The following is a 55847-nucleotide window of genomic DNA, read 5'->3' on the forward strand; positions in this document are numbered from 1 at the left end:
GACAAGTGCGGCCATGGTGGACTCCTTCGCGAACCGTTGCGGGGAGCAGTCCGTCGTGCTCCCGATGCCTTCATCGTCGCGCGGCGACCAGGGGCGGAGCGTCGCTCTACGGGGCCATCCCGACCCTGGAAATCGTCCGGGTCGAACCCTGAGCCGCTTCATGGCCGCCCCGCGCCACCACCCGGGCCCCCTGCCCGCCGCGCCGCCGCAGGCGCGCCCGGCCCGCCGGTACGACCAGGACGTGGGCGAGCGCCACGCCCGCCGTGTTCAGGAACAGCGAGTCGACGTCGACCACCTGGCCCGGCACGCCGGTCTGCCCCAGCTCGATGGCCAGCGAGATCAGCGAACCGGCCGCGACCGTCCGGGCCAGCGACAGCCACGGGGACGCGTACAGCCGGCCGCCGGCCATCGGGAGCAGCACGCCCAGCGGCGCCAGCAGCAGGAGCCCTCCGCCGATCCGGCGGAACGCGGCGGCGGGACCGAGGGACAGATCGGCCTTGATGCCGGCGAACGGGGAGAGGTTGGCGGCATCCATCCACGGCACGTCCAGCGGGCGCAGAGTGAGCCACCCGACGAGCAGCAGATGCGCGAGGAGCAGCCACACCCCGGCCGCGCGGAAGCGGATGACGGCCTGGCCGTCCGTACCTTGACGCACGAAGCCCTAGACGCGGTCGGCGGCAGGATCGGTTCCGCGGGGACCGGGGAGACCTGGCTCACGGCGGCCGGGCCGGTATCCGTTCCCCCGGACGGCCTACGGCACCCCCACCGAACTCGGTACCGCCTTCGGGCTGGCCTTCGTCTCCGCCGTGCAGAGGTAGCCGCGGGCCGGGTAGTCGCCCGGGCCGCCCAGGGGCACCGTCTCGTCCGGGGTCAGCGACTCGCTGTCCGTGAACGTGCAGACGATCTGGGCCAGGGCCTCGGCCGGCAGGTCCTCCGGCTGCTCGCTGAGCCGCAGCGCGTCCTGCGCGTCGTCCGCGCGGGGGCCGGAGACCCGGAGCGACGCGGGGACGTCGGTGGAGAAGCCCGCCTGCCGTTCGTCGGCCGTGGGGCGCCTGCGCAGCTCGTCCAGCAGCTCGGTGGCCACCCGCAGCCGGTCGGTCTTCGCCTCCCGCACCCGCACCGCCCGGTCCACCGTCACCAGCTGCGAGGCGCAGACCAGGTAGACCTGCACGGGGATGCCCCGCCGGGCCTGCGACGCGGAGTCCTCGGCGGGCATCGCGCACGGCACCCGGGAGGGGGCGGCACCGGCGTCCACCGGCACCGAGGTCGTACGGATGCCGCAGCCCGCGGCCAGTACGGCACAGAGTGCGGCACCTGCCAGGGCGGCGGCGGTTCGGTTTCCCCGGCGTTCGCTGCGCCTCACGTCGCGTCGTCCTCCTGGTGGTCCGGTATCGGTGCGTCGTGATCATCGGGGGTGCGGTCCAGCGCCTCGGCGTCGCGGGGCAGGCGCAGGACGAAGACCGCGCCGTCACCGTCCGGCGAGTTCCGGGCGGTGATGTCGCCGTTGTGGATGTGCGCGTTCTCCATGGCGATGGAGAGCCCGAGCCCGCTCCCCTCCGAACGCGGCCTGGAAGCACTGGCCTTGTAGAACCGGTCGAAGACGTGCGGCAGTACGTCCTCGGGGATGCCGGGACCGTGGTCGCGGACCTCGATGACCAGCTCCTCGCCCTCGATGCGCACCGCGACCCGTACCGGCGAACCGCCGTGCTTGAGGGCGTTGCCGATGAGGTTCGCCAGGATCACGTCGAGCCGGCGCGGATCGAGGCGGACCGTCATGCCGCGCTCGGCGTCCAGTTCCACCGCGTCCAGCCACGCCCGGGCGTCGATGCAGGCGGTCACCTGGTCGGCCACGTCCACGTCGTCGAGGACCAGCCGGGCCGTGCCCGCGTCGAAGCGGGTCACCTCCATCAGGTTCTCCACCAGGTCGTTGAGGCGCCGGGTCTCACTGACCACCAGGTTCACGGCGGGCGCGATCATCGGATCGAGGCTGTCGGCCTCGTCCTCCAGCACCTCCGTGACCGCGGTGAGCGCCGTCAGCGGTGTGCGCAGCTCGTGCGACATGTCGGCGACGAAGCGGCGGCTGGCCTCCTCGCGCGCGCTCATGTCCGCGACCTTCTTCTCCAGCGAGCCGGCCGTCCTGTTGAACGTCCTTGAGAGTTCGGCCAGTTCATCGGTGCCGGACACCACCAGCCGGGTGTCGAGCTTGCCCTCGCCGAGCTTGCGGGCGGCGTCCCCGAGCCGCTGCACCGGCCGCAGCACGGTCGTCGCCGCCGCCTGCGCGAGCAGCGCGGAACCGACGAGGGCGAGCGCCGTGGCGATCCCCAGCGACCAGGCGAGCGAGCTGAGGTCCTGGCGCTCCTGGTCGAGCGACTTCAGCATGTAACCGGTCGGCCCGCCGCCGATGATCTTCGTGCCGGCGACCAGGTACGGCGTACCGCGGATCGAGGTGCGCTGCCAGAACAGGTGGTACTCGTACTTGTTGCCCGCCTCGACCGGCTGCTTGCGGTTCACCTGCTCCTGCAGCGACAGCGGCACGTTGCTGCGCGTGAAGGTGTCCAGGTCGGAGTTGCCGACGATGGGCTTGCCGGGGTCGCGCTCGTCGATCAGGAGCACGCTGTAGCCGGGACTGCTGCTCGCCATCTGCACGGCGGCCGTCTGCAGGTCCTCCTTGGTGGGGCGCAGCGGCAGCGACGCCGCCCTGGTCTGCATCTCCTGGCGGAAGTCCCCGAGCGCCGAGTCCTGCGTACGCGTCAGCACGGCCTCGCGGTTGAGCCAGTACGCGATTCCGGAAGCCGACGCGGCGGCGGTCAGCGCGACCAGGGCGAACACGACGACGAGCCGCAGCCGCAGGCTGGTCCAGCGGAGCCCGGCGAGCAGGCCCCGCCGTACAGCCGTGCTCACTGCGGCGAGTCCAGCCGGTATCCCACGCCCCGTACGGTACGGATCAGGGTCGGCGACGACGGTACGTCCTCCACCTTGGCGCGCAGGCGCTGGACACAGGCGTCCACCAGCCGGGAGTCGCCGAGGTAGTCGTGCTCCCAGACCAGGCGCAGCAGTTGCTGCCGGGACAGCGCCTGGCCCGGCCGGCGGCTCAGTTCGAGCAGGAGCCGCAGCTCGGTCGGCGTGAGCTGGAGGTCCTCACCGTTCTTGGTGACGGTCATGGCGGACCGGTCGATCACCACGTTCCCGAACGTCGCGGAGTCGGTCGACTCCCGCTCGCCGCGGCGCAGCACCGCGCGGATACGGGCGTCGAGCACCCGCCCCTGCACGGGCTTGACCACGTAGTCGTCGGCGCCGGACTCAAGACCCACCACGACGTCGATGTCGTCGCTGCGGGCGGTCAGCAGGATGATCGGCAGCTGGTCGGTGCGACGGATGCGCCGGCACACCTCGAAACCGTCGATCCCGGGCAGCATCACATCCAGCACGACCAGGTCGGGGCGCTGCTCGCGCAGCAGGTTGAGGCCGTCCTCTCCCGTCGCCGCAGTGGCCACACGGTGGCCCTGGCGCGACAGCGAGAGTTCGAGGGCCGTGCGGATGGCGTCGTCGTCCTCGATCAGCAACAGGAAAGGCACTGGGTCATTCTGACCCATGGGGCCTCCCAGTTCGACAGTTGGTCCCCTCCGATGCGTGCCCCGTACGTCCCTCATGCATCCGGAAGCACTGATTCGTGCCGTCGCCGGGCCCTGTGACAGGCCTGTGACAGTCGGCGGACAGCGCCATGAAACTGCCCCGGCAAGCTCGTTGACACAAGGAACGGACGGACTCCACCGATGGGGGGCGCGAGATGAACGCAACTCACAGCATCAACGCGAGCGCAGTTGTCACGCGTCTGCACGATGTCGGCCGGAGCACCGAGAAGTCCGGTGCCGCGGTGAACGGACGGGGGTGCGTTCGAGGCACCGGGCGTCAGCACACGTCGTTCATGACGGTGGTTGACGCGGGTAGCGGGGGAAGCGCGTACGGGGAGGGCCCGGGGGAGCGGAAGGCACCGGAGAGGTCCGAGGACGCCGAAGCGGCGTTCACGGCCTATGTCCGGGAGCGCCGCGCCTCCCTGTACGCCACCGCCTACCACCTGACCGGGGACCGGTTCGAGGCGGAGGACCTGCTGCAGAGCGCCCTCTTCTCGACGTACCGGGCCTGGGACCGGATCAGCGACAAGGCCGCCGTCGGCGGTTACCTGCGCCGCACGATGACCAATCTGCACATCAGTGCCTGGCGCAGGCGCAAGCTGAACGAATACCCGACCGAGGAGCTGCCGGAGACGGCGGGCGACACGGACGCGATGCGCGGTACGGAGCTGCGCGCCGTGCTCTGGCAGGCGCTGGCGCGACTGCCCGAGCTGCAGCGCACGATGCTCGTCCTGCGGTACTACGAGGGCCGTACGGACCCGGAGATCGCGTCCATCCTCGACATCAGTGTCGGCACGGTGAAGTCGAGCATCTGGCGGTCGCTCCGCCGGCTGCGCGAGGACGAGGTCCTCAGCTTCGGCCGTGACGAGGAGGAGTCCTTCGGCGAGCTGGTGGCCTGAAGGCTGGGGGGCGGGGGCGCCGCCGCTTCGGGGGAAGCGGTGGTGTCGTTACGGGGGAGGAACGGGGGCCCGGGACACGGGGGTGACGGGCGCCCGGGGGATATGGGGAAGCTGTGGGGTCGGACGGGCCGGGGGGTCTTGTCCGGCCCCGCGGCGCGTTTCGGGGGCTCTGCCCCGGACCCCCGGTCCTCGGCCGCCGGAGGGGCTTGAGGGCAGGGGGCCGGTCGCCTCAGTCGCCGGCAGGGCTTGAATGCGCCGGCGTCCGGCAGCGCCCCGCCGCCGCCGCGGCCAGTCGGCCCAGGGCCTCCGGCTTGTTGCAGGCGTGCGCGCCCAGCGCGACGTGGCGGGCCACGATGCGGCGTTCCGTGCGCATCAGGCGCCAGCCGCGCCGCAGCAGGAACGGGACCGACTTGCGGCCCTCGCGCAGGTCGCGCAGGAGGCGGCGGCGGAAGGTCGTCGAGGGGCGGCCGCGCAGGCAGAGGGCGTCGGCCAGCAGGCCCAGCGACTGGCAGCGGTCGATGATGTCCGCCGCGAAGATGCCCTCGGCCACGAAGAGCGGGGTGCGGCCGATGTGCAGGTGCTCGTGGCCGGTGCGGGAGCTGGTGGCGATGTCGTACACGGGGACGTCGGTGCGGCCGGTGCGGCAGAGCTCCGTGATCGCGGTGACCGCGGCGTCGGTGTCCCAGGAGTCCGGGGAGTCCCAGTCGATGTCCGTACTGCCGGGGACGAGCGGCAGGGTGGGGTCGCCCGCCTCCTTGTAGAAGTCGTCGAGCCGCAGCACCGGGAGGCCGGTGCGGGCGGCGAGGGACGACTTGCCGGAGCCGGAGGGGCCCGTCAGGAGGACGACGCGGGTCGAAAGCGCTTGGGAACTCACAGGACACGAGTGTGAGGCATCGACCCGCACGTGGGATCCCCGGAGGTCCTGTTGGTATCGCGCATCACACCTCAACTACGCTGTGCATTCGGTCGATTACAAGACCGATGGTCCGATCGTCCCGATCAGGTGGGAAATCCATGGCACGTCACGCACTTTCCAAGTCCCGGCACCGCGCCCTGCTGCGCGCAGGCCTGACCGTCACCGCGGTGGGCGCCGCCTTCGGCGCGGGGGGCGCGGCGGCCCAGGCGGCCCCGCTGCCCGTCGTCCAGGAGACCGGCACCGAAACCGTCCTCGGGGAGGCCGCCGGGGCGACCGGCGGCGCGGTCACCGGGGCGCTCGGCCACGCCGTGGAGAACGGCATCGCGCCCGTGACCCATCTGCGGCTCGACCCGCTGGCCGGCACCGGTACGGACCCGCTGGACAACGCGGTGGGCACCCAGGTCGCCGACTTCAAGCCGATCTCCACCGCCCTGGTCACCGACCCGCTGACGAGCGGCGGCGCCATCAAGGACCTGCCCGTCGTGGGCCCGGTCGTGGAGGGGCCGCGCGGCTGACAGCGGGACGGCCCGTCTCCCGGAGGCACCTCCGGGAGACGGGCCGTCGCCGTGTGCGGTCAGTACGAGGAGCCCGACGCGCCCAGCGCGCCCGTCGGGTGCCAGACCGTCTTGGTCTCCAGGAACGCCGTCAGGCGGTGCGTACCCGGGTCGGCGGTCCAGTCCCCGCCGTCCACAGGCTGTGGATGAGCAGCGCCTTGCGCTTCCTTCTCGGGGTGGTGGCGGGAGACGGGTGGGCGGGATACGCGCTTCAGGTTGTCCGCCGCCGCGATCTCCAGCTCCTTCGCCAGAGCCGCGTCCGCGCCCGTGAGGTCGATGCCGTTCACGTCCTGGTGGGCGGCGAGCGGCGCGGCGATCTCCGCGGTCCTCCCCGACAGGATGTTGACCACACCGCCCGGCAGGTCCGAGGTGGCCAGCACCTCACCCAGCGACAGCGCGGGCAGCGGGGACTTCGCGGAGGCCACCACGACCACGGTGTTGCCGGCGGCGATCACCGGGGCCACCACCGAGACCAGGCCCAGGAACGACGACTCCTGCGGAGCGAGGACCGTGACCACCCCGGTCGGCTCGGGCGTCGAGAGGTTGAAGAACGGGCCCGCGACCGGGTTCGCGCCGCCCACGACCTGGGCGATCTTGTCCGTCCAGCCCGCGTACCAGACCCAGCGGTCCACCGCCGCGTCCACGACGGCCGCCGCCTTCGACTTCGACAGCCCCTCGGCCTCCGCGACCTCGCGCACGAACTGCTCGCGGCGGCCCTCCAGCATCTCCGCGACGCGGTAGAGGACCTGCCCCCGGTTGTACGCGGTCGCGCCCGACCAGCCGCCGAACGCCTTGCGGGCGGCCACGACCGCGTCGCGCGCGTCCTTGCGGGAGGACTGGGGCGCGTTCGCCAGCCACTTGCCCTTCGAGTCCGTCACCTCGTACACCCGGCCGCTCTCGGAGCGGGGGAACTTGCCCCCGACGTACAGCTTGTAGGTCTTGAAGACGCTCAGACGGTTATCGGACATCGAGGTACGCCTCCAGGCCGTGACGGCCGCCTTCGCGGCCGAAGCCCGACTCCTTGTAACCGCCGAACGGCGAGGTCGGGTCGAACTTGTTGAACGTGTTGGCCCAGACGACGCCCGCCCGGAGCTTGTTCGCCACCGCGAGGATGCGCGAGCCCTTCTCCGTCCAGATGCCGGCCGACAGGCCGTACTGGCTGTTGTTGGCCTTGGCGACGGCCTCGTCCGGGGTGCGGAACGACAGCACCGAGAGCACCGGGCCGAAGATCTCGTCGCGAGCGATCGTGTGCGCCTGGGTGACGTTCGTGAACAGTGTCGGGGCGAACCAGTATCCCGACGAGGGCAGTTCGCAGGGGGCCGACCACCGGTCCGCGCCCTCCGCCTCGCCGGTCTCCACGAGTGCGGTGATCCGGGCCAGCTGCTCCGCGGAGTTGATCGCCCCGATGTCGGTGTTCTTGTCCAGCGGGTCGCCGAGGCGCAGGGTGGACAGCCGGCGCTTCAGGGCGTCCAGCACCTCGTCCTGGACGGACTCCTGGACCAGGAGGCGGGAGCCCGCGCAGCACACCTGGCCCTGGTTGAAGAAGATGCCGGTGACGATGCCCTCGACGGCCTGGTCGATCGGGGCGTCGTCGAAGACGATGTTGGCGCCCTTGCCGCCCAGTTCGAGCGTGACCTTCTTGTCCGTCCCCGCGACCTGGCGGGCGATGGCCTTGCCGACGGCGGTCGAGCCGGTGAAGGCGACCTTGTCGACGCCGGGGTGCGAGACGAGGGCCTCACCCGCGTCGCCGTACCCCGTCAGGATGTTGACGACACCCTTGGGCAGGCCCGCCCGGCGGCAGATGTCCGCGAAGAACAGCGCGGACAGGGGCGTCGTCTCGGCGGGCTTCAGGACCACCGTGTTGCCCGTGGCGAGCGCCGGGGCGATCTTCCACGCGAGCATCAGGAGCGGGAAGTTCCACGGGATGACCTGGCCGGCCACGCCCAGCGGGCGCGGATTCGGTCCGTAGCCCGCGTGGTCCAGCTTGTCGGCCCAGCCCGCGTAGTAGAAGAAGTGCGCGGCGACCAGCGGGAGGTCCGCGTCGCGGGTCTCCCTGATCGGCTTGCCGTTGTCCAGGGTCTCCAGGACGGCCAGCTCGCGGCTGCGCTCCTGGATGATCCGGGCGATCCGGAACAGGTACTTGGCGCGCTCGGAGCCGGGCAGCGCCGACCACTTCTCGAACGCGCGGCGGGCCGCCTTCACGGCCCGGTCCACGTCGTCGGCACCGGCCCGCGCGACCTCGGACAGCACCTCCTCGCTGCTCGGCGAGACCGTCTTGAAGACCCTGCCGTCGGCCGCGTCGGTGAACTCACCGTCGATGAACAGGCCGTACGAAGGGGCGATGTCGACGACGGAACGGGACTCCGGCGCCGGTGCGTACTCGAATGCGGATGCCATGGGTATCAGTCCACCGTCACGTAATCGGGGCCGGAGTAACGGCCGGTGCTGAGCTTCTGGCGCTGCATCAGCAGGTCGTTCAGCAGGCTGGAGGCACCGAAGCGGAACCAGTGGTTGTCCAGCCAGTCCTCGCCCGCCGTCTCGTTGACCAGGACGAGGAACTTGATCGCGTCCTTGGAGGTGCGGATGCCGCCGGCCGGCTTCACGCCGACCTGGACACCGGTCTGCGCGCGGAAGTCGCGCACCGCCTCCAGCATCAGCAGGGTGTTGGCGGGCGTGGCGTTCACCGCCACCTTGCCGGTCGAGGTCTTGATGAAGTCCGCGCCCGCCAGCATTCCGAGCCAGGAGGCCCGCCGGATGTTGTCGTACGTGGACAGCTCGCCGGTCTCGAAGATCACCTTGAGCCGGGCGGACCCGCACTCCGCCTTCACGGCGAGGATCTCCTCGTACACCTTCAGATACCGGCCGGCCAGGAACGCGCCCCGGTCGATCACCATGTCGATCTCGTCGGCACCGGCCGCCACGGCGTCCCGGACGTCCGCGATCTTCACGTCCAGCGCGGCGCGCCCGGCCGGGAAGGCCGTCGCGACGGAGGCCACCTTCACGCCGGAGCCGGCCAGGGCGGCGGCCGCGGTGGCCGCCATGTCGGGGTAGACGCAGACCGCGGCGGTGCGCGGGGTCGTGCGGTCGGTGGGGTCGGGGTTGACGGCCTTGGCGGCGAGCGCCCGGACCTTGCCGGGGGTGTCCGCGCCTTCCAGCGTCGTCAGGTCGATCATCGAGATCGCGAGGTCGATGGCGTACGCCTTGGCCGTCGTCTTGACCGACCTGGTTCCGAGGGCGGCGGCGCGCGCTTCGAGGCCGACCGCGTCGACGCCGGGCAGCCCGTGCAGGAAGCGGCGCAGCGCACGGTCGGACGCGGTCGCGTCGGCGAATGCGGAGAGGGTGGTGGGCATGGTCACCACATGAGCATATCTACGCGCGTAGCGGCCTGTACAGGGGGTCGGGTCGTCGGGGGACCCTCGGGCCCGCCGCCGCTGCGGGGTCGGCCGCCACCCCGCCCCCCGGGCGCGTCAGGCACAATCGGGCTCATGACGAGCCCCGCGCCTGCCGACGAACCCACCTACGCCGACCGGACCTTCCGGTCGCCCGCCGGGCTGGCCGGGGGTGCCCTGCTGCTCCTGCTCGTCTGCCTGATCGGCGGCGAGGCCCTCGTCCGGGGCGACGGCCGGACCCCGTGGATGGCGCTCGCCGGGCTGCTGACCGTCGTGCCGCTGATCGTCGCCTTCACGCTCCGCCCGGTGGTGGCCGTCAACGACCGGCGCATCCGCATCCGCAACCCGTTCCGCACGATCACGCTGCCGTGGAGCGACGTCGCCGATGTGCGGGCCGGGTATTCGAGCGAGCTGTTCACCCACGACGGCACGAAGTACCAGCTCTGGTCCGTGCCCGTGTCGCTGCGGCAGCGCAAGAAGGCCGCCCGCCAGCAGTCCAGGCAGGCGATGGACGACCCCTACCGCCGTACGTCCACGAGCGCCGACGTACGCGACACCAAGGCCCGCACGGCGGTCGCCGACCAGGCCGTGGCGGACCTGCGCGAGCTGTCCGAGCGCGCGGGCGGGAAGCCCCTGGCCGACGCGCCCGTCGCGTCCGTGCGCTGGGCGTACGAGGTGATCGCGCCGGCCGCCGTGGGTGCCGTGCTGCTCGTGGTGCTGCTCCTCGTCGGCTGACAGCCGCCGCGCGAACCGCTGACGCGTCCCCGGCCGGGTGGAGTTCCGGCCGGGGACGTCCGCGTGTCCGCCGGGGGCCCGGGCGGGTGGCGTGCCGGCCGGGGGCGTCCGCGTGTCCGCCGGGCGGGCGGAGTACTGGCCGGGGGTGTCCGTATGTATGCCGGGCGGCCTACGGGCAACTTCCTTGTGAAAGCCGACCGGTTCGCCTGTTTCCGGGCCCGGCGGCCACCCCCGTCTCCATACATTGCGCCTGCCGCCCCGGCGTCCGACCGGGCGGCGGGGGGTGGGACCGGATGACGGACGACGGGAGAACCGAGGCGATCGGGGCGCGGTGCCGGATCGATGTCGCGGCGGACGGAGGATACGCGTGGCGGATGGTCGCGCAGAACGGCCGCGTCGTCGCCGTGTCCGCCGGCTCGCACGCCGAGTACGGCGCCTGCCTGGCCGACTTCGGTGACATGTGCGCCCGCGCCGGCGAGCTGACGGGCGGGGTGCAGCACACTGCCGGGGGCAACGGCTGGATATGGGTGCTGCGCGACCCCGGCGGGCGGACCGCCGTCGTCTCGGCGCGCGCCTATGAGCGGCACTCGACCTGCCGGGCCGCGTACGACCGATTCCGCGCGCTGCTCGGCGAGTTGGGGGGCGTCACCGGAAGTTGCCCGTAGGGCACGCCTCATTCACATTTCAGTGCGCACATGTCAATGACGCCGGGCGAGCGTCGACCGCGTGACAAGAGATACGAGTGGGACCGAGGCCGAGGTGCCCCGGCGGCTGTACGCGGATCCGGGGCTGCCCGACCGGGTCTTCCGCGGAGTGGCCCGCAGCGGTGGCGGCCTGGTGCTCGCGGTGATGCTGCTGGTCGGCGGGTTCCTGCTGTACCGGGCCTGGCAGGCACTGTCCCGGGCGGGCTGGTCGTTCCTGACGACCGAGACCTGGGAGCCGGACGCCGGCCGCTTCGGGATCGCCGCGGTACTGGTCGGGACGGTACTGATCGCGCTGGTCGCGATCGCCGTCGCCGTACCGCTGGCGGTCGGCGGGGCGCTGTACATCTCCGAGTACGCACCGCCCCGGCTGCGCCGCACGCTGATCAGCGTCGTCGACCTGATGGCCGCCGTGCCGTCCGTTGTCTACGGACTGTGGGGGCTCTTCTTCTTCGAGGGGAAGATCCTGCCCACGGCCCGCTGGATCGCCACCTACCTGGACTGGATCCCGTTCTTCCACGTGAAGGGCGCAGACCCGTCCGACCCGCTCGCGCCGGAGACCGTCTACACCTCGTCGACCTTCGTCGCCGGTGTCGTCGTGGCGCTGATGGTCGCGCCGATCGCCTGCTCGGTCATGCGCGAGGTGTTCTCGCAGGCCCCCGTCGGCGAGCGCGAGGGCGCGTTCGCGCTGGGCGCGACCCGCTGGGGCATGATCCGCAGCGTCGTCCTGCCGTTCGGCAAGGGCGGCATGATCGGCGGCACCATGCTCGGGCTCGGCCGGGCGCTCGGCGAGACGATCGGCGTCTACCTGATCATCTCGCCGGTCTTCGAGATCCAGTGGCACGTGCTGCAGAGCGGGACCAGCTCCGTCGCCGCGCTGATCGCCCTGCGCTACGGCGAGGCCAGCGAGTTCGGCATGTCGGCCCTGATGGCCGCGGGACTCGCGCTCTTCCTGATGACCCTCGTCGTCAACTTCGCCGCGTCGTCGATCGTCGCCCGCAGCCGTTCCGGCGCGGCGAGTGAATAGGGGCTCCGACCACATGACCCTCGCACCCGAGAAGCCCGCCGCGACCGCGGAGCGGCCGAGCCCCGTGGGGGAGCGGCGCCGCTCCCTGCACCTGCTGCGCGCCACCGACGTGTACGCGCTGCTGGGCGCCGCGGCCGCCTCCCTGTCCCTCACGGGCCTGCTCTTCACCCGGCTGCTGCCGTTCAGCGGAACCGTCGGCTTCCTGGTCGTCGCGTACGCCCTGTTCCTCGCCCTGTACGGGTTCCTCGTCTCGTTCGACGAGGACGGTCCCGCCGTGCGCGACCGGCTGGCGGCCGTCGTCGTGCAGAGCCTCGGCCTCGTCATGGTCGTCGCGCTCGGCTTCGTCATCGTGTTCACGCTGTGGGAGGGCCGCAAGGCGCTGCCGCATCTGAACTTCTTCACCGAGGACATGTCGAAGGCCGGCCCGCTCGACCCGCTCTCGGCCGGCGGCATCCTGCACGCCATCCTCGGCACGCTGGAGCAGATCACCATCGCGCTGGCCCTGACCGTGCCGAGCGGCATGGTCTGCGCGGTCTTCCTCAACGAGGTCCCGGGCCGCTTCGCCCGCTTCGTGCGCACGGTCGTCGAGGCGATGACCGCGCTGCCGTCCGTCGTCGCGGGCCTGTTCATCTACGCGACGGTGATCCTCGCGCTCGGCTTCGACCGCTCCGGGCTCGCGGCCGCCCTCGCGCTCGCCGTGATGATGCTGCCGATCATCATCAGGGCCGCGGACGTGGTGATCCGGCTGGTCCCGGGGACCCTGCGGGAGGCCTCGTACGCGCTGGGCACGTCACGCTGGCGCACCGTCTGGCACGTCGTGCTGCCCACCGTCAGGTCCGGGCTGACGACCTCCGTCATCCTCGGCACCGCCCGCGGCGTCGGCGAGACCTCACCCGTGCTGCTCACCGCCGGATTCACCGCGGAGATCAACGGAGACCCGTTCTCCGGGCCGCAGGTCTCCCTGCCGCTCGCCACCTTCGAGTTCGTCAAGTCCCCCGAACCCACGATGATCGCCCGCGGTTTCGGCACGGCGGCCGTCCTGATGGGCCTCGTGCTCGTGCTGTTCGTCATCGCGCGCGTCATCGGCGGCCGCGGGCCCGGACAGCTGACCCGACGCCAGGAGCACCGCCGGGTGCAGGCGTCGCGGCGGGACGCGGAGCGGTTCGCGGCCCGCTCCCCGCAGCCTTCGCCCACGGAAACACCCCTGCATACGAGGAGTGAGTGACCAGTGAGACCGGCAACCGTCTCCCGACTGACCCTGGCGGTGGCGGCACTGGTGTGCGCGCTGCTCGCCCTGCACCCGACGGCCGCACAGGCGGCCACGTACACGAAGATCAGCGGCGCCGGCTCCACCTGGAGCTCCAACGCCCTCGACCAGTGGCGCCGCAACGTGTCCGCCAACAGCGGCATGACCGTCAACTACGCGGCGGTCGGCTCCTCGGTCGGCCGGGAACAGTTCAAGAACGGCACCGCGGACTTCGCCGTCTCCGAGATCCCCTACGGGCTCACCGAGGCCGGCATGCGCGACGCCCCGCCGAAGCGGGGATACGCGTACATGCCGATCGTCGCCGGTGGCACGGCGTTCATGTACAACCTGAAGATCGGTGGCAAGAAGGTCACCAATCTGCGGCTCTCCGGCGAGGTCATCACCAAGATCTTCACCGGGACCCTGACGATGTGGAACGCCCCGGAGATCCGGGCGGACAACCCGGGCCTCACCCTCCCCGCCCGCCGCATCATCCCCGTCGTGCGGTCCGACGGATCCGGCACGACCGCCCAGCTGACCACCTGGCTGGCCAAGGAGCACACCGGCCTGTGGGACGCCTACTGCAAGCGCGCCGGGCGCTCCGTCCCCTGCGGGATGACGTCGTACTACCCGGTCGTGCCCGGTTCCTCGACCATCGCCAAGTCCGGCTCGCTGGGCGTCTCGGGATACACGAAGCAGGGCCACGCCGAGGGGGCCATCACCTACGTCGAGTACTCCTACGCGATCAAGACCGGGTTCCCGGTGGCCAAGATGCTCAACTCCTCGGGCTACTACGTCGAGCCGACCGCCTCCAGCGTCGCCGTGGCGCTGATGAAGGCCCGGATCAACGAGGACAGGAATTCGGACAACTACCTCACCCAGATCCTCGACGGCGTCTACCGGTCCGCCGACCGGCGCACGTACCCGCTGTCCAGCTACAGCTACATGATCGTGCCCACCGAGGCGGAGTCCCCCTTCACCACCGCGAAGGGCAAGACGCTCGGCACGTTCGCCAACTACTTCCTCTGCGAGGGCCAGCAGCAGGCCGAGGAGCTCGGCTACTCGCCGCTGCCCAAGAACCTCGTCCAGGCGGGGTTCAGCCAGGTGCGCCGGATCCCCGGCGCACCCGCGTCGAGCGTCGACATCACCAAGTGCCGCAACCCCACGTTCTCCTCCGACGGCTCCAACACCCTGGCCAAGAACGCCCCCTATCCCCAGGCCTGTGACAAGCGCGGCGCCACGCAGTGCGCCGACGGCACAGCGGGTGCCAAGCAGCAGACGCGGGTCAACTCCGGTGCGAACGGCGGCGCTTCGGGCGGCGGCTCCACCGGCGGCGGCAGCTCCGGCGGCGGCTCCACCGGCGGCGGCTCCGGCGGTGGTACGGGCGGCTCCGCCGCCGGGGGAGCGGCGGGCGGTTCCGCCGCACCCGACGCGGCCGCCGCCTCCGGCGGGGCGGCGGGCGGCTCGGCCGGCGGCGCCGTCGACCCCGACACCGGCGAGGTGATCGGCACCGACGAGACGGGTGACGCCTCCGTCGTCGGCAACCCGCTCACCCTCGCGTCCGACGACTCGCCCGGCCTGCGCGGGGCCCTGATGGCGCTCTCGGCGGTGCTGCTCCTCGGCGTGGTCGTCGGCCCACCGCTCGCCGCACGGGCCCTCTCCGCCCGCAACCGACGCAAGGAAGGCCTCCGATGAACCGCAGACGCGTCACGGCCGGCATCGTCGCCCTGCTCGCCGCCCTGGTGGTGGCGCTCCTTCCGCTGCCCCCTCTCGCCCAGCCCGCGCGTGCCGCGACGGGCTCGGCGGTGACGGTGACCGGCAAGAAGGGCGAGTTCAACGACTTCTCCGGACTGAAAGTGACGGTGGACCAGACGAAGGACCTGCGGGCCCAGGGGGTACGGGTCAGCTGGACCGGAGGGAGGCCGACGCAGACCGGCTTCAGGGGCGACTACCTCCAGCTCATGCAGTGCTGGGGGGACGCGTCGGCCGGCCCCACCCGCGAGCAGTGCCAGTTCGGTGCGGCGCAGAGTCCGAGCGCCTCCTCCGGCTTCACGAACCTGCGCCAACTCTCGGTCGCCGATCCTGCCGAGACGCAGTACGTCGACAACGGCGACTTCGAGTCCTACGTGCCGTTCCGCCCCGCGGACGGCAGCAAGCCGACCACCGGATCGAAGGACTGGACCTACTTCAGCTCCCTGGACACCAACGAGGAGCCGTACGCCGTCACCCACGAGGACGGCACCGGAGAGTTCACCTTCGCGCTCCAGACCCGGCAGGAGGCGTCGCAGCTCGGCTGCGGGGAGCCGGTGACGAAGAACGGCAAGGTCACCGGACGGTCCTGCTGGCTGGTGATCGTGCCGCGCGGCAGCACGGACGTCGACGGCGTGCCCAGTACGACGACGGAGCTGCGGTCCTCCCCGCTGAGCGCCTCCAACTGGGCGACCCGCATGGTGGTCCCGCTGGACTTCCTCCCGGTCGGCAACACCTGCCCGGCCGACAGGGCCGAGCGACGGGTGATCGGATCGGAGCTGATCACCGACGCCATGAGCTCCTGGCAGCCCGTGGTCTGCTCGGCGGCCGGCGGCGCGAAGTTCGCCTTCACCCAGGGCGGTGAGGCCTACGCCCGGGAAACGATCGCCCAGCCGCGCACCGGAGCGCCCGGACTGGCGTTCACCGTCGCACCGGCCGAGAGCGGGGGAACGGCGGGGACTCCCGTGCACGCTCCGCTGGCAGCCGGAGGGCTCACCGTCGGCTTCTTCGTCGAGATGCCGGACAGCGGGCAGCTCGCCACCATGAAACTCACCCCCCGCCTCCTCGCGAAAATGCTCACGTCCTCCTACCAGAAGGATGTGACCCGAGCCCGGAAGACGATTCCCGAACACATAGCGAACAATCCGCTCAGTCTTTTCCACGACCCGGAATTCCAGCAGCTGAACCCCTTGTTCGCGAACTGGAAGGAAACGTCGGCCGCGCCCATGAGCCTCATGGTGCAGCTGGAGAGTTCCGACACCTCCGCAATGGTCTGGGAATGGCTCAGATCGGACAGTGAGGCCAGAGGATTCCTGGCCGGCACTCCCGATCCATGGGGCGCGAAGATCAATCCGTACTTCGGGGAGCTGGGTCTCGCCACGGACAGCACCGTGTCCGACTTCCCCAAGGCGGACCCGACCCGCACGTCACTGACGATCGGGACGGAGGAACTGGAGTACGGGACCACGGAGGTCGCGCCGTACGTCCAGGACATGCACGAGGGCGCCCTGCGCACCCGGCGTGGCAACAACGGGGCCACGACGACCGCCGCCCTGGGCGGCAACGGCACCCCGGCCAAGATCGTGAACACCCCGCCCCTGGCCGGTCAGCGGATGGTCCTCGCGATCGTCGACCTCGCCTCCGCCGCGCGCTACGGACTGCAGACGGCGGCCCTGCGCAACGCCGACGGCCACTTCGTGACGCCCACGACCCCAGCCGTGCTCGCGGGCGTCGCGGCGATGAAGGACTCCGCCGTGCCGGGCGTCCTCGCCCCGGCACCCGGTGCCGCGAAGGGGGCGGCCTACCCGCTCGCCACGGTCGCCTACGCGGCCGCCTACCCGACCCTCCCGGCGGCCGACCGCAAGGACTACGCCGGGCTCATCCGCTACGCGGCCGGCGCCGGCCAGACCCCGGGCCTGTCGCCCGGCCAGCTCCCACCGGGCTACGCCCCGCTGCCCGCCGCCCTCCGCGCCCAGGCACTCGCCGCCGCGGACCGGCTGCAGAACGCGAAGGCCGCGGACGGGGGGCCGGACGCCGGCGGATCGCCGGGGGCCGGAAGCACCGGAAGCACCGGAAGCACCGGAAGCTCCGCGGGTGCCCCGGGCGGCGGATCCGGCGGAACGGGCGGCGGCTCGGGCGGCAGCGGCGGCGCCGGGGGCGCGAGCGGGGGAGAGGCGGGCCCCGGGGCGGCCGACACACCGGTCAAGGCGGCCGGCCCCGGCGACCCCAAGCAGCAGAACGTCGCCCAGTCCGGCGGACTCACCCCCTCCACCGTCCTCGGAATCATCCGCTGGGTCCTGCTCGGCGTGCTGGTCACGGGCGGCGCGGCCGCGCTTTCCGGACCGGTCCTGCTGCGCCTTTCGGTACGGAAATCCGTCCGGGCCGGCTGAGACCGACCGGCAATTGGAGGGCGGCGTCGCGGGGCTGGGCGCGCCCATCTGCGGCGTTGTCGTCAATCACCATGGCTCCGCCATGCCTCAATCCTCCGCCTTGCAGCTGCACGCACCCAGCCCCGCTCCTTCACCCACCCCCCAATTTCCGGTCGGTCCAAGTTCTCCTGGAGTCACCTCGTACAGGAATCCGTAACCTGATCAACCGTCGCCGTTGGTGGCCGCCGATACCCGGATACGGAAAAGTAATCGGTGGCCGGTCGACGGGTCGGCGGCAAAAGGATTCGGAATTCTGCAGACAGTCGAATCCTGCTTGAGCGTCCATTCCTTCCATTCCTCATATCCGTAAGCACGGAGGAGAACAGAAGTGAACGTCAAGTCCCGCGCACGCATCGGTGCCGTTGTCGGCGCCGCAGCCCTCGCCCTCGGCGCCATGGCCGTCCCCGCCTCGGCGGACCCGGCCACCGGTGACTACCGGGTCCTCGCCGGCGTCGGCTCCGACACCACGCAGGACGTCGTGAACGGCCTGGGCACCGCGATCGACAGCGGTGATCTGATCGCCTCGTACAACGTGCTCGGATCGGCGACGATCAAGACCCGCGCCACCGGTTGCGCGATCGCCCGGCCCAACGGCTCCTCGGCCGGCATCAACGCGCTGCGCAACGCCGTCGACAACAACACCGGATGTCTGGACTTCGCCCGCTCCTCGCGCGGCGTCGCGAACACCTCGTCGAACGACCTCACCTGGATCCCGTTCGGCAAGGACGCGGTCACCTTCGCGGTCCGCTCCGACAGCGCCCTGCCCCAGGCGCTCACGACGGCGCAGCTGGTCTCGATCTACACCTGCGACACGACCACCCTCAACGGCGTGGCGCTCACCCCGCTGCTGCCCCAGTCCGGCTCCGGCACCCGGTCCTTCTTCCTGGCCCAGCTCGGCCTCACCGAGGACACGTTCGGCCCGTGTGTCGACGACACCGTCCAGGAGCACAACGGCGAGGCGCTGGACAGTGCCGGTGACATCGCCCCGTACTCCGTGGCGCAGTACATCGCCCAGGGCAACGAGATCGACGGCGTCGTCGACCGTCGCGGCGATGCCGTGCTCGGTTCGGTCAACGGGGTCGCCCCCCAGCTGACCAATGGCACGCTCAACACCGCCTTCCCCTTCAACCGTGACGTCTACAACGTCGTCCCGACCGCCAAGCTCGGCGACGCGACGATCGCCGCCGCGTTCGTCGGCTCCACCTCCAAGGTCTGCGCGCAGACCGCGGTGATCAACACCTACGGCTTCGGCACCCTCACCAACTGCGGCGCCACCAGCCTCAAGGGTGAGAGCTGACCACCACCCCGTAACCGCGCAACGGCCGGGCACCCCACGGGTGCCCGGCCCCGCGGCGTATCCGCCACCACCGCATCCCATGGGGAGGACCGATCACCATGAGGCACCTCGCACCACCGCGAACAGCCGCGGCCCTGCTGCTGTGCTGCTCGCTCCTGCTCGCCGCCGCGGCGGCCGTCCTCGGGCTCGCACCGTCCGCCCACGCCGAGGACTCGCTGGGGAAGCTGACCTTCCCCGTCACTTCCGGTAAGACCGCCGACAATCCCGGCTTCCCCGAGGTGACGACGGACGGCCCCTGCCCGTCCACCAACGCCCAGCAGGTGTCCCTCGTCGTGGCCAATCCCAACGGCGGCACGATCACGCTGGGCAAGACGACGGTCGGCGCACCCTTTGACCAGGGGCCATTCACCGCCGGCATCCTCGCCGGCAAGTCGCTGGAGTCCGTGCTGAGAGGCTGGACGCCGACCGGATCACTGGACGGCACGTACGACATCCGGCTCATGTGCCGCACCGCCGCCAACGTGGGCGGGAAGTACTTCGCCGCGAAGGTCAAGGTCACCGGTGACTCCTGGGCCCTGGAGGCACCCGTCGCCGCCGCGACCACCACCGCCCTCACCGCCGCCCCGGCCACCACCGCGCCCGCCGGCGCCGAGGTCACCCTGACCGCCGCCGTCACGCCCGCCGCCGCGGCCGGCAAGGTCACCTTCCTGGACGGGGCCACCGCGCTCGGCACCGTCGACGCCGCCTCCGGCACCGCCGTGCTCAAGACGACCGCGCTCGCCCAGGGCGCGCACACCCTGACCGCGTCCTTCGCCCCGGCCGACACCGCCGTGTACGCCGCATCGGTCTCCACGGCCGCCGCGTACACCGTCACCGCGCCCGGCTCCTCGCCCTCCCCGGACCCGAGCGACACCGGCAGCCCCACGCCGACCGTGTCCGCCGACCTCGACGCCACCGACGAGGACGGCACCGCCCTGGACGTCAACCCGACGCTCACCGCGGGCCAGAAGGTCCTCCTCACCGCGCGCGGCTACACCAAGGACGCCAAGGTGAAGGTCGCCCTCGCCGACAGCGAGGCCACCTTCCCCGACGCCACCGCCGACGCGCGGGGGACCGTCACCGCGTACGCGTTCACCGTCCCGGCCGACAGCGAGGACGGCTCGTACACGCTCTCCCTCACCGAGGACAAGGCCGATGGCCACAGCGTCGAGTTCCCCTACAGCATCGGGGACGCCCCGGGCCCGGACCCCGACCCGAGCGACTCCGCCACCGCCGACGACGGCGGTACGACGGACGAGGCGGACGGCGGCGACTTTGGTGCGGCCGGCACGGGCGGCGGCGACGGCTCCACGGGCGGCGGCGAGGCCGCCACCGGGCCGCTCGCCTCCACCGGCACCAGCGCCCTCGCGCTCGGCGCCGCCGCCCTCGCGCTCTGCGGGCTCGGTACGGCGTTCGTGATGTACGCCCGCCGCAAGGGCCTGCTCCAGTTCTGAAACCCCGGGGGGAGGGGCACCGCCCCGCCCCCCGAGCCCCGTCCGACCCCGTGCCCGCCCTGCGAGGAGCGCCTTCGCCGTGACCACCGTGCTGACCCCGCCGCCCCCACCGGTGACCCCCGCACCACCCCCGCCGACACCTCCCACGCCGGGACCCGACACCCCGTCCGGCCCCTCCGCGCCACCCGCCCGCCCCGGTCTCGCCCTGACCGGAGCGGTGTTGTGCGTTCTCGCCGCCGTGCTCCTCGGCTTCGCCGCCAACCTCACGGTCGTCGGCCACCTCCAGCACGCCCGTGACCAGCAGACCGGCTACGACGAACTGCGCAGGCAACTCGCCCTCGGCACCGCCCCGGTCGGCCAGCGCACCTTCGACGACAAGCCCCTCGCGATGGGCGCGCCCGTCGCCCTGCTGCGCATCCCCACGCTCGGCCTGCGCGAGGTCGTCGGCGAGGGCACCACCTCCGGTGTCCTGATGTCCGGGCCCGGCCACCGACGCGACACCCCGCTGCCCGGCCAGGCCGGCACCAGCGTCGTCATGGGCCGGCAGTGGGGGTACGGCAGCCCCTTCCACGCCCTCGACAAGCTTCCCGCCGGGGCGAGGATCGAGGTGACGACCGGGCAGGGCAAGGCCGTGTACCGCGTGCTGGGCGTCCGGCGTTCGGGCGACAAGCTCCTCGGGCCCGCCGGGACCGGGGGCCGGCTCACCCTGATGACCGCGTCCGGCAGCCCGTACACCCCGGCCGGCGTGCTGTACGTCGACGCCGAGCTCACCACTCCCGTGCAGCCCAGCCCGCCCCGCCACCTCCGCCTCGGCTGGACCGGGCCCGCCGAGGCGGCCCTCGGCGGCGAGAGCGGCGCCTGGCTCGCGGTCTTCCTCTGGTCGCAGGCGCTCCTGATCGCCGCGTTGCTCGCCGTCTGGCTGCACCGGGTCTGGGGCACCTGGCAGACCTGGATCACCGCAGGCCCCGTACTGGCCGCACTCGGCCTCGCCGTCTCCGGCGCCGCCACCCGCCTCCTTCCCAACCTGCTGTGAAGAAAAAGGAGTTGACGACCGTCATGACCGCCGACACGATCCAGCAGCCCGCAGTGGCCCGTACCGTCACAGCCGCCCCCGCCACGCTCGAAGCCGAGGCCGTCTCCGCCTGGTTCGGTGACCACAAGGTCCTGGACCGGGTCTCGCTCGCCATGCCCGCCCGCGAGGTGACCGCCCTCATCGGCCCGTCCGGCTGCGGCAAGTCGACATTCCTGCGCATCCTCAACCGCATGCACGAACTGATCGGCTCCGCCTCCCTGGCGGGCCGGGTGCTGCTCGACGGCGACGACATCTACGACCGGGGCCGCCGCATCACCCGGGCCCGCCGCGAGATCGGCATGGTCTTCCAGAAGCCCAACCCGTTCCCCGCCATGTCCCTGTACGACAACGTCCTCGCCGGCCTGAAACTCAACGGCATCAAGGCCGCGAAGGGAGGCCGGGACGACCTCGTCGAGGAGTGCCTGACCAAGGCGGGGCTGTGGCGCGAGGTCAAGGACCGGCTCCGCCAGCCCGGCGGCGCGCTCTCCGGTGGCCAGCAGCAACGCCTGTGCATCGCACGGTCGTTGGCGGTACGGCCCCGGGTGCTGCTGATGGACGAACCCTGCTCGGCCCTCGACCCGACGTCCACCCGCCGCATCGAGGAGACCATCGCCGACCTCAAGGAGGAGGTGACCATCGTCATCGTCACGCACAACATGCAGCAGGCGGCCCGCGTCTCCGACCACTGCGCGTTCTTCCTCGCCGCACAGGGCACCCCGGGTGTCATCGTCGAACACGGCCCGACCGACGACATGTTCCACCGCCCGCAGGACGACCGGACCGCCGACTACGTGAACGGCCGCTTCGGATGACCCGACGCGGGCCGGGTGCGCTCGCGCTGCTGTGCACGGCCCTGCTGGCGGGGTGCGGGGCGGGGCCCGCGGTCCGGGAGACGCCGGCGGCCGTACGGGCGCCGGTTCCCGCGCCGCTGTCCCCGGCGCAGGAGGAGTCCGTGTCCGCGAGCCCGTCTACGGCCCCCGTGCCCCGGCCGTCCACGCCCGTTCCCGTACGGGCGACGCCTCCCGCGCCGCCTCGCGCCTCCGCCGTACCGGGCCCCGACCTCTCCCGCCGCACGCCGGCCGCCACTTCGGCCCCGACCCCGTCACGCCCCGCCGCGACCGGCGCCACGCCCGCCCGCGCACCGGGGACCGTGCTGCGGATCGGGGACTGGTCGGTCCGGATCGTGCGCGGCGGCCAGGAGGAGATCGACGCGTGCCGGGAGGCGGTGCAGTGGTCAGGGCCCGACTTCGGCCGCGAGGACGGGTACAGGATGCGGACGGCCGTGGTCGTCGGCCACGACTACTGCGGCTTCAGCCGGTTCGCGACGCTGCCCGTCGGCACCCGGGTCACCGTGGAGACGCCGCGCGAGACCCTGACCTACCGGGTGTACGCCCGCCACCTCACGCCTGGTCGCGGCGCTCCCGCGCACGGGCTGTTCTGGGGCGACCTGACGCTCCAGTCCTGCGTGGGCCCGGACACCGGCTTCACGTACCTGATGCGTACGTAGACGCGTCCTGACGCGAACGCGACGCGTACGCGAGGGGGGGCGTGAGCCGGTGTGCGGGGCACCGGACCGTCAGATCCCGGCAGCGGCTGCCAGGTCCCGCTTGATGCCGGCCAGCAGCTCCGCGCTCGTCGCACGGGCCGCGGGCAGCTCGTCGGCGGAGCCGACCGGGACCACGACCTCCAGGTAGCACTTCAGCTTCGGCTCGGTGCCGCTCGGGCGGACGATCACCCGGGCGCCGTCGAGGTGGTAGCGCAGCCCGTCGGTCGGCGGCAGCCGGTCCGTGCCGCGCGACAGGTCCTCGGCGGTGGCGACGGGCAGCCCCGCGAGGGCCGCCGGCGGCTGTTCGCGCAGGCGGCGCATGGCGTCCGCGATGACGGACAGGTCCTCCACCCGGACCGACAGCTGGTCGGTCGCGTGCAGCCCGTGCTCCAGGGCGAGGTCGTCCAGCAGGTCAAGGAGCGTACGGCCCCGCTCCTTGAGCACGGAGGCGAGCTCGGCGACGAGCAGCGCGGCCGTGATGCCGTCCTTGTCGCGGACGCCCTCCGGGTCGACGCAGTAGCCGAGCGCCTCCTCGTAGCCGTACCGCAGCCCCTCGACCCGGGCGATCCACTTGAAGCCCGTCAGGGTCTCCTCGTACCCCAGGCCCGCCTTCTCGGCGATCCGGCCCAGCAGCGAGGACGAGACGATCGACTCCGCGAACACGCCGGTGGCGCCCCGGCGCACCAGGTGGGCGGCGAGCAGCGCGCCGACCTCGTCGCCCCGCAGCATCCGCCAGCCGCCGTCCGCCGCGGGGTCCGGGACGGCGACGGCACAGCGGTCGGCGTCCGGGTCGTTGGCGATGACGATGTCGGGGTTCGCCCGGCGCGCGGTGGTGAACGCGAGGTCCATCGCACCGGGCTCCTCAGGGTTGGGGAAGGCCACGGTGGGGAACGCGGGGTCCGGCTCGGCCTGCTCCGCGACGAGCACCGGGGCGGGGAAGCCGGCGCGGTCGAAGGCGGCGGTGAGCACGGAGGCGCCGACCCCGTGCATCGCCGTGTAGACGACGCGGGCGGTCCGCGGCGAACCGGCGTCGAGCACGGCGTCGGCACGCGCCAGATAGGCGTCCAGGACCTCGTCGCCCAGGGTCTCCCAGCCGTCGGCGGGGCGGGGCACGGTCGCCAGCGGGCCGACCGCGGCGATGGCGGCGGCGATCTCGCCGTCGGCCGGCGGCACGATCTGCGAGCCGTCGCCGAGGTAGACCTTGTAGCCGTTGTCGCGGGGCGGGTTGTGGCTGGCGGTCACCTCGACGCCGGCGACGGCACCCAGGTGCCTTATGGCGTACGCGAGCACCGGGGTGGGCAGCGGGCGGGGGAGCACCGCCGCCCGCAGCCCGGCGCCGGTCATCACGGCGGCGGTGTCCCGGGCGAAGTCGGCGGACTTGTAGCGGGCGTCGTAGCCGATGACGACGAGACCGCCGGCCTGCCCCTGGTCCTTCAGGTACGCGGCGAGGCCGGCGGCCGCGCGGATGACCACGGCGCGGTTCATGCGCATGGGGCCGGCGCCGAGCTCGCCCCTCAGCCCGGCGGTGCCGAACTGGAGCGTTCCCGCGAAGCGGGCGGTGAGCTCGTCGGTGTCCCCGGCGCCGATGAGCGCGGCGAGCTCGTCGCGGGTGTCGGGGTCGGGGTCCTCGGCGAGCCAGGCGCCGGCGCGGGCGAGGAGGTCCTGGGACGTCGTCACGGTGTCCGCCTTTCGGGGGTGGGTGCCGGGGGCGGGATCAAGCCCCTCCGGCGATCGAGGAGCGGGGGTACGGGGGCGGCGCCCCCGTGGGAACCTCAGATGCGGTCCAGTACCCGCGCCAGCAGGGACCCCATCCGCGCGGCGGAATCGCGGCCCGCCTGCAGGACCTCCTCATGGTTCAGCGGCTCACCGCTCAGACCCGCCGCCAGGTTCGTCACCAGGGAGAGGCCCAGCACCTCCGCCCCCGCCTCGCGGGCCGCGATGGCCTCCAGGACCGTGGACATGCCGACGAGGTCGCCGCCCATCACGCGGACCATGCCGATCTCGGCCGGCGTCTCGTAGTGCGGGCCGGGGAACTGCACGTACACGCCCTCTTCGAGCGTCTCGTCGACCTCCTTGCACAGGGCCCGCAGCCGCGGCGAGTACAGGTCCGTCAGGTCGACGAAGTTCGCGCCGACGATCGGGGACGCCGCCGTGAGGTTGATGTGGTCGCTGATCAGGACCGGCTGGCCGGGGCGCATGCCCTCGCGCAGGCCGCCGCAGCCGTTCGTCAGGACCACGGTCCGGCAGCCCGCGGCCACAGCGGTCCGCACCCCGTGCGCGACGGCGGCGACGCCGCGGCCCTCGTAGAAGTGGGTGCGGCCCAGGAACACCAGGGCCCGCTTGCCGCCGATGAGGTGCGAGCGGACCGTGCCGCCGTGGCCCTCGACGGCGGGCGCCGGGAAGCCGGGCAGGGCGGTCACCGGGAACTCGGCCTCCGGAACGCCGAGCGCGGCCGCGGCGGGCGCCCAGCCGGAGCCCATCACGAGGGCGACGTCGTGGGTCTCGGCACCGGTCAGCTCGCGCAGGCGGGCGGCGGCGTCGGCGGCGGCGGCGTACGGGTCGCCCTGGATGTGGTCCGGAATAACTGATGCGTTCACGCGGATGAGCGTAACCGCTGATTCCCTACGCGCGTAGATGCTCCCGTACAGAGTCTCGCCGCGTCCGTTCGTGTGTTTCCACAGTCGGGCGCCGGAACGCTGCCGGGAGGGCCGTGAAAGGGCAGGCGGGGCGGGGGCGTGGGGCGGCCGCGGCCGTCCGCGCGCTCAGCAGGGGCGCTTGCGGAGTTCCATCGCGTAATCGTGCGGGGCGCCCGCCGACTCCGCCGCGTCCGCGATCTCGCCCAGGTACCGGGCGGACGGCAGCCCGCCCTCGTAACCGTTCAGCACATAGATCCAGGCAGGCTCCTCGCCGTCCAGGGTGTGCACCCGGATGCGCATGCGGCGGTAGATGTCGAGGCCGACGCCCTCCCAGCGGTCCATGGAGTCCTCGTCCATGGGGGCCAGGTCGTACAGGGCCACGAACACCTGCGAGCGGGGCGCCTCCACCACGGTGGCCAGCGCTCCCTCCCAGCCCATCTGCTCCCCGCCGAAGGTCAGCCGCCAGCCGTTCAGCCAGCCGGTGCCGCGCAGCGGTGAGTGCGGGGCGCGGCGCGTCATCAGCCGCGCGTCGAGGTTGCCGGCGTACGCGGCGTAGAGCGACATGTGATCGAGGGTACGGGAGGTGGCGGCGGGAGCGGCGGTTCCTGGACGGAAGGCCACGCGAGAGGGGGAGCCAGGGGTGGGGCCCAGGGGCGGATCCACCGGCCGCATCCGTGCGCCGCGTGCCCCGGCGCACGGATGGAGGGCCCCGGGGAGAAGCACCTTGGCGCGTGCGGGACAATGAAGTACGTACTGCATTCCCCCGGGGCGATCCCCCGGACCCCGGCCGGGACAGCAGACGGCCGTGGGACGAGAAACGCGAGGCGGACTTTTCGTGACCCGGATCGTGATCATCGGCGGCGGACCCGGCGGGTACGAGGCGGCCCTGGTGGGCGCCCAGCTCGGCGCGGAGGTGACCGTCGTCGACTGTGACGGCCTCGGCGGCGCGTCCGTCCTCACCGACTGCGTGCCCTCGAAGACCCTGATCGCGACGGCCGAGGTGATGACCACCTTCGACTCCTCGTACGAGGAGCTGGGCATCATCGTCGCGGACGACACCCCGCACATGGAGCAGGCCGCACGGGTGGTCGGTGTCGATCTGGGGAAGGTCAACCGGCGCGTGAAGCGCCTGGCGCTCGCCCAGTCCCACGACATCACCGCGTCCGTCACCCGCGCCGGCGCCCGCGTGATGCGCGGGCGCGGCCGTCTGGAGGGCCTTCAGGCCGCCGACGGCTCCCGCCAGGTCGTCGTCACGGCGGCCGACGGTACGGAGGAGACGCTCACCGCGGACGCCGTGCTCATCGCGACCGGCGGCCACCCCCGGGAGATCCCCGACGCGCAGCCCGACGGCGAGCGCATCCTGAACTGGACCCAGGTCTACGACCTCGACGAGCTGCCGCAGGAACTCATCGTCGTCGGTTCGGGCGTCACCGGCGCCGAGTTCGCCGGCGCCTACCAGGCCCTCGGCTCGCGCGTCACCCTGGTCTCGTCCCGCGACCGGGTGCTGCCCGGCGAGGACCCCGACGCCGCCGCCGTCCTGGAGGACGTCTTCCGGCGGCGCGGCATGAACGTCATGGCCCGCTCCCGCGCGCAGTCCGCCAAGCGCGTCGGTGACCGGGTCGAGGTGACCCTCGCGGACGGCCGGGTCATCTCCGGCACGCACTGCCTGATGGCCGTCGGCGCCATCCCGAACACCGCGGGCATGGGCCTGGAGGAGGCCGGCGTCCAGCTCAAGGACTCCGGGCACATCCGGACCGACAAGGTCTCCCGCACCAGCGCCCCCGGCGTCTACGCGGCCGGGGACGTCACCGGCATCTTCGCGCTCGCCTCGGTCGCCGCCATGCAGGGCCGGATCGCGATGTACCACTTCCTCGGCGACGCGGTGGCCCCGCTGAACCTGAAGACCGTCTCCTCGAACGTCTTCACCGACCCGGAGATCGCCACCGTCGGCTACAGCCAGGCGGACGTCGACGCGGGCAGGATCGAGGCGCTGGTCGTCAAGCTGCCGCTGCTGCGCAACCCGCGCGCCAAGATGCAGGGCATCCGGGACGGCTTCGTCAAGATCTTCTGCCGCCCGGGCACCGGCATCGTGGTCGGCGGCTGCGTCGTCGCCCCCCGGGCGAGCGAGCTGATCCACCCCATCTCGATCGCGGTCGACAACAATCTGACGGTCGAACAGATCGCAAACGCCTTCACCGTGTATCCGTCCCTGTCGGGATCGATCGCCGAAGTGGCCCGCCAGTTGCACAGCCGTAAGCGCACGGGCGAGGCGTAACGGCCCGGCGAATGCCGGGCCCGGAGCGGTCTTGGGCCCGGCATTCCCCGGCAACTCCCGCCAAGTCGGGCGGCCTCACGGACGCCGTCCGATCAGGAGGCGACAACAAGGCGGCCGCCTATACCACTTGGCGACCGTCTGTATGTACAACTTCTGCTATTCGGCGCAAACAGCTGAAAACTCTCGCGCGGTCACGTTACTGTCAGTTTCGTGTTCGCTGCAGAACGTCGTCAGTTGATCCTCGAAATGGTGCGCGCCAACGGGGCGGTATCGCTCCGTGAGCTCGCCCGCGTCGTCCAGACCTCCGAAGTGACCGTACGGCGGGACGTGCGGGCGCTGGAGGCAGAAGGACTCCTCGACCGCCGGCACGGCGGTGCGGTCTTGCCGGGCGGTTTTACGCGGGAGTCCGGCTTTCCGCAGAAATCCCATCTCGCCACCGCGGAGAAGACGGCCATCGCCGACCTGGCCGCCGGCCTCGTCGAAGAGGGCGAGGCCATCGTGGTCGGCGCCGGTACGACCACGCAGGAGCTGGCCCGCCGGCTCGCGCGCGTCCCCGGCCTGACCGTCGTCACCAACTCGCTGCTCGTCGCCCAGGCGCTGGCCCATGCCAACCGGGTGGAGGTGGTGATGACCGGGGGCACCCTGCGCGGGTCCAACTACGCCCTCGTGGGCAGTGGGGCCGAGCAGTCCCTCCAGGGGCTGCGGGTCTCGCGCGCCTTCCTGTCCGGGAGCGGGCTCACCGCCGAGCGCGGGCTCTCCACGTCCAACATGCTCTCCGCGAGCGTGGACCGGGCGCTGGTGCAGGCCGCGGCGGAGGTGGTGGTCCTCGCGGACCACACGAAGCTCGGCTCCGACACGATGTTCCAGACCGTGCCGACCGATCTCATCACCCACCTGGTGACGGACGAGCCCGCCGCGCACGACGACCGGGCGGCGGCGGAGTTGCAGGCGCTGGCGGACCAGGGCGTGCGGATCGCTGTCGCGGGCGGCACGGCCTCGTCGGCCGCGGGCGACTCCGGGGCCGCGGGACGGACCACCCGGCGCGAGATGCCGTTGCCCGGGCAGCGGCGTACGCAGGGGCAGCCGTTGCGGGGGGTGTCGGGGCTCGGCGAGACGGGGGCCGGCGACCGGGAGCGGGCGCGGGTGGCGGATCTGCGGCGCCGGTAGCACGGGGGCTCCGCCCCGGCCCCCGCTCCTCAATCGCCGGAGGAGCTTGATCCGCCGGGACCCGAGCTCAGCCCCCGTAGCGTCAGCGCCAGCAGGCGGTCCGCCAGTTCCGGGTCGTCCGGGGACTGCTCCGCGGCCAGGGCGATCGCGTTCGTGAGCTGCATCAGGTCGTCGATGGAGACGTCGGCCCGGACCGCGCCGGACGACTGGGCCCGCGCCAGGAGAACCGCACCCGCCTCGCGCAGCGGAGTGTTGCACCGCGCCAGGGCCGAACTCTCGTCGCGGCACGTCGACATGAGCGCCTGGGCCAGCCCGCGGTACTCACCCGCATGAGTGACGATCGCACCCAGCCACTCCACCAGGGCGGCACACGGCCGCTCCGCCCCGGCCAGTTCGCGGGAACGGGTGATCAGGGAGGTCACCGCCTCCTGGAAGACCGCGCTCATCAGCGCGTGCCGGGTCGGGAAGTGGCGGTACAGCGTGCCGATGCCCACCCCCGCACGCCGTGCGACGTCCTCCAGGGACGCGTCGGTGCCGTGTTCCGCGAAGGCGGTACGGGCCTGGGCCAGCAGCCGGCCGTAGTTGCGGCGCGCGTCGGCACGCATGGGCCGGGCCGGCGTCCCCGCCGTGCTCATCGCCATCGTGCGGTCCCTCCTGTCTCCCCGGTCTCCAGGATGCCATTGCCGGACCGGCGGGCGGCCCCCGAATGCGCCGGTGCCCCGGTCACGTCCGACGACATGACCGGGGCACCGGCGGGGAGGAGCGGCACGGGACGGGCCCCGTGTCAGTCCTTGATCTCGCAGATGACGGCACCGGAGGAGACCGAGCCACCGACCTCGGCGGCCAGGCCCTTGACCGTGCCGGAGCGGTGCGCGTTCAGCGGCTGCTCCATCTTCATGGCCTCCAGGACGACGATCAGGTCGCCCTCCTTGACCTCCTGGCCCTCCTCCACGGCGATCTTCACGATCGTGCCCTGCATCGGGGAGGCGAGGGTGTCGCCGGAGACGGCGGAGCCGGACTTCTTCGCCGCGCGGCGCTTGGGCCTGGCGCCCGCCGCGAGACCGGTACGGGCCAGGCTCATGCCGAGCGAGGAGGGCAGCGAGACCTCCAGGCGCTTGCCGCCGACCTCGACGACCACCGTCTCGCGGCCGGCCTCCTCGTCGGCCTCCGTCTCGGCGGGAGCGGCGAACGGCTTGATCTCGTTGACGAACTCGGTCTCGATCCAGCGGGTGTGGACGCGGAACGGGTCGGCGGTGAACGCCGGGTCCGCCACGACCGCACGGTGGAACGGGATGGCGGTGGCCATGCCCTCGACGTGGAACTCCGCCAGGGCGCGGGCCGCACGCTGGAGCGCCTGTGCGCGCGTCGCACCGGTCACGATCAGCTTCGCCAGCAGCGAGTCCCAGGCGGGGCCGATCACGGAGCCGGACTCCACGCCCGCGTCCAGGCGGACGCCCGGGCCGGTCGGCGGGTCGAACCTGGTGACGGTGCCGGGCGCCGGCAGGAAGCCGCGGCCCGGGTCCTCGCCGTTGATCCGGAACTCGAACGAGTGACCGCGCGAGGCGGGGTCGTCGTATCCCAGCTCCTCGCCGTCGGCGATGCGGAACATCTCGCGGACGAGGTCGATGCCGGAGACCTCCTCGGTCACCGGGTGCTCCACCTGGAGGCGCGTGTTGACCTCCAGGAAGGAGATCGTGCCGTCCAGGCCGACCAGGAACTCGACCGTGCCGGCGCCGACGTAGCCGGCCTCCTTCAGGATCGCCTTGGACGCCGCGTACAGCTCGGCGTTCTGCTCGTCGGACAGGAAGGGGGCCGGGGCCTCCTCCACGAGCTTCTGGTGGCGGCGCTGCAGCGAGCAGTCACGGGTCGAGACGACGACCACGTTGCCGTGGGTGTCGGCCAGGCACTGGGTCTCCACGTGCCGCGGCTTGTCGAGGTAGCGCTCGACGAAGCACTCCCCGCGCCCGAACGCCGCGACGGCCTCGCGGACCGCGGAGTCGTACAGCTCCGGGATCTCCTCCAGCGTGCGGGCGACCTTCAGGCCGCGGCCGCCGCCGCCGAAGGCGGCCTTGATGGCGATCGGCAGACCGTGCTGCTCGGCGAAGGCGACGACCTCGTCGGAGCCGGAGACCGGGTCCGGGGTGCCCGCGACGAGCGGGGCACCGGCGCGCTGGGCGATGTGGCGGGCGGCGACCTTGTCACCGAGGTCCCGGATCGCCTGCGGCGGCGGGCCGATCCACGTGAGACCCGCGTCCAGAACGGCCTGGGCGAACTCGGCGTTCTCCGAGAGGAAGCCGTAACCCGGGTGGATCGCGTCCGCCCCGGAGTCCTTGGCAGCCTGGAGCACCTTGGCGATGTCCAGGTAACTGGCCGCCGGGGTGTCACCGCCCAGAGCGAATGCCTCGTCGGCCACACGGACGTGCAGAGCGTCACGGTCCGGGTCGGCGTAGACGGCCACGCTCCCGATACCCGCGTCCCGGCAGGCCCGAGCAACACGGACAGCGATTTCGCCACGGTTGGCGATGAGCACCTTGCGCACGATGGCTCCCTCCTTGAAACAAGCTGAGTTTAGGGACAACCGACACGGTCCTACGACCCGTCCCCAATGGTGAGCTTGCCCACACGGAGTGTGATTCGAGGTGTGCTCGAGTCGCGAAATCCCTTGTGCCACCACGGTACGCCGGGTTCTGAAACCGCACAGTAGCGACCATGTGTGGTCCAGGTCTCTATCGGCACGGGCAGCGACTTACGGTAATTCTTTGTGGAGTTCCCACTAAGGGGTGGGCAATTCTTTGCCCGACCCACGAAAGCCCGGCCGGCTAGGGGTGCGCCGGGGTTCTCCCCGGCTCTTGTCGTGACCATTACTGGTTAGTAGGGTCCGCGCTATCGCACGTACTGCTGGTAACAGGGGGTGAGCGTCGTGGCGCGCAGGCTGGTGGCCTTCATGGCCGCGCTCGTGCTGGCCGTGGAAGCCGTGGGCGTCGTGATCATCAACGTCGTCCTGGGCACGGTCGTGAAGAACCAGGACATGTCCCTGGCCGGTACGGACCCCGAGGTGATGTCCAAGGGCACCTGGGTGCTCGGCGGCGTCTTCGGCCTGTTCCTGCTCCTGTGCGCCGTGCTCCTCGCCCTGACGGGCGCCCGCGACCGGGCGCCGGGGCGCGTGGCGCGGGCCGCGCTGATCTGCTGCGCGGTCGTCCACGGCGTCCTCGGCGCGCTGACGGTCGGACTCGTCGGCTGGGCGGCGTTCGGGTGGATGACGGCGGTGCTCGGCCTGATCGTGCTCACCCTGGTGGCGTACGGCCCCCAGGGCGCCGGACCGGCCTCGGAGCAGCAGGCCGGCCCCGAGCCCGAGCAGCCGGCCGCTCCCGCCCCGGCGTGACGGCCGCTCAGACCCAGAGGTCGGTGACCGAGATCCCCAGCTCGCCCAGCAGGCGGCGCAGCAGCGGCAGCGACAGGCCGATGACGTTGCCCGGGTCGCCCTCGATGGAGTCCACGAACGGTGCCGAGCGCCCGTCGAGGGTGAAGGCCCCCGCCACGTGCAGCGGTTCGCCCGAGGCCACGTAGGCGGCGATCTCGGCGTCCGACGGCTCACCGAAGCGGACGGTCGTGGACGCCGTCCGCGAGACCGTCCGGCCGGTCGCGGTGTCCGTCAGGCAGTGCCCGGTCCGCAGCACCCCGGTCCGGCCGCGCATCGACTTCCAGCGGGCGGTGGCCTCCTCGGCGTCGGCCGGCTTGCCGAGCGCCTCGCCGTCGAGTTCGAGTACCGAGTCGCAGCCGATGACCAGGGCGCCGGCGGCCTCCGGCAGCGCGGCGACGACGGCCGCCTTCGCCTCGGCGAGCACGAGGGCGAGTTCGGCGGGGGTGGGGGCGCTGAGGGCGTCCTCGTCGACGCCGCTGACGATCACCTCCGGCGCGAGGCCCGCTTGGCGCAGAAGGCCCAGGCGGGCGGGGGAGGCGGAGGCGAGGACGAGGCGTTGGGCGGTCATGACCGCCATGGTACGGACGCGGGGCGGGTGGGGGTCCGTGGCGGGGGCGCCGCCCCCGGACCCCGCTCCTCACTCGCCGGAGGGGATCGAACGGCCCGCCCGGGGGAGCGGTCGCCCCTGCGGGAGGAGCTGAGGAATCACCGTGTGCCCAGGACGAACATCGCCACGACCATCGCCAGGGCCAGGATCAGTCCCGCGCGGCGCATCATGTCCTCCGCCTCGCGGAGTTCTTCGGGGGGCTTGTTCTCGGGGTCGGACCAGAGCATGACGTGATCCTCCCGGGCGGCCCCCGGGCGGCGCCTGAGTACGCGTACTCAACCGCCGCCCCACGTGTCACCAGCGGTTATGCGGGCCAGTACGTACGGGCCCAGGCGCGCGGTCCCGGCAGGTGGCGGCCGCTGCGCGCCAGCCGGCTCGGGTGGGACCAGCCGGCGGGCGGCTCCGGGGTGCCGGACGACACGGCGGAGACCGCCGCGGCACGGGCCCGGACCACCGCGAGCGCGGCGGCCAGTTCCTCCGGGGTCGGGTTGCCCCGTACGACCTTGATCATGGCCAGGACCCTTTCTAGAGGGGGATGTTGCCGTGCTTCTTGGGCGGGAGGGACTCGCGCTTGGTGCGGAGCTGGCGCAGCCCCTTCACGATGTGGGCCCGGGTGTCGGACGGCATGATCACCGCGTCCACGTACCCGCGTTCGGCCGCCACGTACGGGTTGAGGAGGGTGTCCTCGTAGTCGGCGATCAGCTCGGCGCGGGTGGCCGCCCTCTCGTCGGCGTCCGTGACGGCGGCGATCGTCCGGCGGTGCAGGATGTTGACCGCGCCCTGCGCGCCCATGACGGCGATCTGGGCGGTCGGCCAGGCGAGGTTGATGTCGGCGCCCAGGTGCTTGGAGCCCATGACGTCGTACGCGCCGCCGAACGCCTTGCGCGTGATCACCGTGATCAGCGGGACGGTCGCCTCCGCGTACGCGTAGATCAGCTTGGCGCCGCGCCGGATGATGCCGCCGTACTCCTGGTCGACGCCCGGCAGGAAGCCCGGCACGTCCACGAACGTCAGCACCGGCACGTTGAACGCGTCGCAGGTGCGGACGAAGCGGGCCGCCTTCTCACTGGCGTTGATGTCCAGACAGCCGGCGAACTGCATCGGCTGGTTGGCGACGATGCCGACGGGGTGGCCCTCGACGCGGCCGAAGCCGGTGATGATGTTCGGCGCGAACAGGGCCTGGGTCTCCAGGAATTCACCGTCGTCCAGCACGTGCTCGATCGCGGTGTGCATGTCGTACGGCTGGTTCGCCGAGTCCGGGATGAGCGTGTCCAGCTCGCGGTCCTCGTCGCTGACCGCCAGGTCCGCCTCCTCCGGGAAGGCCGGGGCCTCCGAGAGGTTGTTCGACGGAAGGTAGGACAGCAGCGACTTGACGTACTCGATGGCGTCCTTCTCGTCGCCCGCCATGTGGTGCGCGACGCCGGAGGTGGTGTTGTGCGTACGGGCTCCGCCCAGCTCCTCGAAGGCGACGTCCTCACCGGTGACCGTCTTGATGACGTCGGGGCCCGTGATGAACATGTGCGAGGTCCGGTCGACCATCACCGTGAAGTCGGTGATCGCGGGGGAGTACACCGCGCCGCCCGCGCACGGGCCGACGATCAGCGAGATCTGCGGGATCACACCCGAGGCGTGCACGTTGCGCCGGAAGATCTCCGCGAAGAGACCCAGCGCCGCCACGCCCTCCTGGATGCGGGCGCCGCCGCCGTCGTTGATGCCGATGACCGGGCAGCCGGTCTTCAGCGCGAAGTCCATCACCTTGACGATCTTCTCACCGTAGACCTCGCCCAGCGATCCGCCGAAGATGGTGAAGTCCTGCGAGTACACGCAGACGGGACGGCCGTCGACCGTGCCGTAGCCGGTGACGACACCGTCCCCGTACGGCCGGTTCTTCTCGATGCCGAAGTTCGTCGAGCGGTGCCGGGCGAACTCGTCGAGCTCCACGAACGAGCCCTCGTCGAGCAGGAGGCCGACGCGCTCGCGCGCCGTCAGCTTGCCCTTCGCGTGCTGCTTCTCCACCGCGCGAGCCGACCCCGCGTGGGTCGCCTCGTCGATACGGCGCTGCAGGTCCGCGAGCTTGCCCGCGGTCGTGTGGATGTCGATCTCTTCCGGCTCGGACATCGGGTGGCGGCTCCCTGCCTGGTCACGGGGACGACTTGGCTGCTGATCAGCGGATGAACAGCTACTGAGCCGTAGCGTATCGGCGCCGATACGGTTCGGCAGTGCGTCCTTTGCCACACCTAGGGTGGCTTGCATGACACCTTCGGATGCGCCACAGAGCCGTTGGTCGGACCTGGACCGGCCGCCCCTCAACGTCCCCGCGCTGCGCCGCGGACTGCTGCGGCCGGGAGCGCTGTGGACCGCCCTCGACGTCGTCGGGAGCACCGGTTCCACCAACACCGACCTCGCCGCGCGGGCGGCCGGCCTCACCGAGGGCACGGTCCTCGTCGCCGAGGAGCAGACCGCCGGCCGCGGGCGCCTGGAGCGCTCCTGGACGGCCCCGGCCCGCTCCGGCCTGTTCTTCTCCGTGTACCTGACCCCGGGGGACGTGCCCGCCGAGCGGTGGGGCTGGCTGCCGCTGCTCACCGGCGTCGCCGCGGCCACCGGTCTCGCGCGCGCGGCGGGCGTCGACATGGCCCTGAAGTGGCCCAACGACCTGCTCGTCACCATCCCCGAGGACTCCGGCAAGCTCCGTCCGGGGGAGACCCCGCTCGGCGAGGAGCGCAAGACCGGCGGCATCCTCGCCGAGCGCGCCGGCGACGGCGTCGTCATCGGCATCGGCATCAACGTCTCGCTGCGCGCCGACGAGCTCCCCGCCCCCACCGCCGCGTCCCTCGCCCTGGCCGGCGCGGTCTCCACCGACCGCGAGACGCTGCTGCGCGGCGTCCTGCGTTCCCTGGAGCACTGGTACGGGCTCTGGCGCGACGCGGACGGCGACGCGGCGGCGAGCGGGGTGCAGGAGGCGTACGCGGCCGGCTGCGCGACCCTCGGCCGCACGGTACGGGCCCAGCTGCCCGGCGGCCGCACGCTCACCGGCGAGGCCGTCGCCGTCGACGGGGACGGCCGGATCGTCCTGTCCACCGGCGACGGACTGCGCGCACCGGTCTCGGCGGGCGACATCGTGCACCTGCGCGGCGCCGGCGGCGGCCTGACCTGAACCCGGGCCGTCCGGGCCTGGCGCCCTGGGGACGTGAGGTAGGGCACACCTGCCGTATCGTTGAGGTGATCCACCGGCGGACAGATCGGCAGGGCAGTGCGCAGGGAACGGGCAGGAGGCGGCTGGTGACCGTCGACGACACGACCTCCGGCGACGGCGCGCAGCAGTCGTCGGAACCCTCGGTGCACGCCACACCGCACCACGAAGTCGACCACACGGCCGAACCGACCGACGATCCCCTCGCGATCCGGCTGGAACAGCTGATCCTGGGCGCCGACCGGCGGTACACCCCGTTCCAGGCGGCCCGCACCGCCGGCGTCTCGATGGACCTGGCGTCCCGCTTCTGGCGGGCCATGGGCTTCGCGGACATCGGGCAGGCCAAGGCGCTCACCGAGGCGGACGTGCTGGCCCTGCGGCGGCTCTCCGGTCTCGTCGAGGCCGGGCTGCTCAGCGAGCCGATGGCGATCCAGGTGGCCCGGTCGACCGGGCAGACCACCGCCAGGCTGGCCGAGTGGCAGATCGACTCGTTCCTGGAGGGCCTGACCGAGCCCCCCGAGCCGGGCATGACCCGCACCGAGGTCACGTACCCCCTGGTCGAACTGCTCCTGCCCGAACTGGAGGAGTTCCTGGTGTACGTGTGGCGGCGCCAGCTCGCCGCCGCCACCGGCCGGGTCGTGCAGGCGGCCGACGACGAGGAGATGGTCGACCGGCGCCTGGCCGTCGGCTTCGCGGACCTCGTCGGTTTCACCCGGCTGACCCGCCGGCTGGAGGAGGAGGAGCTCGGCGAGCTCGTCGAGTCCTTCGAGACCACCTGCGCCGACCTGGTCGCCGCGCACGGCGGCCGGCTCATCAAGACCCTCGGCGACGAGGTCCTCTTCGCCGCCGACGACGCGGGCACCGCCGCCGAGATCGCGCTGCGCCTCATCGAGGCGATGGCCGTGGACGAGACCATGCCGGCGCTGCGGGTCGGCATCGCCTTCGGTACGGTCACCACCCGGATGGGCGATGTCTTCGGCACCACGGTGAACCTCGCCAGCCGGCTGACCTCGATAGCGCCGAAGGACGCGGTGCTGGTCGACGGGGCGTTCGCCGAGGAGCTGACGCGTACGGGCGACGCCCCGGTGTCGGAGGCGCGGGCGGCGGAGGAGGCCGCGGCGGCGGCCGAGCGGGCCGGGAAGGAGGGCCCGGACGCCGAGGTGGTCCCCGTGCCCAAGTACCGCTACGGGCTGCAGCCGATGTGGCAGCGCCCGGTGCGCGGGCTCGGCGTGGTCGAGCCCTGGCTGCTGGCCCGCCGCGGCACCTCCTGACCCGTTTCGGACACCCCTGCGGGGCGGAGCCCTAGGATCCCTCCGGTAACGCTCGTTAACCGACAGGGGAGCAGACATGACCGTCACGTCCGAGCAGCGGTTCGGGGAGTTCGTCGTCGTGCGGGCCCACGAGGGCCTGGAGCACGTCGCCGAGCTGGTCCTCGACCGGCCGAAGGCCATGAACGCGGTGTCCACGGACATGGCCCGCTCCATCGGCGCCGCCTGCGACGCGCTCGCCGCCGACCGGGACGTACGGGTCGCCGTCCTCACCTCCAGTCACGAGCGGGCCTTCTGCGTGGGCGCGGACCTCAAGGAGCGCAACTCCTTCACCGACGCCGAGCTGGTCCGCCAGCGGCCCACCGCGCGCGCCGCCTACACCGGCGTGCTGGAGCTGCCGATGCCGACGATCGCCGCGGTGCACGGCTTCGCGCTCGGCGGAGGCTTCGAGCTGGCCCTGTCCTGCGACCTGATCGTCGCCGACCCGACGGCCGTGGTGGGCCTGCCCGAGGTCTCCGTCGGCGTCATCCCGGGCGGCGGCGGCACCCAGCTGCTGCCCCGCCGGGTCGGGGCCGCGCGCGCCGCCGAACTGATCTTCAGCGCCCGCCGGGTGCCGGCCGCCGAGGCGCGGGAGCTGGGCCTGGTCGACGAGCTGGTGGCGGAGGGCGAGGACCGGGCCGAGGCGCTGGCCCTGGCCGGCCGCATCGCCGCCAACTCGCCGGTCGGGCTGCGGGCGGCCAAGCGGGCGCTGCGGCTCGGGCACGGTCTCGACCTGCGGGCCGGTCTGGAGGTCGAGGACTCCGCGTGGCGGTCGGTGGCCTTCTCCGGCGACCGGGCGGAGGGTGTGGCCGCGTTCAACGAGAAGAGGAAGGCGAACTGGCCCGGGGAGTGACAGCGGGTATCCGTTTGCGGGCCGAATGGTCACGCTCCGGAGCCGTCGAGTGATCACGTAGCTCATATCGCCCTAAACTGGCGGAATGGGTGGTGACGATGCGCGGCTGCGGGCCGTGGTTTCGCTGGCGCAGACGATGGCCGCGGCGCACACCCCCCGGGGGTGCTGGCGAGCGGCGGCCCGGGGGGCCTGCGAGGCGCTGGGCGGCAGCTTCGCCGCGCTCTCGGTCTGGGAGCGCGGCCGGGGCAGGCTGAGGGTCCTGGTCAACGCGGGCGAGCGGGCCGAGGGCGAGGAGGAGTTCCCCGACGAGGAGGTCTATCCCGTCCACCAGTTCCCGGAGATCACCGAGTTCCTGCACGAGCGGTGGGCCGGGGGCGGGGAGCCGGACGCCTGGGTGGAGACCGCCGAGGGGCCGGTGGGCGGCGGGCCCGGCGAGGAGCCGCCGGAGGGGGCGGCCGGCGCGCACGGTTACGGGCCCGGCTACTGCCACCAGCGCGTGGCGGCCCTGCGCCGGCGCGGGCGGGGCTGCTGCGTGGTCGCGCCGATCGTGCTGCACGGGCGGGCCTGGGGCGAGCTGTACGTGGCGCGGCCGGTGGGGGCGCCGGTGTTCGGGCGCGCGGACGCCGACTTCGCCACCGTGCTGGCCGCCGTGGTGGCCGCGGGGCTGGCCCAGACCGAGCGCCTCGAGGAGGTCCGCAAGCTCGCCTTCACCGATCCGCTGACCGGCCTCGCCAACCGCCGGGCCGTCGACATACGGCTGGACGAGGCGGTGGAGCGGCACCGGGCGGACGGTGCGGTGGTCAGCCTGGTGGTCTGCGACCTGAACGGGCTGAAGTGGGTCAACGACACCCACGGCCACGCGGTCGGGGACCGGCTGCTGGAACGTTTCGGCTCGGTGCTCTCGCGGTGCGGGGCCATACTGCCCGGCGCGCTGGCGGCCCGGCTGGGCGGCGACGAGTTCTGCCTGCTGGCGGTGGGGCCGGGGGCGGACGAGGTGGTCGCCGTGGCCACCGAACTGTGCGAGCGGGCGGCCGGGCTCGAACTCGGCAACGGGGTCGCCTGCGGGATCGCCTCCACCGGCGACCCCATCGGTCCCGAGGTCTCGGGCCGGCGGCTGTTCCGGCTGGCGGACGCCGCCCAGTACCGGGCGAAGGCGGCCCGCTCCGTGCGCCCGGTGGTGGCGGGGCGCGACGGCGAGGTCATCCGGCTGGCCGACTCCCCGCCGAAGTCCCCGCACGACCGCCGCCACCTGCGCGGCAACCGCCCCGAGCTGTGACCGGCCGGCGGGCGGGCGGTAAGGGGCCAACCCGCCGACCACTGGTGACATGAGGGTTTTCAGTCCGTACGCTGCTGAATATGGATATGCATACAGTCGTGGTGGGGACGTCCGGCACCACTGCCCAGGACGTCATCGCCGTGGCCCGGGGCAACGCCCGTGTCGAGCTCTCCGCCGCCGCGGTGGCCGCGCTGGCCGCCGCCCGCGAGATCGTGGAGGCGCTCGCCGCCAAGCCCGATCCGGTCTACGGCGTCTCGACCGGCTTCGGCGCCCTGGCCAGCCGGCACATCAGCCCGGAGCTGCGCGCACAGCTCCAGCGCAACATCGTCCGCTCGCACGCCGCCGGCATGGGCCCGCGCGTCGAGCGCGAGGTCGTCCGGGCGCTGATGTTCCTGCGGCTGAAGACGCTCGCCTCCGGCCGCACCGGCGTACGGCCCGAGGTCGCGCAGACCATGGCCGACGTCCTGAACGCCGGGATCACCCCCGTCGTCCACGAATACGGTTCGCTCGGCTGCTCCGGCGACCTGGCGCCCCTGTCGCACTGCGCGCTGGCCCTGATGGGCGAGGGCGACGCGGAGGGCCCCGACGGCACCGTCCGCCCCGCCGGCGAACTGCTCGCCGCGCACGGCATCGCCCCGGTCGAGCTGCGCGAGAAGGAGGGCCTGGCCCTCCTCAACGGGACCGACGGCATGCTCGGCATGCTGATCATGGCCCTGGCCGATCTGCGGACGCTCTACACCTCGGCCGACATCACCGCGGCCCTCACCCTGGAGGCCCTGCTCGGCACGGACAAGGTCCTCGCCCCCGAGCTGCACGCCATCCGCCCGCACCCCGGCCAGGGCGCGAGCGCCGACAACATGCTGCGGGTGCTCGCCGGTTCGGGCCTCACCGGTCACCACCAGGACGACGCCCCGCGCGTCCAGGACGCCTACTCGGTGCGGTGCGCGCCGCAGGTCAACGGGGCCGGGCGGGACACCCTCGCGTACGCCGCCACCGTCGCCGACCGCGAGCTGGCCTCCGCCGTGGACAACCCGGTCGTACTTCCCGACGGCCGGGTGGAGTCGAACGGCAACTTCCACGGGGCGCCCGTCGCCTACGTGCTGGACTTCCTGGCCATCGCCGCCGCCGACCTCGGCTCGATCACCGAGCGCCGTACCGACCGGCTGCTGGACAAGAACCGCTCGCACGGGCTGCCGCCGTTCCTCGCCGACGACGCGGGCGTCGACTCCGGCCTGATGATCGCCCAGTACACCCAGGCCGCCCTGGTCAGCGAGATGAAGCGGCTCGCCGTCCCGGCCTCCGCCGACTCCATCCCGTCCTCCGCGATGCAGGAGGACCACGTCTCCATGGGCTGGTCGGCCGCGCGCAAGCTGCGTACCGCCGTCGGCAACCTGGCCCGGATCGTCGCCGTCGAGCTGTACGCGGCGACCCGCGCGGTCGAACTGCGCGCCCAGCAGGGGCTGACCCCGGCCCCCGCCACGCGCGCCGTCGTCGAGGCGCTGCGGGCGGCCGGTGTCGAGGGCCCGGGGCCCGACCGCTTCCTGGCGCCGGACCTGGCCGCGGCCGACGCCTTCGTACGGGCGGGCGGGCTGCTCTCGGCGGTGGAACCGGTCACCGGCCCGCTGGCCTGATCAGCACCCGTTCCCGGGACTCGTACGGCTCGATGCGGGGGAGCGGCCACCGGACCCGTCCGGTGGCCGCTCCCCCGCGTCCACGTTTCAGAGGGCGGGCCGCGGGCCCGTACGGCGGGACGAATACGTCACGAAGCCCGCCCCGATGCCCAGGAAGGCCACCCCGCCGAGCAGATACGGCGTGGTGTCGAGGCCCGTGCCGGTGTCGGCGAGCGCCGCCGCGGCCGCGCCGTCGCCGGCCGTCGTCGCACTGCCGCCGGCCGCGCCGGGCGCACGGCCCGTATCGCCCGTGGCGTTGGCCGACGGGACGAACCACAGGGCGCACAGCAGCGTCCCCGCGGCGGTGGCGGTCAGGAGCGGGCGGCGGGTGATGGCCACGGGATCGGTCCCCTTCGCGACGTCCGGGAGTCCGGTTCGCTCCGATGCTAATGAACGCAGCGGGTCGCGGGGAAGGCGTGGCGGCCGGGACTTACGCTCCGCCCCATGAGCACTTCCAAGACAGCTGGATCATCGCGTTTCGTCCGCCTCAAGGTGGACATGGTGGTGGAGATCACCGACCCCGACGCCCTCAGCGGAACCGCCCTGGAAAGCCTCGCGGCCGAGTACGGCGAGCCCGGCGGCGAGGGCGCCGAGGAACGCATGCATGCCGAGGAGGCGGTACGGGAAGACGGAGCGGAGGCCCTCGCTTCACTGATCGACCCGTTCGACCTGGTGGGGGAGGTGCCCGGGGTCGAACTGGCCCAGGCCTCCTGGAGCAGCGAGAGCATCGACTACGACCCCGAGGACCCGGACGGATGGGGCCTCGACGAGGGCGAGTACGAGGAGACCGATGAGGAGACCGACGAGGAGGACGAGGAGGGCGGGAACGTCGGGGGCGCGTCCGACGTCCCGCACAATGGGAGGGAGGCCGGCGGCTACGACGGCACGGAGCGGCGGGCCTGACCTGTGGGAACACGGCCCCGGCCTGCCCGTGGCGGACCGGGGCCGGCCCGTGCCGCGGAAGTGGGAACCACCGCTTCCGGCACGGCGTCGATGAGTGGTGTTCCCCACACAATCGACGGACGTGGAACGGGAATCCCGCCCAGGGGGTTCTTGGAACATTGACGGGGTTTCACCCATGGGTGGCCTGCTCGGGGTTTTGGGGATTTCGGCAACGATGGAGAAGCGTGTGATGACGGACAGCAAGCGGCGCAGGGGCCTGATGGCCGCGTCCGCACTGCTCGGCGGCGTACTGGTGCTTTCGGCCTGTGACGACGGCGGCGAGAAGGGCGATCCCAGCCCCGAGAGCTCCACGTCCCAGGCGGCCGAAGTCGACAAGGCGGCGGCCCAGGAGACGTCCGAGGCGCAGATAACGATCACGCCCAAGAACGGCGCGACCAACGCGAGCATCAACAACGCCGCCAAGGTCACCGTCACCAAGGGCAAGCTGACCGCTGTCACGATGACCACCTCGGACGGCAAGAGCGTCGAGGGCACCCTCTCCGCCGACGGCACGAGCTGGCGGCCGAGCGGCCAGCTGGAGCGCTCGACCACCTACAAGGTCAGCGCGACGGCGCAGGACTCCAAGGGCCGCGAGGCCCACGAGAACTCCTCCTTCACCACGGTCTCGCCCGCCAACAGCTTCATCGGGAACTTCACCCCCGAGGACGGCTCCACCGTGGGCGTCGGCATGCCCGTGTCGATCAACTTCAACAAGCCGATCACCGACACCAAGGCCGTCCAGGACGGCATCAAGGTGACCTCCAGCAGCGGCCAGGAAGTCGTCGGCCACTGGTTCAACCCGCAGCGCCTGGACCTGCGCCCCGAGAACTACTGGCAGGCCGGCTCGACCGTCACCCTGAAGCTGTCCCTGGACGGCGTCGAGGGCGCGGACGGCGTCTACGGCGTCCAGCAGAAGACGGTCACCTTCAAGATCGGCCGCGCCCAGGTCTCCACGGTGGACGCGAAGACCCACATGATGACCGTCGCCCGGGACGGCCAGACGATCAAGACCATCCCGATCTCCTCGGGCTCGCCCGACAACCCGACGTACAACGGCCAGATGGTGATCTCCGAGAAGTACAAGGAGACCCGGATGAACGGCGCCACCGTCGGCTTCACGGACGACGACGGCAAGGGCGAGTACGACATCAAGGACGTGCCGCACGCCATGCGGCTGTCCACGTCGGGCACCTTCATCCACGGCAACTACTGGGGCAAGGGCATCTTCGGCAAGGTCAACACCAGCCACGGCTGCGTCGGCCTGGAGGACGCCAAGGGCGCCGGTGACCCCAACACGCCCGCCGCCTGGTTCTACAACAACTCCATGATCGGTGACGTCGTCATCGTCAAGAACTCCCCGGACAGGACCATCCAGCCGTCCAACGGCCTCAACGGCTGGAACCTGAGCTGGGCCGAGTGGACGGCGGGCTCCACCGCCTGACCGGCCCCTCCGGCCGGATCCCCACCCCGTACGCCGAAGGCGGCGGCACCACGACCCGGTGCCGCCGCCTTCGGCGTACCCGCGGTTCTCATCCTGCTCTCATGGCGGCCTCAACCCACCCTCACGAGCCGTTCCTAACCTCGCGTCATGTTCTTCACCTACCTCCGGCGCGAGCTGCGCCGCCGCAGAAAGGCGGCGCTCGTCGTCGCCTCCGGGCTCGCCCTCGGCATTGCGCTGGTCATCGTCGTCAGCTCGGTCTCCTCGGGCATGAGCAAGGCCCAGGACAAGGTCCTGCAGTCGCTGTACGGGCTCGGCACGGACATGACCGTCACCAAGGCGGCCACGGCACCCGCGTCCGGCTCCACCGGCCGCCCCAAGTTCGAGTTCGACGCCAAGGACAGCGACGACGACGCGACCCAGAGCACGGACCGGGTCATGGTCCAGGGCTTCCAGACCCTGGCGTCCTCCACCGTCGGCAAGGTCGGCGAGCAGGACGGCGTCGCCGGTGCGGTCGGCGGGCTGAGCCTGTCCGTCATGAAGGTGGACGGGCAGTTCAAGCGCGGCGAGTTCAAGCAGGAGGGCGGCACGAGCCAGGGCGGCGGGCGCGGGCCCGGCGGCGGCAGCGGCCAGCCGCAGGGCGAGGTGCAGGGCGGCGGCGCCTCCTTCGACGTCAACTCCTACACGGTGTACGGCACCGACGTCACCCAGCAGGACCTCGGCCCGCTCACCTCGTCGAAGATCACCTCGGGCCGTACGTTCAAGACGACCGAGACCAATGCCGAGGTGGCCGTCGTCGACTCCGCCTACGCCAAGGAGAAGACCCTCTCCACCGGCAAGACCGTGACGATCCACGGCACCGAGTTCACGATCATCGGCGTCTCGACGGCCGACAGCGGCGACGCCGCCGCCAACCTCTACATCCCGCTGCAGCGGGCGCAGACCCTCTCCGACTCGAAGAACAAGGTCACCACGGTCTACGTGAAGGCCGCGGACTCGCAGAAGATCGACAGCGTCAAGTCCACCATCCAGAAGAACATCTCGGGCACCACGGTCACCACCTCCGCCGACCTCGCGGACACCGTCTCCGGCTCCCTGTCCACCGCGTCCGACCTGGCCGCCGGCGTCGGCAAGTGGCTCTCCGTCGCCGTCCTGGTCGCCGCGTTCCTGGTCGCCGGGCTCCTCACCTCGTCCGCCGTCAGCCGCCGCGTGCGCGAGTTCGGCACGCTGAAGGCGCTCGGCTGGAAGAGCGGCCGGGTCACCCGCCAGGTCATCGGCGAGGCCCTGGTCAACGGCCTCATCGGCGGCGTGCTCGGCATCGCGATCGGCCTGGCCGGCGCGTACGCCGTCACCGCCGTCAGCCCCACCCTCACCGCGGAACTCGGCTCCTCCGGCGGCGGTGGCGGGATGCGCGGCGGCCCCGGCTTCGGCCGGCAGAGCACGTCCAAGGCCCTCGACATCGCGCTGACCGCGCCCGTCTCCCTCTCCGTGATCCTGGTCGCCGTCGCCCTGGCCGTGGCGGGCGGGCTGATCGCGGGCGCCTTCGGCGGCTGGCGCGCCTCCCGGCTGCGCCCGGCGGACGCGCTGCGCCGCGTCGAGTAGCCCGTACCCCACACCCCGTCAGGAGATCACCCATGTACACGCTTCACGGCGTCACCAAGCAGTACCGGCGCGGCAAGTCCACCGTGCACGCCCTCGCCGGCGTCGACCTCACCATCGAGGACGGCGGCCGCCTGGTCATCCAGGGCCCCACCGGCGGCGGCAAGTCCACCCTGCTCCAGATGCTCGGCGGCCTGGACCGCCCCACGGCCGGCAGCGTCGAGCTCGACGGCGTGGACCTGGCCAGGCTCAGCGAGGCCAAGCTCACCAGGGTGCGCGCCCAGAACATCGGCTTCGTCTTCCAGAGCTTCAACCTCATCCCGACACTCACCGCCCAGGAGAACGTCGAGACCGCCCTCGTCCCCCTCGGCGTCAAGGCGGCCGAGCGGCGCAGAAGAGCCGCCGAGGCGCTGGACTCCGTCGGACTCGGCGAGCGGCTCGGCCATGTGCCCGGCGAGATGTCCGGCGGCCAGCAGCAGCGCGTCGCCATCGCCAGGGCCCTGGTCAAGCGGCCCAAGGTGCTGCTCGCCGACGAGCCCACCGGCAACCTCGACGAGTCCATGCGCGACGAGATCATGGAGGTGCTGGAGACCCTGTGGAAGGAGCACGGGCTCACCTTCGTCATGGTCACCCACGACAGCTCGATCGCCCGCCGCGCCCCGCGCCTGGCCACCATCCGCAAGGGCAGGGTCACCATCACGGAGAACGCCGCGGCCTGACCCGCCGGCGCCGGCCGCAGCGCTTCGGGCGGCCGTCGGCGCCACCCCGATGGCGTAACGGCTGGGTATGCGGAACCTCACCGCCGCCCCCGGGCCGCTGTGAGGTTCACCACTTCGGCGGGTGCGCCGCTACGGCCCCCGCCCGGCCGTTCAGGCCCGGAAACGGCCTCGCGCAAGGCCGTTGGCCAGGTCCGGGGGGCCGGGGCGCCCGATCACCATGTGGATGCCACGGGCCGGGGAGACGCCCCCCTGGGAGAATCGGTACGCCACGACGGTCCTGTACGCCGCGCTCGCGAGCAGTACGCGCGATGTTCCGGCGGCACCCTCAATGGGGAGGGGGACCTGGCGCCCCTCGGGACGGGGGCGCTCCCGCGTATGAGCCGACCCACGGAAGGTCTTGATCAGATGCCGGTCACCCCTGACTCCGCAAGCCTGCACGCCGCCGAGAACCGCGTCATCGAGCCGCTGTACGCCGAGATCCTCCGCCGCAACCAGGGCGAGAGGGAATTCCACCAGGCGGTCCGGGAGGTCCTGGAGACCCTCGGCCCCGTGCTGGCCCAGCGGCCGGAGTTCGTGGACGCCCGGATCATCGAGCGCATATGCGAGCCGGAGCGCCAGCTCATCTTCCGGGTGCCGTGGGCGGACGACTCGGGCGACATCCACGTCAACCGCGGCTTCCGGGTCGAGTTCTCCAGCTCGCTCGGCCCGTACAAGGGCGGGCTGCGCTTCCACCCGTCGGTCAACCTCGGCATCGTGAAGTTCCTCGGCTTCGAGCAGATCTTCAAGAACGCCCTCACCGGCATGCCCATCGGCGGCGGCAAGGGCGGCGCGGACTTCGACCCGAAGGGCCGCTCGGACGCCGAGATCATGCGGTTCTGCCAGTCGTTCATGACCGAGCTCCACCGCCACCTGGGCGAGTACACCGACGTGCCCGCCGGTGACATCGGTGTCGGCGGCCGCGAGATCGGCTACCTCTTCGGCCAGTACAAGCGGATCACCAACCGCTACGAGTCCGGCGTCCTCACCGGCAAGGGCCTCGGCTGGGGCGGCGCCCTCGTCCGCACCGAGGCCACCGGCTACGGCTGCGTCATGTTCACCGCCGAGATGCTGCGCAGCCGCGGCGAGTCCCTGGACGGCCAGCGCATCGCCGTCTCCGGCTCCGGCAACGTCGCGATCTACGCCATCGAGAAGGCCCAGCAGCTCGGCGCGACCGTCATCACCGCCTCCGACTCCGGGGGCTACGTCGTCGACGAGAAGGGCATCGACCTCGACCTCCTCAAGGAGATCAAGGAGCGCGGCCGCGGCCGCATCTCCGAGTACGCGGAGCGGCGCGGCGCGCACGTGAAGTACGTCGAGGGCGCCGGCCTCTGGAACGTCCCCGTGGACGTGGCCCTGCCCTGCGCCACCCAGAACGAGCTGCACGAGGCCGACGCGCTCGCCCTGGTCCGCAACGGCGTCAAGGCGGTCGCCGAGGGCGCCAACATGCCCACCACCCCCGAGGCCGTCCGCGTCCTCCAGGACGCCGGCGTGGCCTTCGCCCCCGGCAAGGCGGCCAACGCGGGCGGCGTGGCCACCAGCGCCCTGGAGATGCAGCAGAACGCCTCGCGCGACTCCTGGACCTTCGCCCACACCGAGCAGCGGCTCGCGGAGATCATGCGCCACATCCACGACTCCTGCCACACCACCGCGGAGAAGTACGGCAGCCCCGGCAACTACGTGGTCGGCGCCAACATCGCCGGCTTCGAACTGGTCGCGGACGCGATGCTGGCCCAGGGCCTGATCTGACCGGCGCCAGGACACACGGAACGGCCGGGAGACGCGTCTCCCGGCCGTTCCGTCTCTCTCAGCTCTCCGCCGGGGCCACGCCCACCGGGCAGGAGACGCCCGTGCCGCCGATGCCGCAGTAGCCGCCCGGATTCTTGTCCAGGTACTGCTGGTGCGCCGGCTCGGCGGGATAGAAGGCCCGCCCCTCGGCCGGCAGGATCTCCGTGGTGATCTCGCCGTGGCCGGAGGCCGTCAGGACCTTCTGGTACGCCTCACGGGAGGCCGCCGCGGCGGCGGCCTGCCCGGGGGAGTGGGTGTAGACGGCGGAGCGGTACTGCGTCCCCACGTCGTTGCCCTGGCGGAAGCCCTGGGTCGGGTCGTGGGACTCCCAGAACAGCTTCAGCAGCTCGGCGTACGTGACCGCCTTCGGGTCGTACACCACGCGGACCGCCTCCGTGTGACCGGTGAGGCCCGAGCAGACCTCCTCGTAGGCGGGGTTCTCCGTGTAGCCGCCCTGGTAGCCGACGAGCGTCGTCCAGACGCCGTCCGTCTGCCAGAACTTCCGCTCGGCGCCCCAGAAACAGCCCAGCGCGAAGTCCGCGACCTCCAGGCCCTCCGGGTACGGGCCCAGCAGCGGGTTGCCCAGGACGGTGTGCCGGGACGGGACGGTGAACTCGGGGACGGGACGGCCGCGCAGGGCCTCCTCCGGGGTGGGGAGCTGAGGTGTGCGGCGGTGCAGGAACATGCGGGGGCTCCTCCTGGGTCGGCGTGCTGTCCGTACAACGCACCGGGGCCCCCGTGGATTCCGCGCGGCTCAGTGCGGCAGCGACGCCGGGCTGCCGCCGTTCGCCTCGTACCCCGCGACCGCCAGCGCCCGGTACACCGTGTACTCGGCGGCCGGGTCCTCGCTCGCCGTCCACGGCAGCGCGCCCACGTACCCGTCGATGTGGACCAGCTGGTGCACCGCCTCCGACCAGCGCTCCATCCGCACCAGGAACAGCACCAGCAGATGGCGCACATGCGGGAGCATCGGGTCGTCGGCGCGCGCCGCGTGCACCGCGAACATCGCCCCCTCCACCGCCCTGGTCACCACCTGGCTCCGGTAGAAGCCCTGCACCAGGTTGACCTCGGGCAGGTGCTCGTACACCGCGAACAGCGGCAGCCCGGCCAGCAGCGAGCCCTGCGGGGCGCGGGCCGCGGCGGCCGTCGCGAAGCGGTCGGCGTCCTCGCGCGAGCCGTGCCACCGCTCGCTCCAGAAGTGCAGCGCCGCGATGTGCGCGCCCATGTGCGCCGGGGCCCGGTCGATGATCTTCGCCCACAGCCGGTCGAACTCCTCGGCGGAATAACCCAGTCCACGGGCGACCGCCAGCTCCACGATGTACGGCACGGGGTCGCCCGGGGCCAGCAGGGCCGCCTCGCCGAGCACCGTACGGGCCTCCTCCAGGATGATCCGGAAGTCGTCCGTGCCCGCCGTCGAGGAACGCCACGCCTGCTGCACCAGGAACTCCGCGTGCACCGCGGCCCCGCCCGCGTCCTTCGGCGCCTCCGCGCGCCACTTGCGCAGCCACGCCCCGCCGACGCCCGGCTGTCGCAGCAGCTCCAGCGAAGCTGCCCCGGCGAACGCCTGTACCCGCTGCCAGCGCAGCTCGCCCTCCTTCGGCGTCCCCGCCAGCAGCTGGGACGCCGCCCGCCACTCCTGCGTGTGCTGGACGACCTCCAGCACGTCCAGCAGGTCCTGGTCCGGTCCCGGCGTCCGGACGTCCAGCTCCTCCTGGCGCGCGAAGCCGTAGTCCTGCGGGTCGGCGGCGTCGGGGGAACCGGGCACGGCGAGCCGGATGCCGCGGCGCCGGCGCAGCACGTACGGGCCGAGCGCGGCGGTCAGCAGGCACAGCGCGAGCAGGAACCACAGAATCTCCATGCCCCCATTGTCACCGGACGGCCCGGTAGCCGGTGAGCGCCTTCGCGACGAACTACGCTCGCCCCATGAGCGACCAGCACAGCTTCGAAACCCGCGCGATCCACGCGGGGAACACCGCCGACCCCCTCACGGGCGCCGTGGTTCCGCCCATCTACCAGGTGTCCACGTACAAGCAGGACGGCGTGGGCGGGCTGCGCGGCGGTTACGAGTACAGCCGCAGCGCCAACCCGACCCGCACCGCCCTGGAGGAGAACCTCGCGGCCCTGGAGGGCGGCCGGCGCGGGCTCGCCTTCGCCTCGGGACTCGCCGCCGAGGACTGCCTGCTCCGTACGCTGCTGGCCCCCGGCGACCACGTGGTCATCCCGAACGACGCCTACGGCGGCACGTTCCGGCTGTTCGCGAAGGTCGCCTCGCGCTGGGGCGTGGAGTTCTCCGTCGCCGACACCTCGGACGTGGCGGCGGTCCGGGCGGCGGTCACCCCGCGCACCAAGGCGGTCTGGGTGGAGACCCCGTCCAACCCGCTGCTCGGCATCACCGACATCGCGGCCGTCGCCCAGGTCGCCCGCACCGCCGGTGCGCGCCTCGTCGTCGACAACACCTTCGCCAGCCCCTACCTCCAGCAGCCGCTGGCACTCGGCGCCGACGTCGTGGTGCACTCCACCACCAAGTACATGGGCGGCCACTCGGACGTCGTCGGCGGCGCGCTGATCGTCGACGACCCGGACCTCGCGGACGAGTTGACCTTCCACCAGAACGCGATGGGCGGGGTGGCCGGCCCGTTCGACGCCTGGCTGGTGCTGCGCGGCATCAAGACGCTCGCCGTCCGCATGGACCGGCACAGCGAGAACGCCACCAAGGTCGCCGACCTGCTGACCCGGCACCCCAAGGTCACCCAGGTCCTCTACCCGGGCCTGCCCGAGCACCGGGGCCACGAGGTCGCCGCCAAGCAGATGCGGGCCTTCGGCGGCATGGTGTCCTTCCGCGTCGAGGGCGGTGAGGAGGCGGCGGTCGCGGTCTGCGACCGCGCGAAGCTGTTCACCCTGGGGGAGTCCCTGGGCGGTGTCGAGTCGCTGCTCGAGCACCCCGGCCGGATGACGCACGCCTCGGCGGCGGGCTCCCCGCTGGAGGTCCCCGCCGACCTGGTCCGCCTCTCCGTCGGCATCGAGAACGCGGACGACCTGCTGGCCGACCTCACGCAGGCGCTCGGCTGAGCCGGGAAGGCCGGGACGTCGAAAGGGGCGGGGCCGGATCATCGGTCCCGCCCGGGTACGGCAGCCGTCTCAGACGGTGGCCGGCTCGTCCTCCAGCATGCCCCTGACCTGCTCCCGCAGTTCGGGGCTGTCGGTGTGCTGGTGGACGGAGGCGGCGTGCTCGCTCGCGGCCCGCACCACTTCCTCCTCCTCGCCGGCGATCGTCAGCGAGCAGTTCATCTCACTCGGATACTTGCGGCAGTCAGCGATCTTCCTGGTCATGAGAGCCTCCTGACCACTCCTTTCCAGGGTAGACCGGAAAGCTCCGCCCGCGGGGGTGCGCGGACCCGCGCGGACCGCGGTTACCGGCCCCACACCGCGAACGCCGCCACGGCCGCCGCGCCCAGAGCCAGCATCCCGAGCCGGCGCAACGTCCGCCGGCGCCGCAGCAGCCGGCCGCCCCGCTCCGCCGCCCGCGCCGCCAGCCCGGCGGGCACCTGCGGACGCGGGCCCTCCAGCATCCGCCGCACCTGGTCCTCCCTGCGCCCGGCGCCGCTCACGGCAGGGCCCCCAGCAGCCGGGCGGCCCCCCGGCGCACGGTCGGGCTCCGGGTGCCGCACATCGTGGCCACCGAGCGGTTGCAGACCGCGCGCACCCGGTCCTGGTCCAGCCCGAGCAGGGCCGCCGTCTGCTCCTCGGGGACCTCTTCGTACAGCCGCAGCACCAGGACGAGACGTTCCTGCGGGGTCAGCCGGTCCAGCACCCCGCCGCGCGGACGGTGGTGGCGCCACGCCTCGCGGGCGAACCGGGCCGCCAGGTCCTGCCGGGTGCGGTTGTACGGGTCCTCGCCCCGCAGCCGCTCCCAGTCGGCGAACGTCCGGGCCAGCGAGGCCGTCAGGAGCCGCCGCGCAAGCGGGTTGGCGCCCGGCCCCTCCGCCGGTTCGGCGGTCAGCAGCGTGGCCGTGTGCAGCAGACGGCCCGCCGCGCCCGCGACGAAGGACTCGAAGTCCTGGGCGCGGCACCGTTCCCGGCCCGCATGGCGTTCCCGCATGCCGTCAATCCGAGCGCGCCGCGCCCGGGTGGTCAACCCCTCGGTACCCCGGGGCTGTCCGAGCCGTCCGCGTCAGCCGGCCTGGTGCGCGGTCTGGCGGGCGGCCAGCGCCTCGTTGAACCGGGTGAGCAGCGCGCAGAACGTGTCCCGCTCCTCCTCGCTCCACCCGTCCGTCACCTGCGCCATCAACTCCCGCCGCGAGCCCCGGACCTCGTCCAGCCGGGCCTGGCCGCGCGGGGAGAGCTGGAGCACGACCGCGCGGCCGTCCTCCGGGTGCGAGGTCCGCTTGACGAGGCCGGTGTCCACCAGCGGCGCGACCTGCCGGGTCACCGTGGAGGAGTCGATCCCCATCCCCGCGGCCAGCGCCTTGACGCCCATCGGCCCTTCCCGGTCCAGCCGGTTCAGCAGCAGATAAGCCGCCCGGTCCATGGAGTTGCGTACCTGGCCCACCCCGCCGAGCCGGGTCTGCTCGGCCCGGCGGGCGAATACGGCCACCTGGTGCTGGAGGGTGTCGAGAACGTGCTCGGAACCCGGATGTTCCGGGGCTGCGCCCCCGGAAGGAGACGAGGCAGTCGTCATGTCCTGAGGGGGCATGGCCGGGGGCTCTCTTCGTACGGTGTCGGATGGGTGGGGGACAGAGTACGCGGCCCCGGGGCAACGCGTACCAGTGCTGCACAAACCTGCGGACATCGGCGCAGGGCGGCGCCGCGAGCGGCGGCCGCGGCCCCTGCGAGCTGCAAGACTTGCGGTATGAACTTTCCGCCGCCCGGCAGCTTTCCCCCGGTGATCCTCGACGACGTGCGCGGAGCGCAGAAGATGCTCTCCGGCGTCTCCAAGGTCACCCCGCTGGAGGGCAGTCGCCATCTGTCCGGCCTGGTGGGCGCACCCGTCCTGTTCAAGTGCGAGAACCTGCAGCGGACCGGTTCCTTCAAACTGCGGGGCGCCTACGTACGCATCTCCGGTCTGACCCCGGTCGAACGCGCCGCCGGCGTCGTGGCCGCGAGCGCCGGAAACCATGCGCAGGGTGTCGCGCTCGCCTCTGCGCTCCTCGGCGTACGCTCCACGGTCTTCATGCCGGTCGGGGCGCCGCTGCCGAAGGTCGCCGCCACCCGCGAGTACGGGGCGCGGGTACGGCTGCACGGCACCGTCGTCGACGAGACCCTGGCCGCCGCCCAGGAGTACGCCCGGGAGACCGGCGCGGTCTTCATCCACCCCTTCGACCACGCCGACATCATCGCCGGGCAGGGCACGGTGGGCCTGGAGATCCTGGAGCAGTGCCCCGAGGTCCGCACGATCGTCGTCGGCATCGGCGGCGGCGGGCTCGCGGCCGGCATCGCCGTCGCGGTCAAGGCGGTCCGGCCCGACGTGCGGATCGTCGGCGTGCAGGCGGCCGGCGCCGCCTGCTACCCGCCGTCCCTGGCCGCGGACCGCCCCGTCTCCATCGACACGCTCCAGACGATGGCGGACGGCATCAAGGTCGGGCGTCCCGGCGACGTGCCGTTCGCCCTGATCAGGGACCTCGTCGACGAGGTGCGCACGGTCTCCGAGGACGAGCTGTCCAGCGCCCTGCTGCTCTGCCTGGAGCGGGCCAAGATGGTCGTCGAACCGGCCGGCGCGAGCCCGGTCGCCGCACTGCTCAGCGACCCCAAGTCGTTCCACGGGCCCGTGGTCGCCCTGCTCTCCGGCGGCAACGTGGACCCGCTGCTGATGCAGCGCATCCTCACCCACGGCATGGCGGCGGCCGGCCGCTACCTCAGCCTGCGGCTGCGCCTCACCGACCGGCCCGGCGCACTGGCCACGCTGCTGGGCGTGCTGTCGGTGGCCGACGCCAACGTCCTGGACGTCGGCCACGCCCGTACCGAACCCCGGCTCGGCCTCACCGAGGTGGAGGTGGAACTGCACCTGGAGACCAAGGGCCCCGAGCACTGCGACGACGTGAAGGCGGCGCTGCGGGACGCGGGCTACCTGGTGACGGGCTGACGGGCGCGCCCGGCTTGTGTGTTCATCGGGCACGGCGCCCCTGGCATACCTAGGATCTGGATCCGAGAGGTAGCCACCCGAACGCACTGGGGGAATCCCATATGCCAGGCGCCATCTACGCCGAAGGGCTCGTGAAGACCTTCGGAGACGTGACCGCACTCGACGGCGTCGACCTCGATGTGCCGGAAGGCACCGTCCTCGGGCTCCTCGGCCCCAACGGGGCCGGCAAGACGACCGCCGTACGCGTTCTGACGACGCTGCTCAGGCCCGACAGCGGCAGGGCCTTCGTCGCGGGGATCGACGTACTGAAGAACCCCAACGAGGTGCGGCGGTCGATCGGGCTCTCCGGCCAGTTCGCCGCCGTCGACGAATACCTGACAGGCCGCGAGAACCTCCGGATGGTCGGCCAGCTCTACCAGATGAGCGGGCGCGCGGCGAAGGCCCGGGCGGGCGAACTGCTGGAGCGGTTCAACCTGGCCGACGCGGCGGACCGCCCCGCCAAGACGTACTCCGGTGGCATGCGCCGCCGCCTCGACCTGGCGGCGGCGCTCGTCGTCTCCCCGCCGGTCATGTTCATGGACGAGCCGACGACCGGTCTCGACCCGCGCAACCGGCAGCAGCTCTGGGAGGTCATCGAGGAGCTGGTCGCCGGCGGTACGACCCTGCTGCTGACCACGCAGTACCTGGAGGAGGCGGACCACCTCGCCCACGACATCTGCGTGATCGACCACGGACGCGCCATCGCGCGCGGCACCTCCGACCAGCTCAAGGCCCGCATCGGCGGCGAGCGCGTCGAGGTCGTCGTCCACCACCCCGACCAGATCGAACCGGCCCGGGCCGTCCTCACCCGTCTCGGCAAGGGCGAGGCCGCGGTCCTGCCGCACATGCGCAAACTGACCGTCCCGGTCGACGGCGGCGCCAAGATCCTCGCCGAGGTCATCCGCGACCTCGACACCCAGGGCGTGGAGATCGACGACATCGGACTGCGCCGCCCCACCCTCGACGACGTGTTCATCTCCCTCACCGGTCACGCCGCCGAGCAGGAGAAGAACGAAGGGGACGGGGCGGACCCGGAGCCCGCAGCCGCCGGATCGGAGACGGAGAAATGAGCGCCCTCAGCGAAACCGCCCGCACGAGCGCCCCCCGCCCGGGCGGCGGCATCGGCCAGTCGGTCCGCGACTCGCTGGTCATCGGCAAGCGCAACCTCATCCGCATGACCCGGATCCCCGAGATGATCCTCTTCGGGATCATCCAGCCGGTCATGTTCGTGGTGCTTTTCACCTACGTCTTCGGCGGCTCGATCGCCATCCCGGGCGCGGGTGTCAGCGCCAGTGCCTACAAGGAATTCCTGATGGCGGGCATCTTCGCCCAGACCGTCACCTTCGCCACGGCGGGCGCCGGGGCGGGCATCGCGGAGGACATGCACAAGGGCCTCATCGACCGGTTCCGCTCGCTGCCGATGGCACGGGGCGCGGTGCTGACCGGGCGGACGCTGGCCGACCTGGTGCAGACCGCCGTCACGCTCGTGGTCCTCGCGGTCGTCGCGCTGCTCGTGGGCTGGCGCACCCACGAGAGCATCGGCGAGGTGCTCGGGGGCTTCGGCCTGCTCCTGCTGCTCGGCTACGCGTTCACCTGGATCGGCGCGCTGATCGGCCTCACCGTCCGCACCCCGGAGGCGGCCACCTCGGGCGGCCTGATCTGGCTCTTCCCGCTGACGTTCATCTCGAACGCGTTCGTGCCGGTCAACGGCATGCCGACGTTCCTGCAGTACGTCGCCGAGTGGAACCCGTTCAGCGCGACGGTGGCGGCGGCCCGGGAACTGTTCGGCAACACGATCGAAGGAGTCCCGAAGTCGGTGACAGGTGCCTGGCCGATGGAGCACCCCGTCTGGGCCTCGCTGATCTGGTCCGTGCTGATCATCGTGGTCTTCCGGACCCTGGCCGTACGCAAGTACCGCTCGGTCTCCCACTGAGGGGCCCGGAACACGCCGAGAGCCCCGGCCGCACCGCGCGGCCGGGGCTCTTCGGGCTCTGAACCGACCGGTCAGCCGGTGTACGGCTTCGCCGAAAGGATCTTCACCGTGGCGGTCTTGCCGTTCGGCAGCTCGTAGTCGGCGTTCTCGCCCATCTTCTTGCCGTTCACGCCCACGCCGAGCGGCG

56 protein-coding genes (2 of these 56 only partly in view) are annotated in these 55847 nt (G+C 72.4%); 30 read left to right on the forward strand and 26 right to left on the reverse strand.

The annotated features are described in order from the left end of the window. The 5 genes from ABZ564_RS01060 to afsQ1 form a co-directional block, all read right to left on the reverse strand. A protein-coding gene (locus ABZ564_RS01060) for a PspC domain-containing protein (protein WP_360847403.1) crosses the window boundary here: on the reverse strand, nt 1-15 show its beginning. 189 nt of this gene lie to the left of the window's left edge; the window shows 15 of its 204 coding nt (coding positions 1-15); its start codon is at nt 13-15; its stop codon lies beyond the left edge, outside the window. Between the two features lie 91 nt (nt 16-106). Then, the gene (locus tag ABZ564_RS01065; protein WP_360847406.1) at nt 107-655 is read right to left on the reverse strand and encodes a VanZ family protein; all 549 of its coding nucleotides are present in this window, start codon (nt 653-655) and stop codon (nt 107-109) included. A gap of 96 nt (nt 656-751) precedes the next feature. Beyond that, nucleotides 752-1363 carry a hypothetical protein gene (locus tag ABZ564_RS01070; RefSeq protein ID WP_360847409.1) on the reverse strand — a complete coding sequence of 204 codons (612 nt, stop codon included), beginning with the start codon at nt 1361-1363 and terminating at the stop codon, nt 752-754. Beyond that, entirely contained in the window at nt 1360-2901 is a 1542-nt protein-coding gene (locus ABZ564_RS01075) for a HAMP domain-containing sensor histidine kinase (RefSeq protein WP_360847412.1), read from the reverse strand. The genes ABZ564_RS01070 and ABZ564_RS01075 overlap by 4 nt, the downstream gene beginning before the upstream one ends. Further along, a complete protein-coding gene (gene afsQ1, locus ABZ564_RS01080) occupies nt 2898-3575 on the reverse strand; it encodes a two-component system response regulator AfsQ1 (RefSeq protein WP_026171255.1) in 678 nt (225 codons plus the stop codon). Before afsQ1 ends, ABZ564_RS01075 begins: the two co-directional genes overlap by 4 nt. Before the next feature lie 212 nt (nt 3576-3787). Here afsQ1 and ABZ564_RS01085 point away from each other — a divergent pair, with 212 nt between their 5' ends. After that, entirely contained in the window at nt 3788-4531 is a 744-nt protein-coding gene (locus tag ABZ564_RS01085; RefSeq protein WP_360847416.1) for a SigE family RNA polymerase sigma factor, read from the forward strand. Nucleotides 4532-4760: 229 nt separating this feature from the next. Here the strand turns inward: ABZ564_RS01085 and ABZ564_RS01090 are convergent, their stop codons facing one another. Then, nucleotides 4761-5405: an ATP-binding protein gene (locus ABZ564_RS01090; RefSeq protein WP_360847418.1), complete on the reverse strand. Its 645-nt coding sequence runs from the start codon at nt 5403-5405 to the stop codon at nt 4761-4763. Between the two features lie 140 nt (nt 5406-5545). On the opposite strand from ABZ564_RS01090, the gene ABZ564_RS01095 reads away from it, so the two are divergent. Further along, complete coding sequence (locus ABZ564_RS01095; protein ID WP_360847421.1) at nt 5546-5962, forward strand: hypothetical protein; 417 nt, start codon at nt 5546-5548, stop codon at nt 5960-5962. 59 nt (nt 5963-6021) lie between these two features. Here ABZ564_RS01095 and ABZ564_RS01100 read toward each other — a convergent pair whose 3' ends face one another. The 3 genes from ABZ564_RS01100 to deoC are packed head-to-tail and all read right to left on the reverse strand — an operon-like array spanning nt 6022 to nt 9351. Beyond that, nucleotides 6022-6969, reverse strand: a complete 948-nt coding sequence (locus ABZ564_RS01100) for an aldehyde dehydrogenase family protein (RefSeq protein WP_360847424.1) — start codon at nt 6967-6969, stop codon at nt 6022-6024. After that, nucleotides 6959-8398, reverse strand: coding sequence for an aldehyde dehydrogenase family protein (locus ABZ564_RS01105; protein ID WP_360847426.1), 1440 nt, complete (start codon nt 8396-8398; stop codon nt 6959-6961). Before ABZ564_RS01105 ends, ABZ564_RS01100 begins: the two co-directional genes overlap by 11 nt. A 5-nt stretch (nt 8399-8403) precedes the next feature. Continuing rightward, the gene (deoC, locus tag ABZ564_RS01110; RefSeq protein ID WP_360847670.1) at nt 8404-9351 is read right to left on the reverse strand and encodes a deoxyribose-phosphate aldolase; all 948 of its coding nucleotides are present in this window, start codon (nt 9349-9351) and stop codon (nt 8404-8406) included. A 135-nt stretch (nt 9352-9486) separates the two neighbouring features. On the opposite strand from deoC, the gene ABZ564_RS01115 reads away from it, so the two are divergent. The 11 genes from ABZ564_RS01115 to ABZ564_RS01165 all read left to right on the forward strand — a co-directional run bounded on the left by ABZ564_RS01115 (nt 9487) and on the right by ABZ564_RS01165 (nt 22646). Next, the gene (locus ABZ564_RS01115; RefSeq protein ID WP_360847429.1) at nt 9487-10125 is read left to right on the forward strand and encodes a PH domain-containing protein; all 639 of its coding nucleotides are present in this window, start codon (nt 9487-9489) and stop codon (nt 10123-10125) included. A gap of 374 nt (nt 10126-10499) precedes the next feature. Then, nucleotides 10500-10790 (forward strand): hypothetical protein, encoded by a 291-nt coding sequence (locus ABZ564_RS01120; RefSeq protein WP_360847432.1) that lies wholly within the window; start codon nt 10500-10502, stop codon nt 10788-10790. Between the two features lie 61 nt (nt 10791-10851). Beyond that, entirely contained in the window at nt 10852-11853 is a 1002-nt protein-coding gene (pstC, locus tag ABZ564_RS01125; protein ID WP_326658411.1) for a phosphate ABC transporter permease subunit PstC, read from the forward strand. A gap of 13 nt (nt 11854-11866) precedes the next feature. Continuing rightward, nucleotides 11867-13078 (forward strand): phosphate ABC transporter permease PstA, encoded by a 1212-nt coding sequence (pstA, locus tag ABZ564_RS01130; protein WP_360847435.1) that lies wholly within the window; start codon nt 11867-11869, stop codon nt 13076-13078. A gap of 3 nt (nt 13079-13081) precedes the next feature. Beyond that, nucleotides 13082-14794 carry a phosphate ABC transporter substrate-binding protein PstS gene (pstS, locus tag ABZ564_RS01135; protein WP_360847438.1) on the forward strand — a complete coding sequence of 571 codons (1713 nt, stop codon included), beginning with the start codon at nt 13082-13084 and terminating at the stop codon, nt 14792-14794. Then, nucleotides 14791-17238: a hypothetical protein gene (locus ABZ564_RS01140; protein WP_360847441.1), complete on the forward strand. Its 2448-nt coding sequence runs from the start codon at nt 14791-14793 to the stop codon at nt 17236-17238. The genes pstS and ABZ564_RS01140 overlap by 4 nt, the downstream gene beginning before the upstream one ends. Before the next feature lie 367 nt (nt 17239-17605). Next, the gene (locus ABZ564_RS01145; RefSeq protein ID WP_360847444.1) at nt 17606-18574 is read left to right on the forward strand and encodes a substrate-binding domain-containing protein; all 969 of its coding nucleotides are present in this window, start codon (nt 17606-17608) and stop codon (nt 18572-18574) included. A 98-nt stretch (nt 18575-18672) separates the two neighbouring features. Next, a complete protein-coding gene (locus tag ABZ564_RS01150) occupies nt 18673-20067 on the forward strand; it encodes an Ig-like domain-containing protein (protein WP_360847447.1) in 1395 nt (464 codons plus the stop codon). A gap of 79 nt (nt 20068-20146) precedes the next feature. Further along, complete coding sequence (locus ABZ564_RS01155; RefSeq protein WP_360847450.1) at nt 20147-21100, forward strand: class E sortase; 954 nt, start codon at nt 20147-20149, stop codon at nt 21098-21100. A 23-nt stretch (nt 21101-21123) separates the two neighbouring features. Next, complete coding sequence (locus ABZ564_RS01160) at nt 21124-21951, forward strand: phosphate ABC transporter ATP-binding protein (protein WP_360847453.1); 828 nt, start codon at nt 21124-21126, stop codon at nt 21949-21951. Then, complete coding sequence (locus tag ABZ564_RS01165; protein ID WP_360847455.1) at nt 21948-22646, forward strand: hypothetical protein; 699 nt, start codon at nt 21948-21950, stop codon at nt 22644-22646. The genes ABZ564_RS01160 and ABZ564_RS01165 overlap by 4 nt, the downstream gene beginning before the upstream one ends. A 69-nt stretch (nt 22647-22715) precedes the next feature. Here ABZ564_RS01165 and ABZ564_RS01170 read toward each other — a convergent pair whose 3' ends face one another. From ABZ564_RS01170 to ABZ564_RS01180, 3 genes are all read right to left on the reverse strand, one after another. Next, entirely contained in the window at nt 22716-24362 is a 1647-nt protein-coding gene (locus ABZ564_RS01170; protein ID WP_360847458.1) for a phospho-sugar mutase, read from the reverse strand. A 95-nt stretch (nt 24363-24457) separates the two neighbouring features. Beyond that, the gene (locus ABZ564_RS01175) at nt 24458-25282 is read right to left on the reverse strand and encodes a purine-nucleoside phosphorylase (RefSeq protein WP_360847461.1); all 825 of its coding nucleotides are present in this window, start codon (nt 25280-25282) and stop codon (nt 24458-24460) included. Nucleotides 25283-25447: 165 nt separating this feature from the next. Then, nucleotides 25448-25885, reverse strand: coding sequence for a gamma-glutamylcyclotransferase (locus ABZ564_RS01180; RefSeq protein WP_360847464.1), 438 nt, complete (start codon nt 25883-25885; stop codon nt 25448-25450). Nucleotides 25886-26156: 271 nt separating this feature from the next. Between ABZ564_RS01180 and ABZ564_RS01185 the strand changes: the two genes are divergently transcribed. Both ABZ564_RS01185 and ABZ564_RS01190 read left to right on the forward strand, forming a co-directional pair. Beyond that, a complete protein-coding gene (locus tag ABZ564_RS01185; RefSeq protein ID WP_360847467.1) occupies nt 26157-27596 on the forward strand; it encodes an NAD(P)H-quinone dehydrogenase in 1440 nt (479 codons plus the stop codon). Nucleotides 27597-27806: 210 nt separating this feature from the next. Then, nucleotides 27807-28763 (forward strand): DeoR/GlpR family DNA-binding transcription regulator, encoded by a 957-nt coding sequence (locus ABZ564_RS01190; RefSeq protein WP_360847470.1) that lies wholly within the window; start codon nt 27807-27809, stop codon nt 28761-28763. 29 nt (nt 28764-28792) lie between these two features. Here the strand turns inward: ABZ564_RS01190 and ABZ564_RS01195 are convergent, their stop codons facing one another. Both ABZ564_RS01195 and ABZ564_RS01200 read right to left on the reverse strand, forming a co-directional pair. Further along, a complete protein-coding gene (locus ABZ564_RS01195; protein WP_360847473.1) occupies nt 28793-29404 on the reverse strand; it encodes a helix-turn-helix domain-containing protein in 612 nt (203 codons plus the stop codon). 143 nt (nt 29405-29547) lie between these two features. Beyond that, nucleotides 29548-31302: a biotin carboxylase N-terminal domain-containing protein gene (locus ABZ564_RS01200; RefSeq protein ID WP_360847476.1), complete on the reverse strand. Its 1755-nt coding sequence runs from the start codon at nt 31300-31302 to the stop codon at nt 29548-29550. Between the two features lie 372 nt (nt 31303-31674). Here ABZ564_RS01200 and ABZ564_RS01205 point away from each other — a divergent pair, with 372 nt between their 5' ends. After that, a complete protein-coding gene (locus tag ABZ564_RS01205) occupies nt 31675-32145 on the forward strand; it encodes a hypothetical protein (RefSeq protein WP_360847479.1) in 471 nt (156 codons plus the stop codon). Nucleotides 32146-32152: 7 nt separating this feature from the next. Here the strand turns inward: ABZ564_RS01205 and ABZ564_RS01210 are convergent, their stop codons facing one another. The 4 genes from ABZ564_RS01210 to ABZ564_RS01225 all read right to left on the reverse strand — a co-directional run bounded on the left by ABZ564_RS01210 (nt 32153) and on the right by ABZ564_RS01225 (nt 34909). Next, the gene (locus ABZ564_RS01210) at nt 32153-32761 is read right to left on the reverse strand and encodes a nucleoside triphosphate pyrophosphatase (protein ID WP_360847482.1); all 609 of its coding nucleotides are present in this window, start codon (nt 32759-32761) and stop codon (nt 32153-32155) included. Between the two features lie 128 nt (nt 32762-32889). Then, entirely contained in the window at nt 32890-33018 is a 129-nt protein-coding gene (locus tag ABZ564_RS01215; RefSeq protein ID WP_360847485.1) for a hypothetical protein, read from the reverse strand. Nucleotides 33019-33095: 77 nt separating this feature from the next. Beyond that, nucleotides 33096-33302, reverse strand: a complete 207-nt coding sequence (locus ABZ564_RS01220) for an acyl-CoA carboxylase epsilon subunit (RefSeq protein ID WP_164402234.1) — start codon at nt 33300-33302, stop codon at nt 33096-33098. 14 nt (nt 33303-33316) lie between these two features. Next, the gene (locus ABZ564_RS01225) at nt 33317-34909 is read right to left on the reverse strand and encodes an acyl-CoA carboxylase subunit beta (protein WP_360847491.1); all 1593 of its coding nucleotides are present in this window, start codon (nt 34907-34909) and stop codon (nt 33317-33319) included. Nucleotides 34910-35042: 133 nt separating this feature from the next. Here ABZ564_RS01225 and ABZ564_RS01230 point away from each other — a divergent pair, with 133 nt between their 5' ends. From ABZ564_RS01230 to hutH, 5 genes are all read left to right on the forward strand, one after another. Next, complete coding sequence (locus ABZ564_RS01230) at nt 35043-35945, forward strand: biotin--[acetyl-CoA-carboxylase] ligase (RefSeq protein ID WP_360847494.1); 903 nt, start codon at nt 35043-35045, stop codon at nt 35943-35945. A 125-nt stretch (nt 35946-36070) separates the two neighbouring features. Further along, on the forward strand, nt 36071-37252 hold the full coding sequence (locus tag ABZ564_RS01235) for an adenylate/guanylate cyclase domain-containing protein (RefSeq protein ID WP_360847497.1): 1182 nt from the start codon (nt 36071-36073) through the stop codon (nt 37250-37252). Nucleotides 37253-37328: 76 nt separating this feature from the next. Continuing rightward, a complete protein-coding gene (locus ABZ564_RS01240; RefSeq protein WP_360847500.1) occupies nt 37329-38141 on the forward strand; it encodes an enoyl-CoA hydratase-related protein in 813 nt (270 codons plus the stop codon). Between the two features lie 85 nt (nt 38142-38226). After that, nucleotides 38227-39417: a GGDEF domain-containing protein gene (locus tag ABZ564_RS01245; protein ID WP_360847503.1), complete on the forward strand. Its 1191-nt coding sequence runs from the start codon at nt 38227-38229 to the stop codon at nt 39415-39417. Between the two features lie 86 nt (nt 39418-39503). After that, nucleotides 39504-41048 (forward strand): histidine ammonia-lyase, encoded by a 1545-nt coding sequence (gene hutH / locus ABZ564_RS01250; RefSeq protein ID WP_360847673.1) that lies wholly within the window; start codon nt 39504-39506, stop codon nt 41046-41048. A gap of 87 nt (nt 41049-41135) precedes the next feature. Here hutH and ABZ564_RS01255 read toward each other — a convergent pair whose 3' ends face one another. Then, nucleotides 41136-41426 (reverse strand): hypothetical protein, encoded by a 291-nt coding sequence (locus tag ABZ564_RS01255; RefSeq protein ID WP_360847506.1) that lies wholly within the window; start codon nt 41424-41426, stop codon nt 41136-41138. 105 nt (nt 41427-41531) lie between these two features. On the opposite strand from ABZ564_RS01255, the gene ABZ564_RS01260 reads away from it, so the two are divergent. The 5 genes from ABZ564_RS01260 to gdhA all read left to right on the forward strand — a co-directional run bounded on the left by ABZ564_RS01260 (nt 41532) and on the right by gdhA (nt 47570). Beyond that, on the forward strand, nt 41532-41990 hold the full coding sequence (locus ABZ564_RS01260) for a hypothetical protein (RefSeq protein ID WP_360847509.1): 459 nt from the start codon (nt 41532-41534) through the stop codon (nt 41988-41990). Nucleotides 41991-42204: 214 nt separating this feature from the next. Further along, nucleotides 42205-43470, forward strand: a complete 1266-nt coding sequence (locus ABZ564_RS01265; protein ID WP_360847512.1) for an Ig-like domain-containing protein — start codon at nt 42205-42207, stop codon at nt 43468-43470. A gap of 147 nt (nt 43471-43617) precedes the next feature. Next, complete coding sequence (locus tag ABZ564_RS01270) at nt 43618-45069, forward strand: ABC transporter permease (protein WP_360847515.1); 1452 nt, start codon at nt 43618-43620, stop codon at nt 45067-45069. A 32-nt stretch (nt 45070-45101) separates the two neighbouring features. Next, nucleotides 45102-45785 (forward strand): ABC transporter ATP-binding protein, encoded by a 684-nt coding sequence (locus ABZ564_RS01275; RefSeq protein ID WP_360847518.1) that lies wholly within the window; start codon nt 45102-45104, stop codon nt 45783-45785. Between the two features lie 405 nt (nt 45786-46190). Further along, entirely contained in the window at nt 46191-47570 is a 1380-nt protein-coding gene (gene gdhA / locus ABZ564_RS01280) for an NADP-specific glutamate dehydrogenase (RefSeq protein WP_360847521.1), read from the forward strand. A gap of 58 nt (nt 47571-47628) precedes the next feature. Here gdhA and msrA read toward each other — a convergent pair whose 3' ends face one another. Continuing rightward, nucleotides 47629-48294, reverse strand: coding sequence for a peptide-methionine (S)-S-oxide reductase MsrA (gene msrA / locus ABZ564_RS01285; RefSeq protein ID WP_360847524.1), 666 nt, complete (start codon nt 48292-48294; stop codon nt 47629-47631). A gap of 69 nt (nt 48295-48363) precedes the next feature. Further along, nucleotides 48364-49467, reverse strand: a complete 1104-nt coding sequence (locus ABZ564_RS01290) for a hypothetical protein (RefSeq protein ID WP_360847527.1) — start codon at nt 49465-49467, stop codon at nt 48364-48366. Between the two features lie 65 nt (nt 49468-49532). Between ABZ564_RS01290 and ABZ564_RS01295 the strand changes: the two genes are divergently transcribed. Further along, nucleotides 49533-50678, forward strand: a complete 1146-nt coding sequence (locus tag ABZ564_RS01295) for a cystathionine gamma-synthase (RefSeq protein ID WP_360847530.1) — start codon at nt 49533-49535, stop codon at nt 50676-50678. Between the two features lie 69 nt (nt 50679-50747). Here ABZ564_RS01295 and ABZ564_RS01300 read toward each other — a convergent pair whose 3' ends face one another. The 4 genes from ABZ564_RS01300 to ABZ564_RS01315 form a co-directional block, all read right to left on the reverse strand. Continuing rightward, the gene (locus ABZ564_RS01300) at nt 50748-50939 is read right to left on the reverse strand and encodes a DUF1059 domain-containing protein (RefSeq protein ID WP_360847533.1); all 192 of its coding nucleotides are present in this window, start codon (nt 50937-50939) and stop codon (nt 50748-50750) included. 80 nt (nt 50940-51019) lie between these two features. Further along, a complete protein-coding gene (locus ABZ564_RS01305; RefSeq protein ID WP_360847536.1) occupies nt 51020-51217 on the reverse strand; it encodes a hypothetical protein in 198 nt (65 codons plus the stop codon). After that, on the reverse strand, nt 51214-51708 hold the full coding sequence (locus ABZ564_RS01310; RefSeq protein ID WP_360847539.1) for a sigma factor-like helix-turn-helix DNA-binding protein: 495 nt from the start codon (nt 51706-51708) through the stop codon (nt 51214-51216). The genes ABZ564_RS01305 and ABZ564_RS01310 overlap by 4 nt, the downstream gene beginning before the upstream one ends. A 72-nt stretch (nt 51709-51780) precedes the next feature. Then, the gene (locus ABZ564_RS01315; protein ID WP_360847542.1) at nt 51781-52302 is read right to left on the reverse strand and encodes a MarR family transcriptional regulator; all 522 of its coding nucleotides are present in this window, start codon (nt 52300-52302) and stop codon (nt 51781-51783) included. A gap of 156 nt (nt 52303-52458) precedes the next feature. On the opposite strand from ABZ564_RS01315, the gene ilvA reads away from it, so the two are divergent. From ilvA to ABZ564_RS01330, 3 genes are all read left to right on the forward strand, one after another. Next, nucleotides 52459-53688: a threonine ammonia-lyase gene (ilvA, locus tag ABZ564_RS01320; RefSeq protein WP_360847545.1), complete on the forward strand. Its 1230-nt coding sequence runs from the start codon at nt 52459-52461 to the stop codon at nt 53686-53688. 101 nt (nt 53689-53789) lie between these two features. Then, nucleotides 53790-54797 carry an ATP-binding cassette domain-containing protein gene (locus ABZ564_RS01325; protein ID WP_360847548.1) on the forward strand — a complete coding sequence of 336 codons (1008 nt, stop codon included), beginning with the start codon at nt 53790-53792 and terminating at the stop codon, nt 54795-54797. After that, complete coding sequence (locus ABZ564_RS01330; RefSeq protein WP_360847551.1) at nt 54794-55660, forward strand: ABC transporter permease; 867 nt, start codon at nt 54794-54796, stop codon at nt 55658-55660. Before ABZ564_RS01325 ends, ABZ564_RS01330 begins: the two co-directional genes overlap by 4 nt. Before the next feature lie 71 nt (nt 55661-55731). Here the strand turns inward: ABZ564_RS01330 and greA are convergent, their stop codons facing one another. Then, nucleotides 55732-55847 carry the end of a transcription elongation factor GreA gene (greA, locus tag ABZ564_RS01335; RefSeq protein ID WP_360847554.1) on the reverse strand. 382 nt of this gene lie beyond the right edge of the window, so only the last 116 of its 498 coding nucleotides appear in the window; the start codon falls outside the window, past its right edge — the gene reads right to left on this strand; it ends in the stop codon at nt 55732-55734.

Origin of the sequence: Streptomyces sp. NPDC019224, from assembly GCF_040632605.1 — a bacterium.
GTDB lineage: Bacteria > Actinomycetota > Actinomycetes > Streptomycetales > Streptomycetaceae > Streptomyces.

Bases quoted from the DNA above. Each gene is read 5' to 3' on its own strand.
- ABZ564_RS01225 (WP_360847491.1), bottom strand. From the start codon at position 34,909: ATGTCCGAGCCGGAAGAGATCGACATCCACACGACCGCGGGCAAGCTC.
- ABZ564_RS01180 (WP_360847464.1), bottom strand. From the start codon at position 25,885: ATGTCGCTCTACGCCGCGTACGCCGGCAACCTCGACGCGCGGCTGATG.
- ABZ564_RS01165 (WP_360847455.1), top strand. From the start codon at position 21,948: ATGACCCGACGCGGGCCGGGTGCGCTCGCGCTGCTGTGCACGGCCCTG.
- ABZ564_RS01245 (WP_360847503.1), top strand. From the start codon at position 38,227: ATGGGTGGTGACGATGCGCGGCTGCGGGCCGTGGTTTCGCTGGCGCAG.
- ABZ564_RS01315 (WP_360847542.1), bottom strand. From the start codon at position 52,302: ATGCCCCCTCAGGACATGACGACTGCCTCGTCTCCTTCCGGGGGCGCA.
- ABZ564_RS01300 (WP_360847533.1), bottom strand. From the start codon at position 50,939: ATGACCAGGAAGATCGCTGACTGCCGCAAGTATCCGAGTGAGATGAAC.
- ABZ564_RS01120 (WP_360847432.1), top strand. From the start codon at position 10,500: ATGGTCGCGCAGAACGGCCGCGTCGTCGCCGTGTCCGCCGGCTCGCAC.
- ABZ564_RS01195 (WP_360847473.1), bottom strand. From the start codon at position 29,404: ATGGCGATGAGCACGGCGGGGACGCCGGCCCGGCCCATGCGTGCCGAC.
- ABZ564_RS01095 (WP_360847421.1), top strand. From the start codon at position 5,546: ATGGCACGTCACGCACTTTCCAAGTCCCGGCACCGCGCCCTGCTGCGC.
- gdhA (WP_360847521.1), top strand. From the start codon at position 46,191: ATGCCGGTCACCCCTGACTCCGCAAGCCTGCACGCCGCCGAGAACCGC.
- ABZ564_RS01105 (WP_360847426.1), bottom strand. From the start codon at position 8,398: ATGGCATCCGCATTCGAGTACGCACCGGCGCCGGAGTCCCGTTCCGTC.
- ABZ564_RS01150 (WP_360847447.1), top strand. From the start codon at position 18,673: ATGAGGCACCTCGCACCACCGCGAACAGCCGCGGCCCTGCTGCTGTGC.
- ABZ564_RS01085 (WP_360847416.1), top strand. From the start codon at position 3,788: ATGAACGCAACTCACAGCATCAACGCGAGCGCAGTTGTCACGCGTCTG.
- ABZ564_RS01275 (WP_360847518.1), top strand. From the start codon at position 45,102: ATGTACACGCTTCACGGCGTCACCAAGCAGTACCGGCGCGGCAAGTCC.
- msrA (WP_360847524.1), bottom strand. From the start codon at position 48,294: ATGTTCCTGCACCGCCGCACACCTCAGCTCCCCACCCCGGAGGAGGCC.
- ABZ564_RS01240 (WP_360847500.1), top strand. From the start codon at position 37,329: ATGACCGTCACGTCCGAGCAGCGGTTCGGGGAGTTCGTCGTCGTGCGG.
- ABZ564_RS01230 (WP_360847494.1), top strand. From the start codon at position 35,043: ATGACACCTTCGGATGCGCCACAGAGCCGTTGGTCGGACCTGGACCGG.
- ABZ564_RS01325 (WP_360847548.1), top strand. From the start codon at position 53,790: ATGCCAGGCGCCATCTACGCCGAAGGGCTCGTGAAGACCTTCGGAGAC.
- ABZ564_RS01295 (WP_360847530.1), top strand. From the start codon at position 49,533: ATGAGCGACCAGCACAGCTTCGAAACCCGCGCGATCCACGCGGGGAAC.
- ABZ564_RS01140 (WP_360847441.1), top strand. From the start codon at position 14,791: ATGAACCGCAGACGCGTCACGGCCGGCATCGTCGCCCTGCTCGCCGCC.
- ABZ564_RS01310 (WP_360847539.1), bottom strand. From the start codon at position 51,708: ATGCGGGAACGCCATGCGGGCCGGGAACGGTGCCGCGCCCAGGACTTC.
- ABZ564_RS01210 (WP_360847482.1), bottom strand. From the start codon at position 32,761: ATGGCGGTCATGACCGCCCAACGCCTCGTCCTCGCCTCCGCCTCCCCC.
- ABZ564_RS01260 (WP_360847509.1), top strand. From the start codon at position 41,532: ATGAGCACTTCCAAGACAGCTGGATCATCGCGTTTCGTCCGCCTCAAG.
- ABZ564_RS01270 (WP_360847515.1), top strand. From the start codon at position 43,618: ATGTTCTTCACCTACCTCCGGCGCGAGCTGCGCCGCCGCAGAAAGGCG.
- ABZ564_RS01160 (WP_360847453.1), top strand. From the start codon at position 21,124: ATGACCGCCGACACGATCCAGCAGCCCGCAGTGGCCCGTACCGTCACA.
- deoC (WP_360847670.1), bottom strand. From the start codon at position 9,351: ATGCCCACCACCCTCTCCGCATTCGCCGACGCGACCGCGTCCGACCGT.
- ABZ564_RS01330 (WP_360847551.1), top strand. From the start codon at position 54,794: ATGAGCGCCCTCAGCGAAACCGCCCGCACGAGCGCCCCCCGCCCGGGC.
- ABZ564_RS01100 (WP_360847424.1), bottom strand. From the start codon at position 6,969: ATGTCCGATAACCGTCTGAGCGTCTTCAAGACCTACAAGCTGTACGTC.
- ABZ564_RS01115 (WP_360847429.1), top strand. From the start codon at position 9,487: ATGACGAGCCCCGCGCCTGCCGACGAACCCACCTACGCCGACCGGACC.
- ABZ564_RS01265 (WP_360847512.1), top strand. From the start codon at position 42,205: ATGGAGAAGCGTGTGATGACGGACAGCAAGCGGCGCAGGGGCCTGATG.
- hutH (WP_360847673.1), top strand. From the start codon at position 39,504: ATGCATACAGTCGTGGTGGGGACGTCCGGCACCACTGCCCAGGACGTC.
- pstA (WP_360847435.1), top strand. From the start codon at position 11,867: ATGACCCTCGCACCCGAGAAGCCCGCCGCGACCGCGGAGCGGCCGAGC.
- ilvA (WP_360847545.1), top strand. From the start codon at position 52,459: ATGAACTTTCCGCCGCCCGGCAGCTTTCCCCCGGTGATCCTCGACGAC.
- ABZ564_RS01290 (WP_360847527.1), bottom strand. From the start codon at position 49,467: ATGGAGATTCTGTGGTTCCTGCTCGCGCTGTGCCTGCTGACCGCCGCG.
- ABZ564_RS01215 (WP_360847485.1), bottom strand. From the start codon at position 33,018: ATGCTCTGGTCCGACCCCGAGAACAAGCCCCCCGAAGAACTCCGCGAG.
- ABZ564_RS01220 (WP_164402234.1), bottom strand. From the start codon at position 33,302: ATGATCAAGGTCGTACGGGGCAACCCGACCCCGGAGGAACTGGCCGCC.